The organism is Stappia sp. BW2 (assembly GCF_008107695.1).
Lineage (GTDB): Bacteria > Pseudomonadota > Alphaproteobacteria > Rhizobiales > Stappiaceae > Roseibium.
This window is the reverse complement of record NZ_VIRG01000070.1, coordinates 1,832,433-1,887,463: the sequence shown is the minus strand read 5'-3', so window position 1 is coordinate 1,887,463 and position 55,031 is coordinate 1,832,433. Positions and strand designations below refer to the sequence as shown.

The window sequence follows — 55,031 nt, the reverse complement described above, 5'->3', positions numbered from 1 at the left end:
GGCGGGCGCCGCAGTCTCGGCAAAGGGGGCGTAAGGTCGGAACGGTTTGGGACACGATGCTGGCAATCGGCTGCGGTGCGGACGGGCAATCAGCCGCTTTACTGGTTGCGGCTTGAGCCTTGCAGAATAGCGCTGATAAAGGCGGCCGTCTCCTGCCAATCGCCGCTTAGAAGATCGATATGGCCGGCCATTTCGGTGGCGTTCAGAAACCTGGTATCGGCAATGAACTGGATCTGGACAGCGGACGGCAGCGTCGCGTGGACGGACGCGTGGTTGGTCGGGCTGTCGTCGATGAAGACCACCGGTTCCGGGCGGCCGCGTGACAGGGCCGCGACGGCACCGCCCTTGGGACCAGAATTCGTCAGCAAGGGAAAGGAGATGTCAAATCCGGACAGAAGTTTTTCCCGCACGGGCTTGTTGTGGCCACCGGGCAGGTTTGTCAGCAGGATCACGTCCCAGTCCTCTGCCAGTGCATTGAGAGCGTCGCCCGCACCGGGCACCATATCCTGATGATGGCTGACCTCATCGAAGAACTCGAGAAGAAGCCTGCGAACCTCATCGGATGACAGTGGCTGCCGATTGTCCTGGTGGCCGATGTTGCCGGTCAGTCTGTATTCGTATTTCAGGAAAGCCAGATCGCGCGCATGAAGATAGTCTTCCAGATGCGCGATCAGATGCAGAACGACTTCATCGACATCGCAGATGATCAAGGGACGGCTTGAAGCTGGCAGCTTCTGGATCTGGCTCAGAACCTCGGGAAGAACCTGCGTCGGCTCAGGCATAGTCTTCGTCTCCACCGGCGATTGCGTAGCGCGCCGCCGCCATCATTGTCGGTCGTATGCCGGCATTTTCACAAAAGGCAAGCAGGAGCGCCTCGTCCATCATGTAGAACTCCAGCACCCCGGCCAGAAAGCCAGGTTCACCCGCGGCTTCTCGAATCATTTCCGGCCCAATTCCGGAAAATGCGAGAAACCTACCGATCTGTTCCGGATCCCGGCTGAGTTGCAGAAGGGCTTCAGTGGCAATTCCTTGTGCCTCTTCAACGGACAATGACTTACTCTGCATATTTTTCATTGTGTTTTTTTGCCTTTCTGAAACGATTCCGGGTTAGAAGAAATTTAAAGTGGACCGGGGAAGGGTTCTACCGCGGACTAAATCGTGCTGCGAAGATAAAATGGGACCGGCAAGTTGCCGGGTAAAGGGCCGGACATATGGCAAAATCCGTGTTGATCGTCGAAGACAACGAGCTGAACATGAAACTGTTTCATGATCTGCTCGAAGCGCACGGCTATAATACATTGCAGACCCGGACCGGCATCGAAGCGTTGCAGCTGGCCCGTGAGCATCATCCTGATCTCATCCTGATGGATATTCAGCTTCCGGAAGTTTCAGGACTTGAGGTCACCAAGTGGATCAAGGAAGACGAGGACATCGCGTCCATTCCGGTGATCGCGGTGACGGCTTTCGCCATGAAGGGTGACGAGGAACGCATCCGCCAGGGGGGCTGCGAAGCCTACATTTCCAAACCGATCTCGGTCGCAAAGTTCCTGGAAACAGTCCGCGCCTATCTTGGCGAAGCATAACGAGCGACCCGGTGCCGGGGTGCAACTGGCAAAGTTTTCCGCAAAGGTTTCACGGTTGAATGGCGCTGCCATCTGCCGAAATACAGCGCGAATCGCAAATCCTCACGCTCACGCGCCGTTCATATTAAGGTTACGGATTTACTAAGACCGCATTGTTCCTGTGCATATTTTGCGGAATATATTGCAATCAGGCAACATTCAGGTAGGGTGACCCGCAGGTCAGGGTTTTCCCTGATCGCCTCTATGGCGCGGCCAAAAACACTTAGGCGTCATAACAGGCGAGAAAGTTTCCCCTCGGAGTGCTCAGGTCCGCCGCATCTCCTGGGTCCGTGGGGCAGGTCGGCAGGGAACCGGCCGAAGAGTGGCCTCCTCGAATGCCGTGTTCCCGCCGACCACTAATTTTTCTGGTGAAAACATTGAAGCAGTGTCAGCAGTCATGCTGAAACTGCTTCGTCGTGGCTTTTCATAAGCAGGCGTCGCCTTGGCAGGCGCGCGTCACGACAGCGAACTGAAGCGGCAAAACTCCAGCAATTCTTTCTGTCAGACATCAAAAAACCCGCCGTTTCCAGCGGGTTCTTGAAAGATCGTCTGAAACCGGATCTTACTTGATCTTGGCTTCCTTGAACTCGACGTGCTTTTTCGCAACCGGGTCGTATTTCTTTTTGACCATCTTCTCGGTCATCGTACGGGAGTTCTTCTTGGTGACATAGAAGAAGCCGGTGTCAGCCGTGGAGAGGAGCTTGATCTTGATTGTTGTCGCCTTGGCCATGGCCTTGGATCCTGTTCTCTGTTGTCGGGCAAAGAGTTCTTGCGGCCAGATGGCTGGCGATGAATCTGCCCCAATGTCTGAAATCAGCGCGCAACCTACTCATCGCAGCGCGAAAGTCAAGCACTTGCTAAGGTCTGGCTGCCTTTTCGAGCCATCTCAGCCATTCTGCCGCAGGGCTGTCAGAGCCTCCAGTATCGTATCGACCGACTGGTCCACTGTCAGAGCGAAGCTGTCCAGTTGAAGACGGTGTTCCGTCCATGGTTCGTAGGCATGATTTTGAACCTCAGACCAGCGGGGCGGGAGCAGCCCATCGATCTCCGAGATCCGGTTCTCGACGCGATTGCGGTGTTCACGCTCATCCAAACAGACGATTTCGACATTCAATAGTGCTGCCCCGGCAGACTGCGCGGTGTTCGCCCACATTTGTCTGGAGGCGGCAACCGGGTTGACCGTATCGGTAACGAGTTTGTGGCCAAGTTCCAGATTACCGACGGCGATTGCAGCAAGGGCAAGATAGCCGGCATCTTCGGGGGCATGGAGCTTCAAGGCACTACGCTTCAGCGCAGTCTCAACGGAAACGACGCGCAAGAGAACTGCGGGCAGGCTTCGACATAGTGTCTTGGCAATGGTCGACTTGCCGACGCCGGGCAAGCCGGAAAGCGAAATCAGGAAGGGCATATCTCGAAATACACCTTCGTGCGCCGTAAGCCCGCGATGCGTTGATCGGAGGTGACCCTAAAGTTCTTGCTTCACGAAGCCGCCCTTGCGGAAGAAATAATACGGTACCGGAGTTGTGGGCAAAAGGTCCGGGTCTTTGGCCAGTCTGCCTTCAAGGTCCGTCAGGATCTTGTTTGTGATCATCGGCAGCTCTTTTTGCCGTGCTTCTTCGATGGTCAGCCAGGCACAATCTTCCAGTTCACCGGACGGCCCCGTACCATCGGGCAACCTGTCGGCAATAGCATCCGCCCAGACGGCCAGAAAACGGGTGTCGAAGCGCCGCGGGCGTTGCGGTGGGGTGATGGCCCTCGCAATCATGCGCAGGCCACCCAGGTCCGGCTGTATGCCGCGCTCGGCAAAAGCCTCAAAGCCGGTACCAAGGCGAAGATTGTTCCCTTGCGTCGGACGGCCAATGAACAGCCCGGCCTCTTCATAGGTTTCCCGAATGGCCGCCAGCGCCAGCGCGCGAACACGCGCGGCCGATTTGGCGTTTTTCAGGTCGCGTCTCAGCTTGGCCTCGACGTCCGGATGATAGGGAAGCACATCGGTAATGCGGGAATCGGAGACATCCACCCGGCCCCCCGGGAACACGAATTTGCCCGGCATGAAGGCATGGCGCATATGGCGGCGGCCCATCAGAAGCTTGACCGGGCCCTGGCCGTCACGGTCCAGAATGAGCAACGTTGCGGCATCTTTGGGACGGATATAGGGGTAATTTCCGGCTTTTTCGTCTTTCGCCAGCTGCTTTTCGAACGAACCGCTCATGTGATCCTTTCGGAAGGAACCGGAATGGGGGGCGTGTCGTCTTCCGCATCCGGGTCGAAACCATGCATGTAAAGCGCCCATTGCAGTCCGATCAGCGCTCCCTTGATCGGCCGCAGCAGCGACAGCGACAGGATCAGCGTCAGCGGCACCCAGAGAGACATATGGATCCACAGCGCGGGATGCCACAACACTTCCACGGCCAGAAGCGCAGGGACGATGATGTGGCCCACAATGGTGATTGTGAAATAGGGCGGTGCGTCGTCCGCACGGTGGTGATGGAATTCCTCACCGCATTGAGTGCAGGCATAGTGTGGCTGAAGAAAGCCTTCGAACAACTTGCCTTCGCCGCAGTTCATGCATCGGTTGCCTGCTCCACGCAGCACGGCCTGCAGAACGTTGCGTTTCGGCTTTTCGGAAGCCATGTCCGGCGTTTCCAGTTTGTCGTGCAGTTCATAGCGGACCGTCACGAAGACCTCCTTCGACCCTGTTTCTTCGGTGAGGTCTTGCCGCGTCCGCCCTTGGGCGGTCCGCGCCGCACCTTGGGCGCGGCTTTCCGGATGCGTTTGCCGGCAATGCTGCCGTGGCTCTGCATCTCGAATGTCAGAGCACCGGCAAAGGGGGCTGCTTCCACCAGCCGGACCTCCACTTGATCGCCAAGTTGGTAGGTCTCGCCGGTTTTGTCACCTATCAGGGCATGCGACCCTTCGTCATAGCGGTAATAATCAAGGCCGATGGTCGAGGCCGGTACGAAGCCGTCAGCGCCAGTGTCCGACAGACGAACGAACATGCCGGACTTGACCACGCCGGCAATCCTGCCCTGGAAAGTCGCGCCGATCTGGTCGCTCATCCAAAGGGCGATCAGACGGTCGATGGTGTCGCGTTCGGCAAGCATGGCCCGCCGTTCTGCGGCCGAGATCTCGGCGCCGATGGCTTCCAGCTTTGTCTCGAAGCCTTCCGGCAGACCGTCCTTGCCAAGCCCGAGCGCGGATATCAGCCCGCGGTGAACGATAAGGTCGGCATAACGGCGGATCGGTGACGTAAAGTGCGCGTAGCGCCTCAGGTTCAACCCGAAATGGCCGATGTTCTGTGGTGCGTATTCTGCCTGGGCCTGGCTGCGCAACACCACCTCGTTGACGAGGTGCGCCTGGGGCGTGTCCTTCACCTTGGCCAGAATGCCGTTGAAGGCGGATGGGCGAAGGCCCCCGGAAGAAGGCAGCTTCATGTTCAGCGTCGACAGGAAGTCTTTCAGGCTTTCCAGCTTCTCCGGCGTCGAGGCATCGTGGATGCGGTAGAGCAGGGGTGTTTTCTTCCGCTCCAGCGTTTCGGCGGCAGCCACGTTCGCCTGGATCATGAATTCTTCGATCAGCTTGTGCGCGTCGAGACGCTCCGGAACATAGACATGGTCGACTGTCCCGTCCGGTTTCAGCTTGATCTTGCGTTCCGGCAGATCCAGTTCCAGCGGTTCGCGCGCCTCGCGCCCCTTCTTCAACAGGTCATAAGCTGCCCACAGGGGCTTCAGGACGCCGTCGAGCAAGGTTTCGGTCTTCTCGTCCGTGGTGCCGTCAATCGCCTTCTGGGCCTGCAGATAGGAGAGCTTCGCTGCCGAGCGCATCAGCACCCGGTGGAAAGTGTGCCCGGTCTTGCGGCCGGTCTTGTCAAAGATCATCCGCACGCCGAGCGCCGGCTTGTCTTCCTTTTCTCTCAGCGAGCAGAGCTGGTTGGAAATCCGCTCGGGCAGCATCGGAATAACCCGGTCGGGAAAATAGACCGAGTTGCCGCGCAGGTTCGCTTCCCGGTCCATGGGAGAGCCGGGCGTGACGTAATGAGCGACGTCCGCGATGGCCACATAGCAAATGTAGCCACCTTCGTTGGAAGGGTCGTCGTCTGCCTCGGCGTAGACGGCATCATCGTGGTCTTTTGCGTCTGGCGGGTCGATGGTAATCAGCGGCACCTGCCGCCAATCCTCACGCTTGCCGAGTTTTTCGACCGGCTGTGCGCTCTCTGCCTGCGCCTCGACGGCTGCCGGGAAGACGTGCGGAATGCCGTGCGATTGCAGGGCGATTTCCGAAACCGCCTTTTCCGAATTCATCGAGCCGAAGCGCTCGACAACGGCGGCAAGCGGATGGCCATAGCGGCCGGAGCGCGTCACCTGAACGCTGACAAGATCGCCGTCGTCGGCGTCCTTCAACTCACGCGCATCGACATCAAGTTCCCGTTGCTTGCGATCAATCGGTTCGAGGTAGGGCGGGCGGCTGCCGTCCCGTTTCCGGAGAATGCCCAGGATTGCACCCTGACGCTTTTCGAGAACCCGGATGACGCGCGCCACGTGATCTGTTTCAGGGCTGCCTTCGGCCTCTGTCAGGCGAATGAGAGCCCGGTCACCGAGGCCGGGTTGGGTCGACTTGGTTTTGCCGGTCAGGACAAGAATTTTCGGCGGTGCACCGATCTCATCATCCCAGTCGACGGGCGTTGCGATCAGCTCGCCGTCCTTGTCGCGTGCGATCAGGTTGGCGACAAAAACAGGCGGCAGGTCGCCCGGACGGATCATGCGCTTGTTGCGCTTTTCCATGAGACCGTCGTCGGCCAGGTCCTTCAGCATCTTTTTCAGATGGATGCGGGCGCCGCCGATAATGCCGAAGTGGCGGGCAATCTCGCGCTTGCCCGCGCGGCCCGGATTGTCGGCAACAAACGCGAGAATATCCTCGCGAGAGGGCATTTCACCCGGAGTTTTGGTGTGTTTTCGATTGGTGTGCTTGCGCGTGTTAATCCGTTTTGCGCTCAACTCGCATCATCCCAGGGCACCTCATCTGACGACGCATCGACCTTTGCCTTTGCAGAAGACTTGGACGCCGTCTTCTTGGTGGCCGTCTTTTTGGTTGCCGTTTTCTTCGCAGCCGGTTTCTTGGCGGCCGCTTTCTTCTTGGTGCCACCCTTGGAGGCTTTCGCCGCGATCAGCTCGACCGCCTGTTCCATCGTGACAGTTTTGGGATCGGTGTCCTTCGGCAGTGTGGCGTTGATCTTGCCGTGTTTGACGTAGGGCCCGTAGCGGCCGTCATACACATTGATCGGGCCGCCTTCGGAGGGATGCTCGCCGAGTTCCTTCAGCGGCGTTGCCGCCGCACCGCCACGACCACCACCCTTGGCACGTTTTTGCGCCAGCGCATCCACCGCACGGTTGATGCCGACGGAGAATACCTCTTCCGGCGCGGAGAGGTTCGCATAAGTGCCTTCGTGCAACACGAACGGTCCGTAGCGTCCGATCCCGGCCGTGATCATCTTGCCGTCTTCCGGGTGCGGACCGACCTCGCGCGGCAGCGACAGAAGCTGAAGCGCCTTTTCAAGGTCCATGTCCGCCGCGGACCAGCCACGGGGCAGGGACGACCGTTTCGGCTTGGCTTCCTCGCCCAACTGAACGTAAGGGCCGAAGCGGCCGTTGCGCAGGGAAACATCAAGACCGGTATCCGGATCGGTGCCGAGAACCTTCGGACCGTCGTCGCCTTCTCCATCTTCACCGCTCGGTTTGCCGAGCTGCCGCGTGAAGCCGCATTCCGGATAATTGGAGCAGCCGATGAAGGCGCCCCATCGGCTGACCTTCAGGGAAAGCTGGCCGTTGTCGCAAGACGGACACTTGCGCGGGTCGGAGCCGTCTTCCTTCGCCGGGAAGATATGCGGCCCGAGCAGCTCGTTCAGGGCGTCGATCACATGAGCAACGCGCAGATCCTTGATCTCGTTGACGGCGCCGGAAAAGCCGGTCCAGAAATCGCGCAGCACGTCGAGCCAGGACAGCTCGCCAGCGGAAATCTTGTCGAGCTGTTCTTCCAGACTCGCGGTGAAATCGAATTCGACATAGCGCTGGAAGAAGCTTTCCAGGAACGCAATAACGATGCGTCCCTTGTCCATCGGAACAAGCTGCTTCTTGTCGAGTTCGACATAGTCACGGTCACGAAGTGTCTGAAGCGTCGAGGCATAGGTGGACGGCCGGCCGATGCCGAGCTCTTCCATCTTCTTGACGAGGCTCGCTTCGGTGTAGCGCGGCGGCGGGGTCGTGAAATGCTGCGAGGCTTCGATTGCCTGCGCGGCTCCATCGACCGAGGCGGCTGTCAGGGCAGCGCCTTCGTCGACAGCCGGCAGACGCTTGGAGTTTTCGTCTTCCTCGTCGTCGCGGCCTTCTTGGTAAAGTGCAAGGAAACCGTCGAAGCGGACAACCGAGCCCGTGGCACGCAGGTTGGCGCGCTTTCCGGATCCGTCAGCAAGGATTTCGATGGTGGTCCGTTCCAGCACCGCCGATTCCATCTGCGACGCCATGGTCCGTTTCCAGATCAGCTCATACAGCTTGGCTTGATCCGGATCCAGGAAGCGGGCGACATCCTTGGGATGGCGCGAAAGGTCCGTTGGCCGGATCGCTTCGTGCGCCTCCTGGGCATTCTTTGCCTTGGACGTGTAGACGCGCGGCTTCTCGGGAACGTATTTGTCGCCGAAATCCTTGGCGATTACGGAGCGGGCCGCGTCAATTGCTTCGCCGGCGATCTGGACGCCATCGGTACGCATATAGGTGATGAGACCGGAGGTCTCGCCGCCGATTGCAATACCCTCGTAAAGCTTTTGCGCTACCTGCATGGTGCGCGAGGCCGAAAACCCGAGCTTGCGCGAGGCTTCCTGTTGCAGGGTGGAGGTGGTGAAGGGGGCTGCCGGATTGCGCTTGGCCGGTTTTGACGCAACGCTGTCGACCTTGAAGCTGGCGCTTTCCAGCATGGTCTTGATCGCGGTGGCTTCCGCTTCATTGTTGATATCGAGACGGCCGATCTTTTTGCCGTCGAACCCGGTCAAACCAGCCTGGAACATATCCCCGGTCGGCGTCTTCATGTTGGCGAAGATCGACCAGTATTCCTGCGGCTTGAAGGTTTCAATCTCCATTTCCCGGTCGCAGATCAGCCGCAGGGCGACCGACTGTACGCGGCCCGCGGAACGGGCGCCGGGCAGCTTGCGCCACAGGACGGGAGACAGGGTAAAGCCCACGAGATAGTCAAGGGCGCGTCGGGCGAGATAGGCGTCGACCAGCGGCGTATCCAGCTGGCGCGGATTGTCCATCGCCTCAAGGATCGCTTTTTTGGTGATCGCGTTGAAAACCACGCGCTCGACCTGCTTGTCCTTCAGCACCTTCTTCTTCTGCAGCACTTCCAGAACGTGCCACGAAATCGCTTCCCCTTCGCGGTCGGGGTCAGTCGCGAGAATGAGGCGGTCGGCATCCTTGACCGCATTGGCGATTTCAGTGAGCCGCTTCTGCGATTTCGCATCCACTTGCCAGCTCATGGCGAAATTGTCGTCCGGCAGCACCGAGCCATCCTTGGCCGGCAGATCTCGCACATGGCCATAGGAAGCCAGAACCGTATAATCGGAACCGAGATATTTGTTGATCGTCTTGGCTTTCGCCGGCGATTCCACAATGACGACGTACATTCTTACCCAAATTTTTTTGCCGGATACGGTGCCCCCGTCCGGTAGAGAAGGTGATCTAAGTGCTATTTCGGTGGCGCAGACGATCAAGGATCAAGCGCCGCCTGTCAAATGGACCTTTGATCCTTCCGGGTCAAGCGGTTCGGTCCAGATATGGGTTATCCACTGAGATTCAAGGAAAATCGGACCCTTACATCAAAGCGGAGATTTTGTTGCCGCGATGTCTTTCAAGCCGTCCGGCGAGTTCGAGTTCCAGAAGAACGACGTGAACGGATCGTGCGTCGCCATCGGCAAAGCGGATCAATTCGTCCATATCCACTGGCGTCGGACCCAGTGCGGCCAACACACGCTCACGCAATTTTTCGTCCGGGTCGGATCGGGTCAGCGGATGGGTTTCGCCGTCTTCACGGAACTGTCTGCCGAAGGGAAGGGTGGGCGCCAGGCGGCCACCGAGGCCTTCCAGAACATCGTCGGCGGTGGAGACGAGCGTAGCGCCTTGCCGGATCAGCCCGTTGGCGCCTTCGGAACGCGGGTCGAGTGGAGACCCGGGCACCGCGAAAATGTCTCTGTTTTGTTCCAAGGCATAACGAGCGGTATGGAGCGAACCGGAGGCCTTCGCAGCTTCAATGACGATAACCCCAAGGGAGAGACCGGAAATCAGCCGGTTGCGCCGTGGAAAATCCCGACTGCGCGGTTTCCAGCCCAAAGGCATTTCGCTGATGACGGCACCGCCTGTTTCGAGCACTGCCGCGAGCAGCCGGTCGTGTTCTGGCGGATAGAGCACATTGATGCCTCCGGCAAAGACGGCGATGGTGCCGGTTTGCAGAGAGGCTTCATGGGCGGCGGCGTCGATCCCGCGGGCAAGGCCGGAGACAATGGAGAAGCCCTCGGCGCCAAGGCCCTGGGCAAACCGTGCGGCGAGTTTCCTGCCGGAAAGCGAAGCGTTTCGCGCGCCGACAATGGCCATCATGCGCTCGCGGGTCAGCGCGGCTGCGCCGCCCTTGACGGACAGGAGCGGCGGCGGGCCATCGATGTGCCGAAGGTGCTGTGGATAGTCGGGCTCACTGAGACCAACGAGCCGGGCTCCTATCCGCCTGTGGGCCTCCAACTCGGCTTCTGCATCTTCAACGGAACAAATCCGGCCAGCCTTGCCACCACGCCGGGCAAGATCGGGAAGCAGCTCAAGCGCTCTTTGGGCGGTGCCTGCATGTTTGAGAAGTTCGGCGAATGTGACAGGGCCAACGTTTTCCGAGCGGATCAGCCGCAACCACGCAAGACGCTCGGCCTCGCAGAGGTCGGCCGGTTTGTTGTCAGCAATGGAGGTCACGCGCTTTCGTCACCAGTCGCCAGTTTCGATTTTGCACCGATCTTGCTTTCGTCGCCACGCAGCAGCCTGCTGATGTTCTCATGATGCTTGGCCCATAGCAGAACCGACAGCAGCACGAACATCTGTGCGATCTGAACCTCATGGAAGACGAAATACAGAAGGAGAGGGGTCAACAAGGTCGCCGTGAGCGCAGACAGCGAGGAGTAGCGGAACAGAAAAGCCATGCCGATCCAGATGCCTGCAGCCAGCAGGAACATCGGCCAGAACAGGCCAAGCAGAATGCCGAGATAGGTCGCAACGCCCTTGCCGCCCCTGAACTTCAGCCAGACAGGGAAGAGGTGCCCGAGAAACGCTCCAAGTCCTGCAATCAGGGCCATTTCCTGGCCATAGAAATGATTGACGATCAGAACGGCAACGGTGCCCTTCAGTCCATCGCCAAGCAACGTTGCGGCGGCCAGTGACTTGCGCCCGGTGCGCAGCACGTTGGTGGTGCCGATATTGCCGGAGCCGATATTGCGGATATCGCCAAGTCCGGCCATGCGTGTGAACAGCAGGCCGAAGGGAATCGAACCGAGCAGATAGCCGAAGGCAAGAACGCCGAGATAATATGGCCAGGCAAGCGCCCAGCTGATCGGTTCAGGCACGCGATACTCCAATGACGTGCATAATTAAAAGCCACCGCAATGTAACGGCATGGCGGCCCGGATCAAGCCCGCCAGCCGTGAAAAGAGTGTCTTTGCAGGGAAATAGACCCGGACCTACTGGGACAGCTTGTATTTTTCCGCTTCCACCAGAAGCGACCCGAATGGAAGAAAGATACTGGCCCTGAGCGGCACCAGATACGGCTTGTCACCGACGGGAGCGAGCCAGACTTCCATGGACTTGTTGGCCGCGAGTTGCTGGATCGACTTGCGCTTCGGCCTGTGCCCCGAAATGGGTTCGTACCGGACGCTGCAGACAAGGACATCGCCCTTGAACCGGCCGTCCGACGTTCTGGCGGTCTTGCGGGCTTTGTAGCGAAGGTGAACGTCATAGCGTTCCTTGCCGTCGAATATGCGCAAGGTTCTGTTGCAGCTTTCTTTCGAAAGCCCTTTAGGAGCGGGCAGAACGGCGGCTGTCAGGGGATCAAGAACGCCCTTCAGATGCGCCGCTGTGACCTTCACCCGTTCTTTCATCCGGTCCTGCGGTGGCTGAACCGAAACATCGTCGACAGAACCTTTGCGCATCCGCATGGCTATGGTCCCGGTCTCGTCTTCGCTTTTCAGGTCAAGATCGTAGCGGGCCGGCTCCAGATCGAACGCATTGGCGGTTCCCGCCGCTTCAACGGTGCCTTTGCCATCGGACACCAGCCGCCCGAAGGCCGCGGTCTGGCCATTGGCGCTGACGGAATAGGACTTGCTGTCGACATCCAGCGACAGAACGCCGGATCCGATGGGCAGTCCCAGGGCATAAAGCTTGTATTTCATGTAGAGATCTGACGCCGAAGCGCTGCCGGTGAACAGCGCGGGTATCAGAAACGCGAGGGCAATCAGACGCATCTGCATGTTCCGTTCGAATTTCCGTTCGCGCCAAATTCAGGGAGAATTGTGGCGCGAACAGGATCAAGGAACGAACGGAAACAAGCGCAAAGACTTGCTTATGCGTAGTTGAAAACCGTTTTGCCGCCGACAACGGTTCGAAGCACCCGTCCGGAAAAGCGGGCGTCTTCAAAGGGTGAATTCTTCGAGCGCGACTTGATGGCGCTCTTTTCCAGAACCCACGGACGCTCGGGGTCGAACACGGTCACATCTGCCGGAGCCCCTTTGGAAAGACGTCCGGTCTCCAGTCCGAGGCGGTCTGCCGGGCGGCAGGTCATGGTGCCAAGCAGGGTGACAAGGTCGACCTGTTCGGAATGATAGAGCCGCAAGGCGGCCGCCAGCAGGGTTTCCAGGCCAATGGCGCCGTCTTCTGCTTCCGCCCACGGATGACGTTTTGTTTCCACGTCCTGAGGGTCATGGTTGGAACAGATGATGTCGATGGTGCCGTCGGCAACCGCAGCAATCATCGCCTGCCGATCGTCCTCGTCGCGCAGCGGCGGCGCCATCTTGAAGAACGTCCGGTAGGCGCCGATGTCGTTTTCGTTGTGTGTCAGATGGTTGATCGAGACCCCGGCCGTGATATCCAGCCCCTTCGCCTTGCCGGCCCGGATGACGTCGGCGCTGTCGGAGGTGGAAATAAGGTTTGCGTGGTACTTGCCCTTGGACATGGCGACCAGGCGCAGGTCCCGCTCCAGCATGATGATTTCCGCTTCGCGCGGCACACCGGAAAGACCTTTCCAGCTAGCATTGAGGCCAGCGTTCATGACCCCGCCGGCAAGATCCGGATCTTCCGTGTGATGGATCACCAGCGCGTTGAAATCGCGGGCATAGGTCATCATCCGGCGCATGACCTGAGCGTTCTTGACCGACTTATGACCGTTGGTGAAGGCGACGGCACCGGCTTCCTGCAACAGGCCGATCTCGGCCATTTCCTCACCCTTCAGACCCTTGGTCAGGGCTGCCAGGGGCAAAACGTTGACGATGGCGGTGTCGCGTGCCCGGCGCAGGATGAAATCAACCAGCGCGGGATCATCAATGATCGGGTCCGTGTCCGGCATGGTGCAGATCGTCGTCACGCCGCCGCTGGCGGCAGCCTGGGAAGCGCTGGCCAGCGTTTCACGGTGTTCAGCGCCCGGTTCCCCGACAGAGACGCAGAAGTCGATGAGGCCGGGACAGGCAATCGCTCCCTTGCAGTCGATGATTTCAGCGCCGTAGGGCGAGCCCTGGTTGGCGGCTTCCGGCCCGGCGGCAAGAATGGTGCCGTCTGCAATGATGACCGATCCGGGCGCGTCCAGATCACGTGCCGGGTCGATCACTCTGGCGTTGGAAAGAACCAGAGGCTTGGGTGTGTCGTATGCCACGTTACTTGTCCCCTGGATCAGTTGTTCGGCAGATTGGCGGCAAGGGCTTCCAGCACGGCCATGCGTACGGCGACCCCCATTTCCACCTGTTCGCGAATAAGGCTTTGCGGGCCATCGGCTATCGAGGCGTCGATCTCGACACCGCGGTTCATCGGCCCGGGGTGCATGACAAGGGCATCGTCCTTGGCATAGGCCAGCTTTTCCGCATCCAGCCCGAAGTAGCGGTAATACTCTCGAACGGAGGGGATGAAGGCACCGTTCATGCGCTCGCGCTGCAGACGCAGCATCATGACGATGTCCGCCCCCGCCAGGCCTTCCTTCATGCTGGTGAAGACCTCGACGCCCATCTTGGCAATGCCGGACGGCAGAAGCGTGGTGGGCGCGACGGCTCGGACGCGCGCTCCCAGTGCATTCAGAAGAATGATATTGGAGCGGGCAACGCGGGAGTGGGCGATGTCGCCACATATCGCGACGGTCAACCGCGCAATCTTGCCCTTGTGTCGCCGGATCGTCAGCGCGTCGAGCAGGGCCTGGGTCGGGTGCTCATGCGGACCATCGCCGGCATTCACCACGGAACAGCCAACCTTGCGCGCCAGCAGATGCACCGCCCCGGCTGCATGGTGGCGGACCACCAGAAGGTCGGGATGCATCGCATTCAGCGTTGCAGCCGTGTCGATCAGCGTCTCGCCCTTTTTCACCGAGGACTGGGACACTGCCATGTTCATCACATCCGCCCCGAGCCGTTTTCCGGCCAGTTCGAACGAACTTTGGGTGCGGGTGGAATTTTCGAAAAAGAGGTTGATCTGGGTTCTGCCCTGCAGGACCAGCCGTCGTTTGCTGATCTGGCGGGAAACCTCGACGGCTTCTTCCGCCCGGTCCAGAAGGCCCAGAATTTCGTGGGGGTGAAGGCCCTCTATGCCCAGCAAATGACGATGGGGGAAAGGGCTGTCTCGATGGGTGTTGCTCGCGGTCATCGAGATCATCCCTATAAGGGTGAATGCGTCCTTCGACAAGCCAGGAATACACATGATACCCGCTGTCCACACGCATGCTAAATATTTGATCGATTGGACAAAGTTTTAGCCTGCGCCGTGCCGCAGCCTGAAGGGCTCGAAAAAGATGCCGCCGGGCGATCTCACCGGGGGCTCAAAATGCCTCAGTCAGGTGACAAGCAGCAGCGTGAGCGGGAGAGTCAGGGTTGCGGCCAGGGTCTGAAGCGTGATGATTTCGGCCATCAACTTGGCATCACCGCCCATCTGGCGAGCCAGCAGATACGAATTGCTCGCGCAGGGCACCGAGCTTGCAATGATGACGATGACCAGCGCAGGGCCGGAGACACCCAGGACACTTGCAAAGCCAAGCGCAATCAGCGGCATGAACACTGGCCTCAAGAACGTGCCAAGGGTGAGGGCCGGTCCAGGTCTGCGCAGCGAGCCGAGGTCGAGCCCGGCGCCAACGCAAATAATGCCGATGGGGAGCGCCGCTCTGGAAAAAATTTCCAGCGTGTCGTTGATCACGAACGGCAGGCCAAGCCCGCTCACATTCATGATGCCGCCTGCGCCAATCGACAGGATGAAGGGATTGGTGAAAAGGTCTTTCAGGATCTTCGTAGCGTTTGGAGTTGTCCCGCTGGCGTAATGGGACAGCACCAGAATGCTGGCCACATTGAGCACGGGGATCATGAACACCATCGCGACCGCCAGCATGGCCAGCCCGGTTTCGCCGGCGACATTATCGGCGATTGCAAGTGCGATCATGGCATTCCAGCGCAAGGTGCCCTGAAAGATGGAGGTAAAACGCGGTGCGGCAATTCCCCAGACCCGTTCCAGGGTGGTGCGCGCCAGCAGTAGAAGCAGCGCCATGACCAGGATGGAGCCAAGCAGAGCTCCGCCCATGTTGAGTGTCGGAAAGCTGTTGAAATCCGCTTGCGAGATGGTGCGAAACAGCACGGCGGGGAACAGGACGAAATAGGCAAGCCGTTCGACACCGCGCCATTGCTCACCGGTGATCAGACCGGTACGGGCGATCAGGTAGCCGGAGGCAATCACGAGGATGACCGGCATCAGGGCGGCAAGTGTGGTCAGCATGTATTCGGCTTTCGCGTTCGACAGGCCTTGAAACAACGGCCTGTGCCCGGCAGTGGTGGGATCAGGTGTTATCTAAGCCCATAAAGCCGAGTCGGTCCAGAAAGCCCTGCAGGATGTAGGCAGCAGCCATCTTGTCGACCACATCCGCCCGTTTCGCCCGGCTCGTATCGGCTTCCAGCAGGGTTCGTGTCACTGCCGCCGTCGACAGACGCTCGTCCCAGTAGGTGATCGGAAGGTCTGTTTTCTGCGAAAGATTGCGGACAAAGGCGCGGGTTGCCTGGACGCGCGGCCCCTCGCTGCCATCCATGTTGAGTGGCAGACCGAGCACGATGCCGCCGACGCCCTTCTTGGCGCAGATGGCAAGCAGTTGCTCCGCATCCAGGGTGAACTTCTTGCGGCGGATCGTCTCCATGGGCGAGGCGATGCCACGACCGAGATCGGAGAGCGCCAGACCGATGGTCTTGGTGCCGAGATCAAGACCGATCAGGCGTGTGCGGTCGGGCACCGCGGCCATGAAGTCTTCCAGAGAAAGTGCGGAGTCATTTGCCATTCGGCGGCTTTAGCAGGGCTTTCAAAAATTCGCCAGAAAAACCGTAACCAGCCCTAACTCCGCTCGCCTGCATGACCGTGTTCGGCAATCTCCAACGCGCTGGTCGGGTCGTCGCGTAGATCCGCCGACAGGAACTGCGCCGTTTCCGGCACGGCGACGTGGAAATCGGTCTCCAGATGCAGTTGCGCGGTGAGACGCTGCGCAGCCATACCGATCAGGTGGCCGCCCTTCGTCCGGTCTTTCGAGATGAAATGCAGATGATACCCGGAAATTGCCATTGTCTTTGCATGTCCGGGCGACCAGAAGCCGACGAGGGTTCCATCGATATCGTCAAAGGCGAATTCGCTCTGGTGGCCTGTCGCGGCGACAAGATTTTCGCCGGGTGCGGCCTTGCAGGCTGCGCGCAATTCGATCCTGTCGAAACAACCGTCAATGCGGATGCCGACGAAGAAATTCTCGGACGGGCGCAACCTGTCAAGCCGCTCTTCCAGGTCGGCCTGGCTGCGGACTGTGTCCAGGTCGACCTGGTGTTCCGGCGTAAACTTGGTGACCGTCGCAAATGGCGTCAGCGCCGTGTCGGGCGCTTCCACGACCACGCCGCCGGCACGCGCCTGATAAGCATGGCCTTCGAACAGGATCATCTCACCGTCGAGATCCTCAAAGGTGCCGAGTCCGAAATCTCCGTGCCGCTTCATTTCCGCAATGGTCGCACATCCCTTGAAAAGGCCCTTGGTGATTGCGGTGCTCGTAGACACCTGAAACACCGTATGGTGATCGATGTCGAAAGCGCTTGCGAGTTTTTCCTGGACGATATGCGAGAGACTGTGTCCGGTCCGCTGCCTTTCTGCCTGCAGTTCAAGCCAAAGGCTGTTGGAAATTCGGCAATTGAGATCTCGGTACATGGGGCCCCCGGGCTCGTTGGCGTCGGACACGACAAGTTGCTGCCACTATACCCGCAAAGCCCGGCTTCAGAACCCGATGGCAATACGAAGTTGCCCTTCCCAGACGTCCAGCCCGTTCTGGCCAAGGCTGAGGTAGCCACCCTTGGCATCCAGTGTCACGTTTTCTGAGAGAAGGGCGGTCGCCCCGCCGCGCAGTGTAAAGCTCCAGGCCGAGGCGGTGACAAAATTCAGCTCGTCATCAAGGATCTTGCCGTCGTTCGGCCGCAGATATTCATAGACAGCGCCTGCTTCCACATAGGGCTGGATCAGAAACCTGTCCTGCAAGGTGAACTGCCGGCTGAACTCGGTCGAAAGCTCGACGGTGCCGAGAGAAGTGGCATTGCCTGAAATGGGAACGCTGACGGCCCTGTTGCGAATTGTCCCGTTCAGATCGTAACCATCTGAAAACAGGCGATTGAAGGTCACGGTTGCCTTGGGGCGCACCTGAATGTCGCTCAGGGCATATTGACCGTGAACGCTGAAAACCGCGCCAAATTCATGCGTGTTGTAGTCACCGCTCAGAACTGAAATATCCGATTGGCTGTTTGAAAAGCCGTAGCTGAGCGAGCCATCGACCGCCCAATGCTGAGACAGGCGCGCAGCGACATAGGGGCCGATCTCGAATCCTTGAGTATCGATTTTCAAGGCGGAATTGAAACCGTCGGTGTTGACGGTTTCAAAGGTCACCGACAAACCGGCAACAATATCGTCGGTCAGTTTGCGGTCGGCGCCAATTGCTGCGGTCCCGCTGAGGGTTTGAAAGTCCCTGCCGAAACGCCGGTCGTCGCTGTAGACACCGGTCACCGTGCTCCAGCCGTTCCAGAGTGTCGGTTCGAGAAGATCCCGGCCCGGAGTGATCGGAACTTCCTCCTGTTCTTGAAGACGCCCGGCGGCCAGCAGCTGTTCTCTGGTGCAGAACGCCTGTTCGCTGGCAGCTTGTGTCTCGTCGGCTGAGCGTGGATCGACGCAGTAACTGATCACCTGACCATCGGCTCGTCTCACAGGCACGAAACCGGCCGGAAGGCCAGGTTGATTTGGATTGCGACCTCCAGGTGGCAGAGTGCCGATTGGTGGTGTGACCGTGCCCGGTCCTCCGGGTGCGCCAGGCAGGCCACCGGATGGGGGAAGTGTTCCGATGGGTGGTGTTATGCCTCCTGGAGCTCCCGGCAACACGCCGGACGGTGGCACCACCCCTATCGGCGGAGTGATTGCCCCTGGGCGTCCGGGAGAAAACCCACCCGGTGGCAGTGTCCCGATTGGCGGGGTAATACCTGACGGCGGCAAGGTGCCTATGGGCGGGGTGATCCCGCTTGCGGGTGGCGAAACAGGGCCCGGTCGGCCGGGCATTACGCCGCTTGGAGGCAGGATCGCAATTGGAGGAACCGGCCTTCCGAAATCCGGAAACAGCCTGCCGATGGGAGGCTTTATCAGGCTGGGTGGCTTGATGTTTTCGGGGAGCTGAAAATCGCGTTTCTGATTCTGCGTATCAATAAGGCAGTCAGACCCGCCGTCGACGCCGTAAAGCTTGTGGGTGCCGCCGTTTCCGGTCGAAACAACCGGAGACGTGGAAAGGTGCAGCCCGGTGCTGGAGCGCGACCAGGTGTCGACGGTCTGATTGCCCTGGGCGGCATCAAGCCTGTAATCCCCTGCAACGGTTCCGGAAACCCAGATCGAACGGCTGTCGGACTTGTTCGTCCCCAGGAAAAGCAGACCGCCATCGTTCTTGCAATTGGCGGCAAGGGCAGGTGTCGAGAGACTGCTCAACAGCAGCACAGCCGGGAAGGTAAGTTCCTGCCACACACTTCTCCAACGCTCCCGCATCGGCGATCCTCCTCATTCGCAAGAACCCGCTGCGTCAGTTTGGAGTGAAGAAGGAGTGGAATCTAGCACAGGTTGTCGAAATAGATGGGGCGTTGCCTGAATTGCACAGTCGCCTAGTGAATAGTCGCGATATCTGTTCACACTCTTGCAAGGCATCGTGAGTGCAATCGGCTTGTTGAGAGCCGTCCCGGACTGATAGGGTCCGCTTCAACTTGTCCTGAAACTAGGAGACCTCAATGAAACTGACCTGGTACGGCCATTCCGCCTTCAAGATCGAAATTGACGGCGCATCCATCCTCTTTGATCCTTTTTTCACCGGAAATCCGGCCTTTCCGGAGGATCTGTCAGTCGATCAGGTTGCAGAAGGCGTAACTCATCTCATCCTGACACACGGTCACAACGATCACATTGGCGATGCTGTCGACATCCTGAAAAAGACCGGCGCGCAGCTGACAGCAAATTTCGAGATCTGCATGTGGGCAAACCGGCAAGGTATTGAAAACATCAGTCCCATGAACACTGGTGGCAAGGTGAACGTCGGTCCGTTCAGCGTCGCACTGACACGGGCCGATCACTCGTCATCCTTCCAGGGCGGCGAAGAGGCCATCTATCTCGGCAATCCTCATGGCGTTATCGTAGAGGCGCCCGGCGAAAAGGTGCTCTATCACGTCGGAGACACCGACATTTTCTCCGACATGGCCCTGATCGACGAGATCTATAAGCCGAAGATTGGGCTCGTTCCAATCGGCGATCGCTTCACGATGGGTGGCAAATCGGCTGCGCTTGCCTGTACCCGCTTCTTCAACTTCGATACAATTGTCCCCTGCCACTTCGGCTCGTTCCCGATCATCGATCAGACGGCGGACACGTTTATCGAGGCAATGGGGACCAGTGCGCACAAAGTGCAGCAGATAAAGCCGGGCGCCGTGCTTGAACTCTGATCGCAACAATTCGAACCAGAAGCTGAAAATGACACGCATTTCCCTTTCCAAAATTTCCGTCGGCATATTCACGCTGGCGCTTCTTGCAAGTGCTCCCGTGTTGTCAGCAGACAAGTCGATCACGCCTGATGGAAAACCGGCCCCCTCCAAGCCGCACGCCAAGCCTGGATCCAAGGCAGCGCAGGAAGAAGAAGCGGCGTCGAAAACACCCTACGCTACGGTCCGAGATGTTTTTTCCGGGGATGAGACGATTGCGGGCGAAAAGATCACCTTTCCGCAGTCGAACCCTTCGGTAAAGGCCATCGAGATCACGATGGAGCCGGGTGAAGTTACAAAGTGGCATCAGCATCACGCGCCGCTGTTTGCCTATGTTCTTGAGGGTGAAATTACAGTCACTTACGAGGAACTCGGCAAAAAGGTCTACCGGGCAGGCGAGGGTTTGCTGGAAGCAATGGACGTCACCCACCGAGGGCAAAACACCGGAGAAGCACCAGCCAGGATTCTGGCCGTCTTTCTGTTGGGGGATGACGGTGTGGCCACGGTTGCCGAAGACAATCCCGGAGCAAACAAGAACAAGGTCGAATGAGCGCGGGAAACCGCGCCATTCTTCTTCTGTACATCCATTGATTGAGATGCTCAGTTGCGGTTGTCATAGCAACTGGGGACGGCGAACTTTCTGTAAATTATCGAAAAACCTTGTCACGCCTGAAAACTGACCTAAGGTAATGTTAGGCTGCGGGCTGGAAGCTGCAGGACCATGCCTGCAATCATAAGGCGCAGTCAAAACAACCATTCGGGTGGGAGTTTTCATGAGCCAATTTCGCATTTTGCCGCGTTGGAGCGCGGTGGTTCTCGGTCTTGCGGCCGCTTTTGCCGTAACACTCCAGACAAGTCAGGCACAGGAAGCACAGAAGCCGAATATTCTCGCCATCTGGGGAGATGACATCGGCACCTGGAACATCAGCCACAACAACCGTGGCATGATGGGCTACCGAACGCCCAACATCGACCGGATTGCGCAGGAAGGCATCGCCTTTACCGACTATTACGCCCAGCAAAGCTGTACAGCCGGCCGGGCCGCCTTCATAGGCGGCAATGTGCCGGTGCGAACCGGCATGACGAAGGTGGGGCTGCCGGGTGCCGAGCAGGGCTGGCAGGAAACCGACGTTACCATGGCAACCATCCTGAAGGCGCAGGGCTACAAGACCGGCCAGTTCGGCAAGAACCACCAGGGAGACCTGGACGAGCATTTGCCGACGAACCACGGCTTCGATGAGTTCTTTGGCAACCTCTACCATCTGAATGCGGAAGAAGAGCCGGAAAACCGGGATTACCCGGGTGACATGGTGCTGGCAAACGGCAAGACCTTCCGCGAGCAGTTCGGTCCGCGCGGTGTGCTCCATACCTGGGCCAACGAAGATGGAACGCAGAAGATTGAGGACACCGGTCCCCTGACAAAGAAACGCATGGAAACCGTCGATGACGAGACGCTGGCGGAAGCCAAGCGTTTCATCCGCGAAGCGGTGGAGGAGGGCGTTCCCTTCTTCGTCTGGTGGAACGGGACCCGCATGCATTTCAGAACCCATGTGAAGGCAGAGCACACGGGGATTGCCGGTCCAAGCGGAAATCCCTACCACGACGGCATGGTTGAACATGACATGCACGTCGGTGAGCTTCTCGACCTGCTGGATGAACTCGGCATCGCCGACAACACGGTGGTGATGTATTCGACGGACAACGGCCCGCATTTCAACACCTGGCCGGATGCTGGCACGACGCCGTTCCGCAGCGAAAAGAATTCCAACTGGGAAGGGGCCTACCGTGTGCCGACCTTCGTTCGCTGGCCTGGAGTCTTCCAGGAAAACGTGACCTTGAATGGTATTGTCGCCCACGAAGACTGGTTGCCGACCTTTGCGGCCATTGCGGGGGCGCCGGACATCAAGGAACAGCTTCTTGAAGGGGTTGAAATCGGTGGCCGGACATACCGCAACTACATCGATGGGTATGACCTGAACGCCTACCTCAAGGGCGAGGCCGAGGCATCGCCGCGTCATGAGTTCTGGTACGTCAACGACGACGGCCAAGTGGTAGCAGCCCGATATGACGACTGGAAGGTTGTGTTCCTGGAAAACCGCGGGCAGGCGTTTGGTGTCTGGCAGGAACCGTTCACCGAACTCCGTGTGCCGGCGATCTTCAACCTGCGCCGGGATCCGTTCGAGAAGGCGCAGCACAATGCCAACATCTATTTCGACTGGTTGCTCGACCGGGCTTTTGTGATCGTACCGATCCAGGGGCTGGCGGCTCAATTCCTGCAGACGATGCAGGAGTATCCACCGAGCCAGAGCCCGGGTTCCTTCAATCTGTCCGCGATCGAGGAAAAGCTGAAGTCAGGCATGAGCGGCAGTAACTGAGCCTTGTGCTGATCATCAAGAAAAAGGCCCGAGACCTCAGAAGGTCTCGGGCCTTTTTGTGCATCTGCAAGCCTGGCGTCAGGAGACCGCTACGATTGTGGTCTCCAGGTTTTAGAGCTTAAAGACGGTTCAGCAGTGCTGGCGTCGGCCAGGCGTCGGCCGGCATGCCAAGTTTCTGCTGCACCTGCTGCACAGCGTTGCGGGTACCCGAGCCGAGGATGCCGTCGATCTTGCCGACGTCATATCCCATGCTGGAAAGCTTGGTCTGGAGCTGCTTCATCTGGGCATCGTTCAGGCCAGGGTCCGGGTTGCCCGGGGTGTAGACGGGTGCTCCGGCAAGCCTGGTCGCGAAATAGGCAGCGGTTGTGGTGTAAACGAACGACTGGTTCCATTCGAGATAGATGCTGTAATTCGGATAGGCCAGGAATGCCGGTCCCTTGCGGCCCTGAGGCAGCAACAAGGACGCTGGCAGGTTGCCGGCAATCTGGCCCCAGCGAGGCTGTACGCCAAGGGCTGCCCACTGGGCACCCGTCTTGGTATGATCGAGGCCGCTATCGGCCCAGTTGAGGTTTTGCGGAACCTTGACCTCCTGCAGCCACGGTTCGCCGCGGCGCCAGCCCAGATGCTTGATGAAGGCCCCGGCGGTCAGGATCGCATCAGCGGCGCTTTCCTTCAGCTTCACATGGCCATCGCCATCACCGTCGCGGCCGAACTTGATGATGTCTTCCGGCAGCATCTGCACCATGCCGATCTCGCCCGCCCAGGCGCCCGTTGTGCTTCTGGGGTTAAGATCGCCATGCTGAACCATCTCTATGGCTGCAATCAGTTGCGGACGGAACAACTCCGGGCGGCGGCAGTCGTGGGCAAGGGTCGCCAGCGCATTGACCGTGTTGAAATCGCCCTGCACAGCGCCAAAATCTGTTTCCAGCGCCCAGAAGGCGGTAATCACAGGGGCCGGGACACCAAAGTCGGATTCCGTTCGCTGGAAAACGCTGGCGTATTTCTTCATGTTCGCGGCACCGTTCTTCATCCGGTAGCCGGAAATCACCCGCTTGGAAAAATCCAGGAAGGTCATCTTGAATACGCCCTGCGCGCGGTCCCGTGAGAGCACCTTGCGGTCAATCTGTGCGCCGGCCAGGGTCTGGTCCGCCGCCTTTGCCGACAGACCCTTGGCAATTGCTTCCTGCTTTACGCCGGCCAGAAACTGCTGGAAGTCGCCGCCGCACTGCTGCGCCTGAGCAGGCGCGGTGGCGAGCCAGAAACCGGCAAGAGCGGTCGCGGCGATTTTCGGGGTGAAGCGAAGGCGGCTTGTCATGAAAAATCCTGTTGTTGGGCGCAATACCAGGCCGAAGCCTGAAAAATCGGCCATAGTTGACTGTGCTTCGCCCGCTAGGTCAACCCGTTGTCACGGCGCGGGGAAAGCTCTTCCACGATGTCTTTTCTGGATACCTTTTGGCTCAGCGGCAGTTTCCGAAATCGGAACCGACCATGATGCCGCCATTCGGGTTTCTTTTCAGCGGCGCGTTGACGCTGGCCGATGAGCGGCAGTCGGATGAAGAGGTTCCAACAGACGGCGCTTGATAATAAGGAGCGTTCACACCCGAGGTTTGCTGCTGGCACATCTGATAGGCCATGTCGTAAAGCGCCTGCCAGCCGCCCGGCATGGAGCCCATGTTGTTCAGAACGCCGAGCGCAGCACCGGCGCGCGCGCCGCGGTATGCACCTGATGGGCCGCGCCATTCGCCACCTGCTACCGCTCCCGCCATGCCGCCGGAAACCGCATCGCCAACAACATCGCCGCTGCCCATGCGGGCATTGGCGTAGTCGGTCGCATAGACCGTGCAGTCGGTTCCATCGGCTTGAGCGGCTGAAATCGATGCTCCGAAGGTGATGAGAAGCGAAGTGCTGAGGCTCAGGGCTGCATGGTTGGCCATGGTCCGTCTCCTGTCGGTCGTGCCTGGCAGGCACCACAAAAGCGGAGCATTCCGAGTGCCGGTGTCAGGCGTCAGAATGCTCCAGCCTGTAATGAACGGTCGACAGGGACGCTGCCAAGTGTGTCCGTCGACTTCACCGCACCTGCTCTCGGCAGGTCCGAATTCCAAATCGACGAGATTTTACTCTTCGACGCTTAACAAGCCTCTACCTTGCAAGTGCAGGTTTTAGTCATGGCTGCGGCGCGGTTTCCAGGAAGTTTTCGCCCACATAGCCGGTCTTTCCGTCGTATTGGACCCCGCACCACCAGTCGCCGCACGAGCTGTAACGCACTTCGGTGCCAGCCGGGATGACGGCCAGGACTGTTGCATCCTTGTTCTGTGCTTCTCGCAGATTGACGGACGACTTTATCTTGCCCGCATGCGGAAAGGCATCACCAGACGTATTGGCATCAACGGCCACTGGTGCAGGTGCTGGGGCAGGGACGGGCGCTGAAACTGACGCCGTTGCGGTGCGCGCGTCAGCCTTTGGCGACAGTGCGTTCGAAACCGGATTTACGTCTGCTGCCGGAGACGCCACAGCCGCACTGGCGACAACAGCGCTGTTGGTTTGCGCTGCCTGCGGCGTGATCTTGACGGGGGCAGGTTGGCGGGGGGCAAGTCTTGCCTGTATCTTGCCGTCGGCGGCTTTGCCCGCGTCATGACCCACCGGGTTGGAGGGATCCTCCGGCGCCAATGACGCGGTCGGCCTCGACGCAAACACCTGGCGGATACGGTCCTTCGCCAACTTGATCTGCTCTGCACTTGCCTTCGGTTCGGCGGTCAGGTCTGTCCGGCCTTCAAATTCAGACTCGACCCCTGCGATGAGGCTTTCGATCGTCGTTGCGGCATTGATCTGCTGGGTTTCAACCGTGCGGCTGTCAGACGTTTTTCCGCCGAGCAAACCGCTCAGGCTGAAAGCCACGGCACCGGAGCCGATGCCGACAATCAGCAAGGTGCTGACAAGAAGTGTTCTGAAGCTCGGTCCCTGTCGGAAACTGTCCGCTGCCTTCGCCACCTTGGCGGGCGCGGGAACATGTTCCGGCTGAAGACCGGCTGTGTGCGTTCCCCGCAGTGGAGTGCGCAAGACGCCCGGCATGTCGAATCCGGCTTCATCTGTTTCGCCTGACAGGGTGGGGCGGCGGGACGTCGTCGGCTTCAGGTCAGCGGATGTTGCGTGCATCTGCAGGACCTTGGCAGCAAGTGTTGTCGCGTCAGGATCGGTGTCTTCCGTCTTTGCATGGTTGTCTGGGACGTTGTCTGGTGCGTCATCGCCGTTAAGCGTGGCAGTCGGAGCGACGAGCTTCAGCCCGTTCTTTTGAGGTGCATTGTCCGGATCGTGGCCTTCTGGGAAGTCGCAAGCGGTGGCAGGCGCGGTTACAGAATACATGTGGCCCTCCTGGTTTTGCGGTTCGGGCACGCTCGGAGCGGTTGCCAGAGTTGGGTACCGAAACATTAATCTTCGTTATTGCGTCGTCACGCAGGCCGGATTGCGGCGGTACTGGGGAAATTTGTGCGAATTGTGACGGGGCTGTGGTCTTGAGCAGCTGTTTGGCCGCGTCGTTTGCAAAAGCCTAACCTGTCTCTGGCAGACTTTCTGCAAACAGTCTGCCAAAGGGCACAGGCGAAAGACCTGTCCCTTGGTCAGGACGATGGCGAAGCCAGAAACAACGGGCAATCAACATGACGTGCTGGATCTCTCAACTCATCTGCCGCACGACCGGAGCCGTGGTCGGAATGGCCACTGGATTGGCAATCACCTGCCAGGCGGTGACGGCGCAGGAGGTTGAGGAACTGAAGATCGGCATGTTGGCGACCCTGTCAGGTCCGGCCGCGATCTACGGCGAAGAAATGCGCGACGGTTTCATGCTCGCGGTCGAGCAATCAAATGGTGCCCTTGGTGGATTGCCGACCAACGTGATTGTGGTCGACGACAAACTGGACCCGGATTACGCGGTCGAGCAGGCGACAAAACTGATCGAGGAAAACGGCGTCGATCTTATCGTCGGTGTGAATTTTTCCAAGGTGATGTTGGCCGTGCACGATCCTATCGTGCGCTCAAAGACGCTATTCATTGGCACTCATTCAGGGCCAGCGCCGATTGCAGGGCGCAGTTGCAGCCGCTACTTTTTTTCCACGGCTTCGCAAGACGATCAGGTTCACGAGACAATGGGACGTTATGCAAGCCTGAAGGGGTATCATGACGTCGTCACGATCGCTCCCGACTATGAAGCAGCCCGCGATGCCGTGTCCGCTTTCCGCCGCCATTTCAAGGGGCAGATCGCCCGGGAACTGTTTCCGAAACTCGGGCAGACCGATTTTTCGGAAGAGTTCAAGCAGATCGAGGAGATCGAGCCGGACGCGATTTATGCGTTCATGCCGGGCGGAATGGGGGTGGAACTGGTGAAGCAGTTTCACACCTCCGGACTGAAGGGCATCGTTCCCTTCCTGTCTTCCGAAACGGTCAATGCCATCACGCTTCCCTATACGGCCGAGATGGCCGAAGGGCTCTTTAGCGCTTCCCATTGGGCGCCGAACCTCGACAATCCATCCAATAAGAGGTTCGTGCGGGAGTTCAGCCGGGCGTACAATTACGAGCCGTCCGTTTATGCCGCTCAGGGGTATGACGCTGCCAAACTCATCCATTTTGCTTTGGAGCTGACAGGCGGCATCAAGGACCAGGAAGCGTTGATCTCGGCCATCAGTGCAGCGCCTTTTGAAAGCGTTCGGGGTGATTTTCGCTTCAATTCCAACCAGTTTCCCATCCAGGACTTTTATCTGGTGGAAGGTGTCCGGCGCACCAGCAAGCTTTATGAAATGGAAGCTGTTGCCCGGGTTTTCGACGATGTCGGCGATGCTTATGCCGGGTCGTGCCGGATGTAGTTCAAGCAAGGGCTTGTCACCTGTCCGGGTGATATGAAACGATCAGTCCAGAAATCAATCGTACGCCTCTTGCATTCTGGACTGCATAGTCCATATCATGTGTCATGAGAGACAACGAAACCCATATGTCCAGCCCGGAAAAACGCACGGCAGGTCCGGGGCGTCCGCGCAACTTCGACGAAGCTGCGGCGCTGCAGTCTGCCATGCATGTGTTCTGGCAGAAGGGCTTCGAAGCCACCTCTCTTGATGACCTCACCAAAGCCATGGGGCTCAGCCGCTCCAGTTTTTATGCCACGTTCGGATGCAAGCAGACACTGTTTCTGCGGGCACTCGAGCATTATTCCGAGAACGGAATTCGCGGGCTGAAGGAAGTTGCCGAAACCGCTGCAGATGATCCGGTGGATGCCATGATGCAGGCATTGTCCGACCCGAAAGGCGGCCCGAGAGGCTGTCTTCTGGTCAACTGCATCACCGAACTTGCACCGCACGATGACAAGGTCGCGGAGATCGGACGTCGGCATCTGGAAGACATCGAAGATCTTTTCGCTGCGGCGATCGATCCTGCCAACCCGGATGGTGTCCGGGACAGAGCCAGCGCCTATTCATCGCTCGCCATTGGTACCTTGGCATTGCGCAAGGCAGGTCTTCCCGCAGAGCGCATCGCAAGAACCCTTAAGCAGGCAAGGACAGTCCTGACGTCCTGACCAACAGGGCCATCCTGAAAATGAAGATCAACAACCATTGTGCACATTATTGGACTGAACGGTCCAGAAACAATGAAACAGACAAACGCCAGAAGGAAAGTTGAACATGTCGCAAGCCAAACTGTTTTCGCCCGCCAAGGCTGGGGCAATCGAATTGAAGAACCGCATCGTGATGGCTCCTTTGACCCGGAACCGGGCGCGCCATGAAGACGATGCGCCGCACGACCTGACGGTGAAATACTATGATCAGCGTGCCGGAGCAGGCCTGATCATTACAGAAGCCTCGCAGATATCGCCGCAGGGCAAGGGCTATGCCTGGACGCCGGGCATCTACTCCGATGCACAGATTGAAGGTTGGAAGAAGGTCACCGATGCCGTGCACGCCAAGGGCGGCAAGATTGTCATTCAGCTCTGGCATGTCGGCCGGATTTCGCATCCGGTCCTCCAGCCTGAGGGGGCAGATCCAGTGGCTCCGTCCGCGATTGCAGCAAAGTCCAAGACTTTCGATGGCGAGCAGTTCGTCGATACGCCGACACCGCGTGCACTGGACGCCAGCGAGATTCCGGGCATTGTCGATGACTTCCGGAAGGCTGCCGAAAACGCGAAAAAAGCGGGCTTCGATGGTGTCGAGGTTCATGCTGCCAATGGCTATCTGATCGACCAGTTCCTGCGTGATGGCTCCAACAAGCGTGACGATGCTTACGGCGGATCCGTCGAAAACCGGTCCCGTTTCCTGAAGGAAGTCATGGATGTGGTTGTTGATGTCTGGGGCGGCGACCGGGTCGGCGTCCGGCTGAGCCCGTTCTCCAAAGCCAACGACGTCGCAGACAGCAACACGCAGGCGACTTTCTCGCACGTGATCAAGTTGCTGAACGGCTATGACCTTGCCTACCTGCATCTGGTTGAAGGCCAGACCGGTGGTTCGCGTGACATTCCGGACGGCGGTGATTTGTCTGCTCTCTATGCGCTGTTCGATGGAGCGCGCATGGGCAACAACGGTTACGACCGCTCCAGGGCAATCGAGGCGGTGGAATCCGGCGCAGTCGATCTTGTCGCGTTCGGCCGTCCGTTCATTGCCAATCCGGACCTTGTCGATCGGCTGGAGAAGAACGCTCCGCTGAACGATCTCGACACCGATACGCTCTATGGCGGTGGTGAGAAAGGTTACACGGATTATCCGACTTTGGCCGAAGCGTCGGTCGCGTCCGAGTAATCCGAGGTATTTCAGGCCGCCCGACATCCACCCCCTTCGGGGGGGCGGTCTGAAAGTTAGCCGGTGCAGGGTTTCGGCCCGCACCGGCTTTCTTTCGTCATGCCTGCGGTGGGGGCGCTGCCTTTCCAGCGAGCACGTGAGCGGCACACCGCCCACTAGCAAGCTGATAAGCAGGCCCGCGCTCGAACTAGGCAGCAGAGCGGCAGAGACAAACAGTCCGAAACGATGCCCAGGATCGGGCGGGCACTAAAGGCATCCCACCGGTCACCACGAAATGGCTGGACCATTGCGCAGTGTCGGCACGTCGCCGGGGAATATAGCAGGCGAAATACTGGAGCGAATTCAGCTTCCGGAACGACCGCGAACGCCAACCGTACCGGAGCGTACTCTTTTTTCCCTTTCAGGCCTTTCGCTTGGCAAAAAAAACTGTCAAACCCATATCAGAGCCAAATCGGGCGCAGAAACCTGATCGACTTCGGCAGCACATCTTGCCGGAGAGACAAAGGCCTGCACATGTAGGGAGAATTGAAAATGCCCCCGTATCGTTCCAGAACATCAACCCACGGCCGCAACATGGCCGGTGCACGCGGCCTTTGGCGCGCGACCGGCATGAAGGACGATGATTTCGGCAAACCGATCATCGCCATTGCCAACTCCTTCACCCAGTTTGTGCCGGGGCACGTGCATCTGAAGGATCTCGGCCAACTGGTCGCCCGCGAAGTTGAAAAAGCGGGTGGTGTTGCGAAGGAATTCAACACCATTGCGGTCGATGACGGTATCGCCATGGGCCACGACGGCATGCTGTATTCGCTGCCCTCGCGCGAAGTGATTTCCGACGCGGTCGAATATATGGTCAACGGCCATTGCGCGGATGCGCTTGTCTGCATTTCCAATTGCGACAAGATCACGCCGGGCATGTTGAACGCCGCCATGCGACTCAACATTCCCGTCGTGTTCGTGTCCGGCGGTCCGATGGAAGCGGGCAAGGTGGTCTTGGAAAACGGCGTTGCCAAGTCGGTCGATCTGATCGACGCGATGATTGCCGCTGCCGACGACCGGATGTCCGATGCCGACGTTCTGACAATGGAACAGAACGCCTGTCCGACATGCGGATCCTGCTCGGGCATGTTCACCGCCAACTCCATGAACTGCCTGACGGAAGCCCTTGGACTGGCCCTGCCGGGCAACGGCTCGACGCTGGCAACCCATGGGGATCGCGAACGGCTGTTCGTTGAAGCAGGACACCTGATCGTCGACCTGGCGAAACGCTATTACGAGCAGGACGATGAAAGCGTTCTGCCGCGCAACATTGCGAACTTCAATGCGTTCGAGAACGCAATGAGCCTCGACATCTCCATGGGTGGATCGACCAACACGATCCTGCACCTTCTGGCAGCGTCACATGAAGGTGAAATCGGCTTCACGATCGATGATATCGACCGTCTGTCGAAACAGGTTCCGGTGCTGTGCAAGGTCGCGCCTGCGGTTGAAAATATCCATATGGAAGACGTCCACCGCGCAGGCGGTATCATGGGCATCCTTGGCGAACTGGACCGGGCAGGGCTTCTGCATACGGACAATCCGACAGTCCATTCAGCCACGATGAAAGAAGCACTGGCGCGCTGGGATATCCGCCAGACGAATTCGGAGAGCGTGCATACGTTCTTCCGGGCGGCACCTGGCGGCGTGCCCACACAGGTCGCCTTCAGCCAGGAGCGTCGTTGGGATGATCTCGACATGGACCGCAAGGCTGGCGTCATCCGCGAAGCTGAACACGCCTACAGCAAGGACGGCGGCCTCGCTGTGCTTTACGGCAACATTGCCGAAGATGGCTGCGTGGTGAAGACGGCCGGTGTTGATGAAAGCATCCTGAAATTCTCCGGTCCGGCGCGTATCTTTGAAAGCCAGGACAGTGCCGTCTCGGCGATCCTGACCAACAAGGTCAAGGAAGGTGATGTGGTGCTGATCCGCTACGAAGGCCCTCGTGGTGGACCGGGTATGCAGGAAATGCTCTATCCGACAAGCTATCTGAAATCTAAGGGGCTCGGCAAAGCCTGCGCGTTGATCACAGATGGCCGTTTCTCAGGCGGTTCATCCGGGCTGTCCATCGGCCACATTTCGCCGGAAGCTGCCGAAGGCGGCGCGATCGGGCTGGTTGAGGAAGGTGATCCTATCGTGATCGATATTCCGAACCGCGTTCTGAAAGTGGACCTGCCGGATTCAGTCTTTGCCGAACGTCGCGCCGCGATGGAAGCAAAAGGCGATCAGGCCTGGAAACCGGTCGAAGTCCGCAAGCGCAAGGTTTCGACAGCCCTGCGCGCCTATGCAAAGCTGACGACCAGTGCCTCCAAGGGGGCTTTCCGGGTGGTCGACTGACACCCAGGCAGCCTGACGTTTCGATAAAACGGATTTGCAACGCCCCGCGCCCGTAAGGACGCGGGGCGTTCCTTTTGTCGCGCTGGCCGGACGGCAGAGTATCGGTCTCATTTGGAGGCTGGTGGGCAGTTCGGGCAATCAATTCGTCCCGAGCCCTTGCCAATCGACTGCGTCCACCGCAAATACTCGGCTTACCTTCCGGTTCAGGACCAAGGCTGCAAATGGATTCCCTTACCCAGTTCGTTCTCGGCGCCGCGGTTTCAACAGCGCTCCTCGGCAAGAAGCTCGGCCCCAGAAAAGCTGCCCTTGTCGGCGGGGTGCTCGGGACGTTGCCGGACCTTGATGTTCTGATCCCCTATGACGACCCGGTCGACAGCTTCGTCTTCCATCGTGGCTGGACGCATTCTGTCTTTGTCCATGCTTTGGCAGCGCCGCTGCTGGGCGAGGGGCTGGTAAGGCTGTTCAAGGGGTTGAGGGATTGCCGTTGGCAAACCTGGCTCACCGTTTTCTTGTGTCTCGCCACCCATGCCGGCATCGATGCGATGACTGTCTATGGCACACGTCTGTTCTGGCCCTTTTATCCCGATCCCGTCGGCGTCGGGTCGGTGTTCATCATCGATCCGCTCTACACATTGCCACTACTGGGTGTCGTGATATGGGCGTTGTTCAAGGGAACATGGACAAGGCGTCTTCAGACCTTCACCGTGGCCGCTCTGGTCGTTTCGACAGGCTATCTTGGCCTCAGTGCGGTCCTTCAACGTCATGTCGAGCAGCAGGCGCGGGACATCTTCAGGCAGGAAGGCATCGTTCCGGACACGGTGTTTGCGATCGCCGCACCGTTCAACATTCTTCTCTGGAAGGTCATTGGTCTTCAGGAAGGGCGATATGACAATCTGTACCTCTCTCTTCTGGACGGCGAAAAGACCCCCGAAATCTATCCCCATCCGAGGCATCCGGAACTCGTTGCCTGTGTTGAGGAGACGGAGGCGTTCCAAAAGTTGCAGTGGTTCAGCCGCGGCTATTACCGCGCTGAACTGGAAAATGACAAGATCGTAGTCTCTGATCTGCGCATGGGCATGACCCCGAATTATGTTTTCCGCTTCGCGATTGCCGATGTTCTGGACCAGGGTGTCCGGGAGATATCTCCTGTCAAGGTTACGAGTGAAGTGAGGGTGAACCCGGAGGACTGGGCATGGCTGACATCCCGTGTCATGGGGGAATTGGCGATCAGAAAAGCTGAAGCTGCAATTTCGGGCGTCGGTGAGACATATCGCGGACAGTCCTGCACGCTGGCAGACGCATCTACCAGCTAACACGCGAAGATTGATGCGTCCTCGTGGTGTCTAGTGACGGTTCATTTGCGTCGAAATCTGCAGGTTTTGACCGAATTTCTACCGATTTTACAAATTGTTAGCTGCTTCAATTTTGAGCATGGTCTCCTAACGGAAGATTTTGCTGCTGGAACTGGCGTCAGCGGAATTAAGTTAATTATTACAATTGCTTGATTTAAAAAAAGGATTTTTGACAGTTTTGCGGAGGTTGCTGAAGAAGTGTGCATTCATTTTTGGGTAAAACACTTGTTGAAATTAGCAATACAGAATTAACCTCTAACCGAAATCATGCCCTTGTTTCCGAGCTGGTGGGGCAATTACATAATGAACCGGGCGGCATACATCAGATCTGTTCTCTGCGGTGCCGGTGTTCTGGCGACAGAGCCGGCAATTGCGGCGCAGGCAATTGACATGGCGTCGTTTCAGAAGAGCCTGGACATGGTCTGGGTGCTGCTGGCAGCCGGACTGGTGTTGCTGATGCAGGTGGGCTTCATGTTGCTTGAGGCTGGCCTTGTCCGGTCCAAGAATTCCATCAACGTTGCCCAGAAAAACCTTCTCGACATTGCCGTTTCCGTTCTGATTTTCGCATTGTTCGGCTTTTCACTGGCCTTTGGTGCAGGCGGAAGCTGGTTTACAGGGTTCGATCCTCGGCTTTTTGGTCTTTCGGACCTTGATCCGTGGGGCCTGACCATTTTTGCATTCCAGGTCATGTTCTGCGGTACGGCGGCGACAATCATCTCAGGCGCGGTGGCAGAACGCATGCGTCTGTCGGCCTATGTCTGGTGCTCGGTCCTGACCGCCGGTCTGATTTACCCGATCTTTGCTCACTGGGCCTGGGGCGAAGCCTTGTTTTCCGATGCAAAGGCGATGCTTGCCGATATTGGGTTCGTCGACTTTGCCGGCTCGACGGTGGTGCATGGCACAGGCGCATGGATCGCTCTCGCCGCTTGTGTGATCCTGGGGCCGAGATCCGGTCGGTTCGGTGAGGACGGACGCGCCCATCGCATCCAGGGCCACAGTTCGGTTCTGGCAACCTCCGGAGCGCTGATCCTGTTTGTCGGCTGGCTGGGTTTCAATGGCGGGTCCACGCTCGCGGCGTCCTGGCATGTGCCCATGATACTCGCCAACACCGTGATTGCCGCCGCTGCGGGAACGGGAGCAGGGTATTTTCTGGGTCGTATGAGGGACAAGGTCATTCTGCCGGAAAACTCGATCTCTGGCCTTTTGGGTGGTCTCGTCGCAGTGACGGCAGGCTGCCATGTGCTGACCCCTGCTGGCGCGCTTGTTATTGGCGCGGCCGGTGGTGCCTTTGCGATCTTCGGTGCGGTCTTTCTGGAACGCACACTGAAGATAGACGATCCTGTCGGGGCCATCGGTGTTCACGGATTTGCAGGCGTTGCCGGAACACTGGGACTCGCGTTGCTTGCCCCCGCTGAGCGGTTGCCCATGGGCGCTCATCTGCCGCAATTTCTGGTCCAGTTCACCGGCGCGCTCGCTTGCTTTGTCTGGAGTTTCGGGGCTGGCTGGTTTGTCCTGTCCGTCCTCAACAGGCTCCAGCCGATGCGGCTCGACGCGGCCAGCGAAGATCTTGGTCTTAACGAAGCAGAACATGGCACAAGGCTCGGCATCGGCCATGTGGAAGAGGCTCTTGACCGGCTGATCGCGGGCAAGGCCGATCTTTCCATGAGATTGTCTGTTGCCAAGGGCGAAGATTCAGAACGTTTGACACGCCTCTTCAATGCGCTCATGGACACTGTTCAGAACGAGGAGCAGGCACACCACCGCGCAGCAGACGCCAAGCGCACGCGCGAAGAGGCCGAGCGTCTTTCAGCCCTTGCCAATGCAACATTCGACGCCATCGTGATCTCGGTCGACGGCCGCGTACTGGACGGCAACAAGACTTTCGAAGATCTTATTGGCTACCGGATTGAAGAGCTGAAGATGCGAGGCCTTTACGAGTTTGTAGACAACGAACTGGCAGGCAAGCTCGAGGATCATCTGGTCAAGGCAGAGAAGGAGCCGCGCGAGGTTACGCTGATCAGCCGTTCCGGCGAACGGGTGCCGGTCGAAATCCGCACCCGGGTGATTTCCTATCGCGGCGTACCCACGCGCGTATCAGCGTTGGTCGATCTGAGGGAACGGAAGAAGGCCGAAGCCCAGATCCTGCATCTGGCACAACACGACCCTCTGACGGATCTGCCCAATCGCGCCGTCTTCAACGCGGAATTGAACAAGGCCATAGGCAAGTGCAAACGGCATGGTCTTTCCGCCGCGCTGCTGATCATTGATCTGGATCGCTTCAAGGACATCAACGATCTCCACGGTCATCCCGTCGGTGACACCGTCATCAGGGTCACTGCTGATCGCTTGCGCCAGTGGTGCAGGCATGGCGATACCGTGTCGCGCCTTGGTGGCGATGAGTTTGCGATCATTCAGAACGGCCTTCAGTTCGCCAATCAGGCAGAGGACATGGCCATGCGTCTGGTCAAGGTTCTGTCCGAACCGATAGATTGCGGTCATGGGCTTATCCTCAAGCCGGGCGCCAGTATCGGTGTTGCCCTGATGACCGGCTTTGACGCCGAAGATCAGATCATTTCCAACGCTGACATAGCGCTTTACAATGCCAAGAACGCGGGACGGCACACCTATTGTGTGTTCCTGCCGGGCATGGGGGACGAAGTCCGCCAGCGCCGGACGTTGGAAAAGGACATGAATGCCGCGCTTTCGGCGGGCGAATTCGAACTGTTTTTCCAGCCGCGCATGTGTCTGGCCACTTCGGAGATCGTCAGCTACGAAGCGCTCATCCGCTGGAACCATCCGGACCGCGGGCTTGTCAGTCCAGATGAGTTCATTTCGGTTGCAGAGGCCTCCGGCCAGATCGTGCCAATCGGGAAGTACGTCTTGGCCGAAGCTTTGCGGATTGCCGCGACGACGATCACCAGCGCCAGCATCAGTATCAATGTCAGCCCCGTTCAGTTCCGCGACAGGGATTTCGTCGACGTTGTGCGAAAGGCCATCGAGACGTCCGGTGTTGCGGCAGAGCGGATTGAACTGGAGATCACGGAAAACACGCTTATCGAGGATGATGCCCGGGCATTGGCCGTGCTGAAACGTCTGAAGGAAATCGGGGTGAGGATTGCCCTGGACGACTTTGGCGTCGGTTATTCGTCCCTGAGCTATCTGAGTCGCTTTCCGTTCGATTGCGTCAAGATCGACCGGTCCTTCGTTTCAGAGGCGCAACACAATTACGGCTCGCTCGCAATCATCGAAACGGTTGTCAGGCTTGGCAAGACGTTCAAGATGCGGGTCGTGGCCGAAGGTGTGGAAGACGTCGAGAAGCTTTGCCTTGTGGCCCAGCGTGGATGCCACGAGGCCCAGGGCTTTCTGATCGGCATGCCCGCACCGGCAGCAAAACGTGTGCAAGCGATTTCTCAAGACGTGAGTGAGGCGCTGGACCGTTTGAGTTTCGATGGGCAGCAAACCTTCGAAGCTCTCCATCAGACCACTTTGGCGAGCTGACCCGGATAGTTCAGTTCACACCAGTTTCAGTCAGCGGCAGCAGCGCGGTCCGGTTCAGCAATGTATCGGGATCATGTATTTCCGGCACCTGCGTACAGTCAGGATGCGGTTCGCTGGTCTCGCCGCGCTTTTCGTTCAACTCGGCACAAATGGGAATGGCTGCCTGACGCGTTCCGTTTACGGCGGTGGTCATGACGTCCTGCAACGTTCCTTCGTCGGAGTGCAGTGCCAATGCGAGATGCTTTGCGAACAGAGAAATCGTTCGGTCTGCGGAATAGTTGGCTGCCTGGCCCGGACCGGAAGAAATCACAAGAGCTTCTGGCCTGTTCTTGTCGTCGACCGAATGATGTTCCAGAAGGCCAAGGTCAAGCGCCTGGGGATTGTTGGCATCCAGAATGACAATGACCTCACCGGCGGGAATGGCATGGATGAGGGCCGCAAAAGCAGATGCGGACATCCAGGTGCCATCGCCGATTGCCTGGAGCGACGTTTCCGGTTCCGCATTGGCCCATAGTTCGAGTGCGTAGATGCTTGCGCCATCGCCGTCGGCCAGGTCGACAAGACCAAGCGGCAAGTTGGCATAAATGATCAGCCGGTCTTCGCTGCCGAGTGTGTTGGCGAACTCGGTTGCCTTGAGTTTGAGCGCTGCTGCACTGGCTCCCTCGTTGACAAGCATGTGTTGCCGCTCTGGTCCAACGTCCAGCCTTGGGGCCAGCGCCGTCATCACCTTGTCGACGCTATGACGGCAGATTTCGACCGATTGCGGGTTCCAGGGCGGGCATGTTCCAAGACCGAGAATATGATTTTTCAGCACGACGCCATCGTCGGCGGACAAAGGCCCGCAGTACGGCAACGTCAGAAGCGCGGCCGCTGTGAAAAAGCGGCGTGCGGTCCTCCACGACGGGGCGCGTCGTGTCCTGGCCTCTGGTGCACTTCCGGCCATCATGTCTCCCTAAATCCTGTTTTGACAGGAATTATGTTTTTACTTTCCAACAATGAAGGGCGGAATAAATCTGCCGACGTAAATCCATAGAACTCTGTTGTAGTCCGTTAATCAACTTTCTTCTGGTCACGCAGTCTTCAGCATATGCCAAAGCTTATGAGCCATTGGGGTAGACAATCATTTTTCGATACGAAAATGACGTTACGTAATATTTAGATTCAGTTGCTCAGTTGTTTGAGGCATGAGTTTATTTGAAGTGGGCCGGCTGTCCGCTTACAGGCCTCGACCTCGCCGATACCGCTTAAAATGCAGATCGTGCCCAGGAGAGAGTCACTGCCTTCCGGACTTTCGGTCAGCCTGGTTGGTCACCCGATCATGTCAGCCAGATTGCTGCTTCGGTTGGTGCGCCATTTCGTGAAAAGAACAAAATAAACGTCCGCATGCGCTGGCGTTGCGAACATCGGGAAAAGCTGAGCGAGAGTGAAGTCCTGCTTTGCTCTTGAAATCCCACGTCCGTTTGGCAACGAAAGCAGGGAGCGTTGCGACCGAACCTACGGGAAGCATCGATACGCTCTTTCGTGAGCTGATGGGTCCAGGACGTGAAATCAAATCGGCGTGCGGACGAGAGATTCGCGAAATCGATATCCCAAATCACCGGCGATCAATATGCCTGGAGCGGCAAGGAGAATATGTGAGAGAGATTTCTCTGATATATCTTTGAGATATTTGGTCCGGCGGTGGGAGTATTTCTCGAAAAGATAGGGAAGGGAAGCGAGCGCCCGAAGCGTGAGAAAGGCAAAAAAAAGCCGCGCCTTGAAGGCGCGACTATTTTTCACGGCTCTTGTTAGGAGTCGTTACCGTTGGTGGTGTCGATGATCGGCTGGTTGGTCGGTTCGTCACCATTCAGGTCCATTGAGGTCGAAGCGTGGTTTACGGCATCGCCTGTAACCTGCTGCTCGGCCGTCAACGGCTTGTCGCCATCAAGGTCACCAACCATGTTTTTGGTGCTATCGACAGGTGCCTGTGCAGCAGCTTCTGCGTTAGCCGCAGGACACTCGGTAATCGGCTTGTCGCCGCTGCCGTCGCTGCCGCAAGGGTCGTCTGCCTGTGCAAAGCCGACCATAGCGGTGGAGGCGATGAAAGCACTCATGAGGGGAACGATCGTCTTCTTAAGGGTAAGCATCAGTTTTCTCCTTCAAACTTTGACAAATACAGCGGCGGGACGTTGATCTGTTGTCCGTACCGTTGTGGCGGTCGAGGAGAAAATGCGATGGCATCCGGATTGGTTCCGAATTTTAAGTCACGAAAATTTCAGTGCGAAATCGCAAAATTCCAGGAACAAAATGGCGAATTGAACATCGTGCACGCGTAGAGAAACCGAATTGAAAAACAAGACGTTGATTGGGAAAAAATGAAACGGCGCCATCAATGGCGCCGTTGGTAAGTGCAACAGACAGAAATGGCAGGTTTTGGCCCGCCATTGGCTGTTCAGGAGGCTGCTGAGGCCTGCTGGACTTTTGCCGAGACGAGACGGCTGACCACGTTCTCGATTATCTTGTGACCAGCATCCTGATCCAGCGACATGATCGATTCCGGATGGAACTGAACCGCGGCGATCGCTTCTTTTTGGTGTTCGATCGCCATCACGACACCGTCCTCGGTCTCCGCCGTAACGCGTATGTCAGCCGGAACGGTGTCCCGTTTGGCATGAAGCGAATGGTAACGCCCCACGACCACAGGCGCGTTGAGGCCTTCAAACAGGATGGAATTACCTGAAACCGAAATCGGCGAGGGTTTGCCGTGCATCGGGATGTCGAGTTGTCCCAGTTCCGCACCGAAGTATTCGGAAAGCGCCTGCAGTCCAAGGCAGACACCGAAGATAGGCAGAGCCCGTGCCCGTGCCCGTCCGATAGTGGCAGCGCAGTCAAAGTCCTTCGGGTTGCCCGGGCCAGGTGACAGCACCACCAGATCCGGATTGACGTCGTGGAAAACATGGTCCGCCACCGGGGTCCGGTAGGTGACGACCTCCGCGCCGGTCTGGCGGAAGTAGTTGGCGAGCGTGTGCACGAAACTGTCTTCGTGGTCGACCAGCAGGATCTTGAGACCTTGACCAGGTTTATGGTTCTCGTGTTTTTCCTGCGCGTTTACCGCGAGACCGGCCTCGCGGACAGCGGCCCGCATGGCTTCCGCCTTCAGTTCGGTTTCGGCTTCCTCGTCTTCCGGAACACTGTCGTAAAGCAAGGTTGCACCAGCACGGATCTGGGCCATGCCATCCTTGATGCGAACGGTGCGCAACGTCAGCCCGGTGTTCATGTCGCCATTGAAGAGGATCGCGCCAATGGCGCCGCCATACCAGGCACGGGGGGACTTTTCATGGTCCTCGATGAACTGCATTGCCCAGCGTTTGGGCGCACCGGTCACGGTCACCGCCCACGTGTGCGACAGGAACGCGTCCAGTGCATCCATATCCTCACGCAGGATGCCCTCGATGTGGTCCACCGTGTGGATCAATCGCGAGTACATCTCGATTTGCCGCCGCCCGATGACGCGGACCGAGCCTGGCACACACACACGGCTCTTGTCGTTCCGGTCGACGTCGGAACACATGGTCAGTTCCGCTTCGTCCTTGGCGGAATTCAAAAGCTTGCGGATTTGCGCTTCGTCTTCAATAGCGTTCTTGCCACGTCGGATCGTGCCGGAAATCGGGCAGGTTTCAACCCGGCGACCACCGGTGACCCGCACATACATTTCCGGCGAAGCGCCGACGAGATATTCCTGATTGCCCAGATTGAAGAAGAACGAATAGGGGGAGGGATTGATTTGAGCAAGGCGCCGCGAAACGGCGGACGGAGGATTGGCGCAAGGCTCGTAGAAGGTCTGGCCCGGCACGGTCTCGAACAGATCGCCTCTGCGGAAATAATCCTTGGCCTTCTCGACGAGCTTTGCATACTCCCCGGGCTCATGGTCACCGCGGCCGGGATCCTGGTTTGCCGGCGTATATTGGTGGCTGGACCCTGTCCGTTCCATGCCCTTTGTGGTTCGGCCGCCAACAACAAAGTCATATTCCAGAACGTAGGCGCGCTTGCCGTGGTGATCGACGATCAGAATTTCGTCGGGCAGAAACAGCACGACATCTCGCTGGTCGCCCGGCCGGTCGAGCTTCTGCTCAATGGGTTCAAACTGAAAGGCAACATCATAGCCGAAAGCGCCATAGAGGCCGAGCTGGTCATCGCCGCAGGCAAACATGTCCTTCAGAGCGCGTATGATGGTGAAGGTTGACGGCTGGCGGGAGCGTTCTTCTTCGTTGAACAACCGCCCGGGCCGCCTGACCGTAAGCTCGATCCTGGCGGCGTCGGCTTCGAACGTTTCCACATCGTCGCATTTTTTCAAGACCGCTGCGATTGCCGGCAGCAGCAAACTGCCGCGATCGTTCAACGCACGGATCTCGACCTGTCTGTCCTTGGCTTCCAGCACCAGAGGCGGGTTCACCAGCGCCATGTCCCAGCGCGTGTACCGGCCGGGATATTCATAGGAGGAGGAAAGCACTGCCCCCAATTCGGCATCCAGCCGGTCAATCCACTCAGACGTTCCGGTTTCGTAGTCGGAAGGGCGCGATGTGCGCAGAATGGTAATTCCGCAGTCGGTTTCATAGGTCTGGTCTGCCAGCACCGGCATATTTCTTGTCCCGTTCTGGTGGCTGCCTTTGCGACGGCCTTATAAAGAACCAAGGCCGCCAGCGGTGTCCCGCGGCGGCCTTTGGTTGGATACTCGATCCCTTCAGAGCATGAGTGATTGCTGGCCGCCTATTTCGCGCCGCGCCACCACCAAGCTGCTTTCAGGTTCATGTTCATGGCAAGAGGGATAGATTATACGGATCTGTAAGGCAACGAAAAAAGCTTACTTTGCGTTCTGTCCACTTTCCCAGTGCGGGGCCGGTCGTCCTTCTTTCAGTCCGTGCTGCAGCCACTCGTCCCAGTTGGCTTCAATTTCACCATAGGTTCCATCTTTGTGGATGGCGTTCAGTCCCCGGTCGAGGACGGCGGCCACCGCCTTCGACCGCTCGGGCATTTTTTTTGAGAAAGACACGAACAGACCCAATCTGGCGAGTTCATGTCTGGCTATCGGAGCCGGAGAGACCAGGTACTGGCTGTTGCTGATGTGGAACGCCGCGACCTTTTCGTAAACGATGGCGTAGTCGGTGCGTCCCTTTGCGGTCAGCGCGAGTGTTTGCAGATCTGAGTCCACTTCCACCTTTGCAATCGTCTCATCTGCATCGAACGCGTCGGTATAAGTGTAGCCTCTGACCACTGAAAAGGTCTTGTTCTTGAAGAAGTCGGGATCAAATTCCGCAGTATTTTCCGGATGGCTGTAAACCAGGACCCTTTCGAAAAAGAGGGGCGTCTGATGAAAAATGTAGTTCCGCCGGTTTTCGTCCGACCCGGTGGTGGTGAAACACGCGAGTTGCCGACCCTGGGCGACCTTCCGGACGCACCTGTTATAGGGCATGACATTGAGTATGACGGAGCACTGTTCCGCATTGAAAGCCGCGTTGATGAGGTCGACGGCAAATCCGCGAAGCTCTCCCTGGTAAAAGCCTGAGTAAGGAAAAAAGGAATCTTCTGCCGCAATGACGATATCTTCGCTGACCGGACACTCGCTTGAATGGCCGGCAATTGCGGGCGCGGTCGCCCAAAACAGCATTGAGCCGCAAATCACAGGAGCAAGGGACAACCTCAAGGAAAGCCTCTCAAGCAACCCCTTTGCCTGGCAGGCTGTCCGCGAATGCGATGAACCCATCTTGGTGGTCAATCCTTTCTGTGGCGGGAAGCCAGTTCACTTCTGGCTCGCGGGCAGTTAGTTCAATTCGCCGTAGCGGTCTCGTACAATGGTTCTTTAATAGATCCCGCAATAGCAAGACACTTGGCGTTGCAACGACCAAGAATCTTATCAACGATCAGTATACAGACGAGCCGCCACGTTTGTCTTGCGCCATTGTAAGAAGTAGCAATTGTCACCGGGTATGCACCAAAGCTTGCCGCAAGCCTGCATTTTCCGCTTGCCTTCTTGACCCTCACGCCGAGATGCTGTTTTTGCAGTGCAGCGATTTTGCAAGATGTCTCCGACGAACGGGGGCCGGCAGGCTGACAAAAAAACTGGCAGTGAGGGGCATATGGAACACTACGATCTTGTTGTGATCGGCAGCGGACCAGCCGGACGCAGGGCGGCAATTCAGGCAGCAAAATTCGGCTATGACGTTCTGGTGGTGGAGCGCGGCCGGCGGGTTGGCGGCGTATCCGTCCATACCGGCACCATTCCTTCCAAGACGCTGCGTGAAACCGTTTTGAACTTGACGGGATGGCGCGAGCGCGGCTTTTACGGCCGTTCCTACCGGGTGAAGGACGACCTGACGGCAGCGGATCTTCGTGCGCGGCTGCACATTACCCTCAACCACGAAGTCGAGGTTCTCGAGCATCAGTTTGCCCGCAACAAGGTCGATACGATCCGGGGTGAGGCCAAATTCGTCGAACCGCATAAGATCGAGGTGGAAGGCGACACGGGGGAAATTCACCACATTACCTCGGACAAGTTCATCATCGCTGTCGGCACGAAGCCGTTCCGTCCCGGCTATGTGCCCTTCGATGGAGAATTTGTTCTCGACAGTGACGAGATCCTGGAACTGACCGAACTGCCACGGTCGATCGCGGTCATCGGCGCGGGTGTTATAGGTGTCGAATACGCTTCGATCTTCTCCGCGCTCGATGTGCATGTCACGCTGATCGAACCGCGCGACACCATGCTCGACTTTCTGGACAAGGAACTCGTTGCTGATTTCACGCACCAGCTACGTGACCGTGGAATTGCGCTTCGGTTTGGGGCGAAGGTCGAAAAGATCGAGAAAAACGGGCCCGCGGATTGTGAAATCACGCTGGAAGGCGGCCGCTGTGTGCGGTCGAACGTCATTCTGTTCGCGGCTGGGCGCATGGGGGCGACGCCGAACCTGAACCTGCAAAGTTGCGGACTGGACGTGGATCATCGCGGTCGACTGAAGGTTGATCCCATGACCTTCCAGACCGACGTGCCGCATATCTTCGCGGCCGGTGATGTCATCGGCTTTCCCAGTCTCGCCTCGACATCGATGGAGCAGGGGCGCATCGCGGCTTGCCATGCGTTGGGGGAGAAAGCCTACGATCCGCCCGAGTATTTTCCCTACGGCATCTATGCCGTACCGGAAATTTCCACTGTTGGCATGACCGAGGAAGAGATCAAGACCCGCGGCATTCCTTACGAATGCGGTGTCGCACGGTTCCGGGAAACGTCACGCGGCCACATCATGGGCCTCGATACCGGCATGCTGAAGATGATCTTCTCCCTCAAGACCCGCCGTCTTCTTGGATGCCACATAGTCGGAGAGGGGGCGACGGAACTTGTCCATATCGGACAGGCTGTTCTCAATCTGCGCGGTACGCTGGAGTATTTCGTGGAAAATACCTTCAACTACCCGACACTGGCCGAGGCTTACAAGATCGCCGCACTCGACGCCTGGAACCGCATGCCGCCGCTTGACGATTGATCACTCGGCATGGACCTTGCTTCACAAGAGCGGCGTCGATGGCCTGCCAAGTGCGGAAAACGGGGCAGGTGCCTTGGGGGGAGTGGCGCTCAGCAGAGCCAGCAATTCTCCGGCAAGGTAGCCTGGGTAACGTCGCCACCGTCTTCGATCCAGCGGGCGATTCCCTTTTCGACGTTGACCACGTTGGTAAACCCGGCCTGACCCGCCAGATACTCTGACAAGACCTGGCTTCGCTGACCGGTCTGGCAGAGAAGCACAACTTCATCGGACGGGCTTGAAATCAGCTTCTTCAGCTCGCTGCCGAAAGCCGGGTTCACCTGGCCGCTGTCGTTGAAGAACGTTACCAGGTGGCTTCCGGGAATGACGCCGGTTTGTTTCCATTCGTCTGGGCGCCGGATATCAATAACTGTTGCACCCGAGGCGAGCTTGGCCTTGAGGGTGCCATTATCGATATCCGAGAATTTCTTTGCCTTGACCTCAAGCAGTTCGATTTCGAACTTCAAGGTGGCATCCGGCGGAATGACGCCACCGGCCCCTTGTGAACCGTATGCCATGTCCGGCGGGATGATGAGCTCGCGCTTGCCGCCGACCTGCATGCCCTCCACGCCTTTTTCCCAGCCGGGGATAACGCGGCGTTCCCCAAGGGTGAACGAGAACGGTGTGCCGCGGTCGACACTGGAATCGAACTTGGTTCCATCCATCAGCCAGCCAGTGTAATGCACCACCACCGTTTCACCGACATTCGCTTCTTCACCAGTTCCTTTTTCAATATCGCGAATCTGCAGCTCTTCCTGGGCCAGGGCCGGCAGAGTGAAGAGCAGGATGGCGAGAATGCGCGTAACCCATTTGAGCATGATGTGTCGTCCCGGTGTTTTGTTCGGTCAAAGAATTGGTCATCTGGGGCTGAAAAACAATCCGGATCGTGTTCACAGTGACGGTAAGTCACAAGACCTGCAGCTTGCCGGAGGCTGCCAGACCGACACCGCTTCTGAACGAAGCGAGCAACCTGTCAGGGTTTTGCCAGGGGATCGTTGACAGAGCGAATGAGCTTTTCAAGAAGGTCTGACAGTTGACCTTGTTCTTTGGGACTTAACCCGCTGACAGCGCGTTGCTGTGTCGCAATGTAGTCGGGCATCTGATCCTTGATCAGCTTCAGTCCTTTTTCAGTCAGGCACACGGTAAGCGCCCGCCTGTCGTCCGGGTGCGGGCAGCGTTCCACAAGGTCCGCCTTTTCCAGCTTGTCCAGACGCGCAGTCATGCCACCCGAACTCATCATCGTTGAGCGGTAGAGTTCCGTTGGCGTGAGCTTGTAGGGCGGGCCCGAGCGTACGAGCGTAGCCAGAACGTCGAATTCACCCGACTTCAGTCCGATTTCCGCATAGGCAGGCACAAGATAGTCGCGAGCCAGTACCTGTGAGGCTTCGTTCAGTCGCCCCAGCAGAACCATTGGCGAAAGCTCATCCGCGATCTCTGGTATTTCCCTTTGCCATTGTCTTCGCGCGCGCTCGGCGCGGTCAATGAGCAGGTCTTCCGGATCGCCAAAGAGGTGACCCGATGGCTTCGATGGGGGGCGCGACGGTGTGGTCATCGCAGAATTCTCCAGATGATTTGAAGCCATACGAAGCGCTGCTTCGTGAGACCGTGCGAGGTTACGTAAATAGCTGACATCTCGACCGTTTTTAAAATCAGAATAGTGTCGGCTTTACAGGGGGGTGTCAACCGACATCAAGAATCTTTAAATCAAGTATCTTGAAATCAAGATAAAATGAGTTATCTCTTTCTCAATTGGTGCGGCATCGTGCTGGCGCCGACTTGTCAGGAAGGACAGTCCCATGGTGGACACCCCCAGATCGGGAGCCTCCGCCAGTGCGGCCTCCCTTCAGCAACAAGCACCGTTTTCAGGCGACCGGCGCGGTAGTCCGCTGGATCAACCGCTGGTGTTGTTATTGATTGTCGGCGGATTCCTTGCCGTCTCCACCGTGATTGCAAAAGCTGCTCCGATGACGGGCTGGCACCCTTTGGCGTTGTTGCAATGGTCCATTCTGGGCGGTGCCGCGGGCTTGTTCGCCATTACCAGGATCACGGCCAGAGGAAGTATGGCCGGGGTTGGGCGCGCGCGTGTCAGGCGAGGAACGTATGCCTTGTACCTTTTGGTCAGTGGTCTGCTGTTCATTGCCCCGAACATGATTGCGGTCGCTTCTGCCCCAGAGGTTGGCGCAAGTTTCGTTTCCTTGAGCTACGCCTTTCCACTGGTTCTGACCTACGGCTTCGCTGTGCTGCTGCGCATTGAAAGGTTTCAGGTTCTGCGCGGAGCTGGTGTTCTATTCGGTCTTGCCGGTGGTGTACTTCTGGCAGTGTCAGGGCGCCAGCTTTCCGTTGAAGCTTCCTGGTGGGCGATGGTGGCCTTGTCGATCCCGGTGTTCCTGGCTTTCGGCAATATCTATCGCACGCTGAAATGGCCCGCAGGCGCGCGTCCCGTGGATCTTGCCCTCGGCATGATGCTGGTCGGGTTTCTGGTACTGGGGGCTTTCACTGCTATCGCCGATATTCCGGTCTCACCGGTCGCCTGGACGGCAGAAGCGACCGGGCTGCTGGTTGCTCAAATTGCCATTTTCGCATTCCAGTACGGTCTTTATTTCCGCCTTCAGCACACTGCCGGGCCTGTTTATCTCAGCCAGATCGGCTCTGTTGCTGCCGTGATCGGCCTCGGTCTTGGATATCTGGCCTTCGGTGAAGTGCCGAACGTTCCGAAATTGGCGGCTGTTGCCGCTGTCGGGATAGGGATTGTACTCGTCAGCAAAGGGCGCGCCAGCGGAGCCAAAAAGACGAGCTGAATTTTCAGCTGCTTGAAGACCGGTCCAGCAACCGAACGCCGGACCGGTTTTTAATCTTCGCGGCAACATGGCTTGGCCCTGGACTAAGACCCAAGCGTGACGTGCGGAACATGGCGAGAGCGGGAACGCTCATGCAAACGTGCAGGATCTCCGGTTCTGGTGAGGATCACTCCCAGAGCCAGGCGGCTCCCCGCACGCCTGAGCTGTCGCCGTGTGCGGCCTTGCGGATTGGTGTTTCGTAGGTGTCGGAGAAGATGTAAGGCTCCATGGCCGCCGGAAGGTCCGCATAAAGCTCATCGATGTTCGACATGCCTCCACCCAGAACAAACACATCCGGGTCGAGCAGATTTGCAGACATGGCAAGTGCACGGGCAAGGCGGCTGACGTAGGCCTCGTAGACAGCAGTTGCCACTTCATCTCCGGAGCGTTTCAGCGCCATGATTTCGTGGCCCTTCAGCAGCGTGCCAGTCCTGTCCTTGTAATCGAGCTGAAAGCCGGTTCCCGAGCACCAGCGGTCGATGGCGCCCTTGTGGCCGATCCAGCTATCCGGACCGGGATACTCCTCCGGCTTCATCCAGGGAACGGTGATGGCGCCCCATTCACCGCCGATGCCATTGGCCCCGAGATGGGCTTTTGCGTCGATGGCAATGCCTGATCCGCTACCTGTGCCGATAATGATGGCGTGTACGATATGAGCTCCAGCGCCCGCACCATCGGTCGCTTCCGAGACAGCGAGGCAGTTGGCATCGTTCTGGATGCGGACCGGACGTCCGAGGACCCTTTGCAGGTCCTTGTCCAGGGGCTTGCCGTTCATCCAGGTGGAATTGGCGTTCTTGACGAGGCCAGTCCTGGGGGACAGCGAACCAGGAATGCCGAGGCCGAGCGTTCCTGTCTGGCCGGTTGCCTGCTCCGCTGCCTCGACCAGCTTGCGGACGGCTTCCAGACACCCCTCATAGTCGTCTCGGGGGGTGTCGACCCTTTGCCGGAACAATTCCTCGCCCTCGTTGGAGAGAGCGATGATTTCGATCTTGGTGCCACCCCAGTCAATTCCCAGCCGCATTTTCAGTCCACCCGTCTTGGCAATTCGAAGGCAGCCGTCTGGCCGTCTTCAAGTTCGCTTGTTTGTTTCCCGTAGGTCTTGAACTTTTTCAAGATTGCGCTCATTTCCTCGGCGTCCAGTATCACGGGGTCACCGAGTGTCAGAGCCGACAGATACTGATCCGCCAGATCTTCCACGCCTTCCGCCGTCGCAAGAGCCTTTTGCAACGTCGCCCCTCCGGCGATCTGTCCGTGGTTCGCAAGCAGACAGGCGCTCCTGTCTCCAAGGGCGGCAATCATCGCCTCTGACAGGGCTTTCGTGCCGAAGGTGGCATACTGCGCACAGTCGATGCGGTCACCGCCGGCAAGCGCGACCATGTAATGGAACGCGGGAATGCCGCGCCGATGACACGACAGGGCAGTGGCGCGCGGACTGTGGCAATGGACCACCGCGCCGCAGTCCGGCTTCGCCAGATAGAAATCGAGATGCATACGCCACTCGGAAGACGGCAGCGTCTCACCGCGGTAGCAGCCCTCCCAATCCAGCGGAACGATCATGTCTTCGGTCAGATTTTCGTAAGGTGTTCCCGACGGCGTCACCAAAAAACCGGATTCGGTGCGTGCACTGACATTTCCAGAGGTGCCTTTCGTCAGTCCAAGACGCGGCAAGGCGCGGGCGGTCTCGATGATCGCGCGGCGCAGTTCAGACGTATCGCCTGGAAAGGTGGGCATTCAGGGCCTCTTTGGTTCTGTTTCGGCCGCAAGCATATCGTTTTGCAGCGCCGCCGTGGAAGCGGAGCTTAGATGACAGGTATCCGGTTGCCTTTTCAAGGTATTGGTTTGATAAATCCCGAGCCTACGACCAGAGGGTTGAAGAACGCGGTGTTAAGGGACTGAATGGCTGGATTCGCACACAAGCTCAGGCATTTGTTTGGATCGGCTGCAGCGCCAGCAGGCCGGACAGGGCGGGGTGGGCAATCCAGACCGAGGCCCGGACCTCGTTCCAAGGGGCCGCGCTGGGCAGAGCCGGACATGGAAATGCTGCCTGAAGAGGGCAAGCCCGACAAACATGGTGGCCTGCCGCCGCGCGCTGCCAGATCTCAGAGCCGCTCTCACGTGACACCCTATTACATTTGGGGAACACTGGCGCTTCTGGCGGCAGGGTTTGCTGGTGGCGGTCTGTTTCTGCACCTTGCTCAGCTGAAGGGGGAAGACAGCGTTGTCACAGCTCCTCTGATGCCGGATCCATTGTCGTCCTTGCAGACGCCGGCCCGGGAAGTCTTGCTGGCGCCGGAACCGGAACTGTCTGCGGAGCTGAAGCGCAGCTTTCTGGGGAAGCCTGATCAGCTCTGTGACGAGTTAAGGTCGCTGGGGCTGGGAAATCCGGGTTGGCGCCGGGCGCCCTTCAGCAAGGACCGTTGGCAATGTGCGTCGGACCTGGTGCCCTTGACCACGCCGAGCGTCGACTATGGCTCGACAACACTCTTCTTCCTGCTTCGCGGTCCTTCTGAAAACAGCATCGACTATTTGCGGCTGAAACTGGTGGTGGAGGATCCGCGCCAGATACAGATCGGACTGGATGCTGTCTGGCTGGTGATCGACGCTCTGGCGCTACGTTACGGCTGGACGGTGCCGGAAGTTTTTCGCGAGGCCGTTTCCGGGTTCAGGCAACTGGAAACAACCCACAGGGGCGTAAGGTTGTCGGTATCGCCGGAAGATCCTGATCTGACGGGTGACCCGTTGGCGCGCCAGCGGCTGAACATCATTCTGGACTTTGGCGAGCCGGATCTGATCCGTCCCGCCGATCGGTTTGAAAAAGCACCGCCTCTTGAAAGCGGCTGGAGCGTCAAGGCCCCTAACGCTCAGGCAGCGGAATGAATTCTTCCGCGTCGCCCGGAACCGTATCGAACCGTCCCAGCCGCCAATCTTCCTTGGCCTGCTCGATGCGTTCTTTTGATGAAGACACGAAGTTCCACCAGATATAACGCCGGCCATCCATCGGTTCGCCGCCAAGCACGACAAAACGGGCGGGCAGGGGGGATGCGTTTTCGATCACCAGATGATCGCCAGGTTTGAACACCAGAAGCTGCGCCGGATCGAAACTCTGGCCTGCGATGGTAATCTGGCCCGAAACGGTATAGAGGCCGCGTTCTTCCCACCCCGCATCGAGCGGGATCCTGGCTCCCGGTTCCAGCGTTATATCCGCATAGAACATGTCGGAGGCTGTCTTCACCGGCGCCTTGTGACCATAGAGCTCACCAGCAATAAGCTTGACCGATGCGCCCTTCTCGGAAAACTCCGGTTGTTCGTCAGTGCCGTGATGCTGGAAGGTCGGGTCTGTCTCTTCCAGATGTTTTGGGAGGGCAACCCAGCTCTGCAGGCCGAACAGGGGGCGTTTTTCCTGCAGCCGTTCCGGGCGTTCGCGTTCGGAATGAACGATGCCCTTGCCCGCGCTCATCCAGTTCAGAGCGCCGGGGGCAATCGCGATCTGCGTCCCGAGGCTGTCACGGTGGTACATCTCGCCTTCAAAGAGATAGGTCACGGTCGCCAGTCCGATATGGGGATGCGGTCGCACGTCAATGCCGCCGCCAACCAGCAGTTCTGCCGGTCCCATCTGGTCGAAGAAGATGAAGGGGCCAACCATCCGCCGTCTGGCAGAGGGCAGGGCGCGCCTGACCGAAAATCCGCCGAGATCGGAGGTCCGCGGTACGATGATCGTTTCGATCGGGTCACAGCTTGCAGCATTTCCCGGCACGGGATCAGGGCTATTCAACCAGCTCATCTGCCTCTCCATCAAACAACAGTGCGTCTGGCAGAGTAGATAGGCACTGACAAGCTGAAGTGTCCATTGAACAGTCTGTTTCGGGTTTTCATCTCCGGCACGATCTGTATAACGGCCAGCCCTTCCTTGCTTCTCTTTGGTGCGTCATGAAACGTGTGATGATTGTTGGAGGCCCGGGTTCGGGCAAAAGCACGCTCGCCGTTGCCCTTGGACAGAAAACCGGACTGCCAGTCTACCATATGGACAAGATCCACTACCGGTCCGGTTGGAACGAACGGACGCGGCCGGAAAAGGACCGGATGACGCATGAGGTCCATCTGAAGGAGGCATGGATCTTCGAAGGTGGCCATTCAAGCACCTACGCGGAACGTGTCGAACGCGCCGATACGTTCATCTGGTTGGATTTTCCGGTCTCGCGCCGCATTTTTCGGGTGCTGAAGCGGTCCGTGCAATACCACGGACAGAGCCGGCCAGATCTGGCGGAAGGCTGCCCGGAGCAGTTCAACTGGCAAACCGTCGAATTCCTGAGGTTCATATGGCGAACCAGACACTCGGCCAGAGCCAAGCTGGAGCGCATCTACCGCGAACCTCCGCATCATCTGACAGTCTATCGTCTCCGCACCCTTGCAGAGATCAACGACTTTCTGGCCGGATGTCAGGAACGAAGCTGAAGATCTATTCGGTCTCTTGACAGTTACACCCGACGAGCGGCACAACAGACGCTCACCCGGGGGGCCTCGACAAGAGGCTGAGATACTGCTGGCGCGATTGCGCAGTGCAGGGACCCGACGAACCTGATCCAGGTCATGCTGGCGAAGGGAAGGTGCTCTCGGCCAAGTGCAATTGCCTCCGCAATGCGACCACCCCGGCCACCTTTCCAAGCTGACTGTCCGAAGTGCGGGGCCTGTTCCGGTCCTTGCGGAGAAGCGTTGAATGCAGGCGGTCTACCAGACATTCCGCGATGGCGAACGATTGACGTTCTCCATGGCAAGAGAGGCGGGATGAAGGTCGGTATCAAAGGCGCCGGAGTTGCCGGTCTGGCTCTGGCGCATGAGCTTATCTCGCGCGGTGTGCAAGTTGAGCTGCTGGAAAAGAACGGGGATCTGTCCGCCAGTGCCTCCTGGCTTGCTGGCGGTATGCTGGCGCCCTGGTGCGAGCGGGAGAGTGCCGAGGAAGATGTTCTGCGGCTCGGGCAAACATCCATCGGCTGGTGGAGCAAGGTTCTGCCAGGGCAGATCAGGCATAAAGGGACACTGGTTGTTGCCGCGCCGCGCGATGCTGGTGAACTCAACCGGTTTGCCTCTCGGACCAGTGGCTTTACATGGCTCGACAGTGACGCGCTGGGCGCACTCGAGCCGGACCTTGCAGGCCGATTTGCAAAGGGACTTCATTTTGCCGGAGAAGCCCATCTCGATCCTCGGCAAGCTCTCACGGCGTTGCTGGCAAAAGTGTCTGCAAGCGGTGCAGAGGCCAGTTTTAAGACCGAGCACTTTGCTTCGGCAACCGATCTTGTCGCCGATTGTACCGGCATGGCTGCGCCCGATCCGCACCTGCGGCCCGTTCGCGGTGAAATGCTGCTGCTCCACGCGCCGGATGTCTCACTTTCGCGGCCTGTGCGTTTTCTGCACCCGCGCATCCCGGTCTATGTCGTGCCGCGTGACAACGGGGTCTTCATGGTCGGGGCGACCATGATTGAAAGCGGCGACCGGGAGGCGGTCAGTGTTCGGTCGACCATGGAACTCCTCAATGCCGCCTACGGCCTGCATCCGGGCTTTGCGGAGGCAAAGATCATCGAGACCGGGGCGGGCCTGCGCCCGGCCTATCCCGACAATCTTCCTCGCGTCACGCTTTCCGGCAACACGTTGTCACTGAACGGATTTTACAGGCACGGCTTTCTGCTTGCCCCGCATTTTGCCATGGAGGCAGCAGACAGGATCGTGCAACATCTTCAGGAGAAGTCCCTTGAAGCTAACCATTAACGGCGAACCTCAGGAAGTTGCCAGCGCGACGCTGGCAGCGCTTCTGGATGAGCTGGCCTATGACCATGAGTTTCTGGCCACGGCGCGCAACGGCGATCTGGTGTGCGCAGAAGAACGGGGCGATTGCGTCCTTGAGGCGGGAGACCGGATCGAGATCCTGTCACCGATGCAGGGAGGCTGACGATCATGTTTGAAGTTTATGGGGAACCGTTCGCATCGCGTTTTCTGCTCGGAACGGCGCAATATCCTTCACCGCAAATCCTGGCGGATGCGGTGAGGGCATCGGGTGCAGAAATTCTGACCGTGTCTCTGCGGCGTGAAACGGCGGGAAGCGGCACAGGTGGCAGGTTCTGGGATCTGATCCGGGAATTGAACGTCAAGGTACTGCCCAACACAGCCGGATGTCATTCGGTGAAGGAAGCTGTTACGACCGCAAGGATGGCGCGGGACCTTTTTCGCACCGACTGGATCAAGCTGGAAGTAATCGGCCATCACGACAGCTTGCAGCCGGATGTCTTTGGCCTTGTGGAGGCGGCAAGCATCCTAAGCGATGACGGCTTCAAGGTGTTTCCCTATACGACAGACGATATTGTCGTCGGCGAACGGCTGCTTGAGGCGGGCTGTCAGGTGTTGATGCCCTGGTGCGCGCCGATCGGTTCGGCGAAAGGGCCGGTCAATACGGATGCCCTTCGTGCTTACCGCAGCCATTTCAGCGGCGTTCCTCTTGTCGTGGATGCCGGTCTCGGCCGGCCGTCTCACGCGGCCGCTGTTCTAGAACTCGGTTTCGATGCAGTGCTGTTGAATACGGCTGTCGCAAAGGCCGGACATCCAGTCGCCATGGCAAAGGCCTTTGCGATGGCAATCGAGGCCGGACGACTGGCCTGTGAAGCCCAACCCCTGGAACCTCGCGACATGGCGGTTCCTTCTACCCCGGTTCTTGGAATGGCGGTGTTTGAATGAAACTCGACCCCTTTTATCCCATCGTTGACAGTTTCGACTGGATCGCGCGGCTGGTGCCGCTTGGCATCAAACTGGTTCAACTGCGGATCAAGGACGCAAGCGAAGACATCCTGCGCAAGGAAATCGCAGCTTCCAGAAGCGTTTGCGTGAACCACGGTTGCCAACTTGTCGTCAACGACTATTGGCAACTCGCGATCGAAGAGGGCTGCGATTTTGTCCATCTTGGTCAGGAAGACCTTGCCGACGCCGACGTGGCAGCCATTTGCAAAGCCGGTTTGAAACTTGGCGTGTCGACCCATGACGGCGAAGAGCTGCAAACAGCTCTTGCTACCGAGCCCGATTATGTCGCGCTCGGGCCCGTCTATCCGACGATCTTGAAAGAGCTCAAATGGGCACCGCAAGGCCTTGAAAAGATCGGCCGGTGGAAGCAGCAGATCGGCAGCCTTCCTCTGGTGGCCATTGGTGGCCTCAACCCGGAGCGTCTTCCCGGCGTGTTCGAAAATGGCGCGGATATCGCAGCCGTCGCCACTGACATCACGCGCAATGCCGATCCGGAAGCGCGCACGAGGGAATGGATTGAGGCGACACAGCGCTGGCGCTAGCGGTCCTGCTATCCGCTCTGATATTTGCTATCCGAAGATAGCTCGATCGCGCACGACTTGATCGCGTAGAAAATCCTGTACCACCGCGACATGACGGAGCGGACGTGAGCTTTCGTGTGTCACCATCCAGTAGGCGCGGTGAAGCTTTATGTCCGGCAGGACGGCGACAAGGTCGCTGTCATCGCGCGCGATAAAATCGTGAAGGATACCGATCCCTGCACCCGATCGGACAGCTTCGGTCTGGCCAAGAGCCGAGGCTATCTCGAAACGTGCAGTCCAGTTTTTCAGAATTTCTGTGCCGTAATTCAGAGATGGCGAGTAGAGCAGGTCTTCCACGTAACCAATCAGATCGTGAGCGGTAAGATCGTTTGCGATGACTGGCGTGTCGCGGCGTATCAGATAGGTTTTCGAGGCATAAAGCCCGAGTGAGTAGTCAACGAGTTTGCCGGCAACAAGCCGGCCGGTTTCCGGCCTGTCGATGGTTACCGCAATATCGGCCTCGCGGCGGGACAGGGAAAAGGAGCGCGGAACGGGTACGAGCTGCACCGTCAAGCCTGGATGTTTTTCTGTCAGTTTGCCCAGCCGAGGCGCAAGATAGGCGACACCGAAACCATCGGGCGCGCCGATGCGCACTGTTCCCGAAATTTCAGGCGTGTTGTTTGTCAGGTCCGCTTCCGCCGCGACCGCCTCCGCTTCGATCCGTTCTGCCCTGTCGAAAAACCGACTGCCCGCTTCGGTCAGAACGCAGCCAGAGGTCGATCTGTCGAAGAGACGGGTGCCGACGCTGTCCTCAAGGCTCGTCAGTCTGCGGGCGACTGTCGCGTGATTGAGGCCGAGGCGGCGCGCCGCCGCCAGGATCTGGCCTGTTCGTGCAATGGCGAGAAAGATGCGGAGGTCATCCCAGTTCATGTCTATTGCTTTCTGCGATGATCGCCTTGCACTTGTTGTTGTCAGATGGGTGAGCGCCAAAATCGGAAGATGTGCTCACGGGGTGTTTGGTGCGGGCTCTTCGCCGCGCTCAT

48 protein-coding genes and 1 riboswitch are annotated in these 55,031 nt (G+C 58.4%); of the genes, 18 read left to right on the top strand and 30 right to left on the bottom strand.

What is annotated here, in order from left to right; all coding sequences use genetic code 11:
- Window positions 1–98: 98 nt before the first annotated feature.
- Both FMN63_RS27560 and FMN63_RS27555 read right to left on the bottom strand, forming a co-directional pair.
- Window positions 99–782 (bottom strand): HAD family hydrolase, encoded by a 684-nt coding sequence (locus tag FMN63_RS27560; RefSeq protein ID WP_148587248.1) that lies wholly within the window; start codon window positions 780–782, stop codon window positions 99–101.
- The gene (locus FMN63_RS27555) at window positions 775–1,065 is read right to left on the bottom strand and encodes a DUF3572 domain-containing protein (protein ID WP_286192778.1); all 291 of its coding nucleotides are present in this window, start codon (window positions 1,063–1,065) and stop codon (window positions 775–777) included. The genes FMN63_RS27560 and FMN63_RS27555 overlap by 8 nt, the downstream gene beginning before the upstream one ends.
- A 146-nt stretch (window positions 1,066–1,211) precedes the next feature.
- On the opposite strand from FMN63_RS27555, the gene FMN63_RS27550 reads away from it, so the two are divergent.
- Window positions 1,212–1,583 carry a response regulator gene (locus tag FMN63_RS27550; RefSeq protein WP_006934912.1) on the top strand — a complete coding sequence of 124 codons (372 nt, stop codon included), beginning with the start codon at window positions 1,212–1,214 and terminating at the stop codon, window positions 1,581–1,583.
- 601 nt (window positions 1,584–2,184) lie between these two features.
- Here FMN63_RS27550 and rpmG read toward each other — a convergent pair.
- From rpmG to FMN63_RS27475, 15 genes are all read right to left on the bottom strand, one after another.
- Complete coding sequence (gene rpmG / locus FMN63_RS27545) at window positions 2,185–2,352, bottom strand: 50S ribosomal protein L33 (RefSeq protein WP_055676652.1); 168 nt, start codon at window positions 2,350–2,352, stop codon at window positions 2,185–2,187.
- Between the two features lie 156 nt (window positions 2,353–2,508).
- Window positions 2,509–3,030: a P-loop nucleotide/nucleoside kinase family protein gene (locus FMN63_RS27540; RefSeq protein WP_148587246.1), complete on the bottom strand. Its 522-nt coding sequence runs from the start codon at window positions 3,028–3,030 to the stop codon at window positions 2,509–2,511.
- A gap of 57 nt (window positions 3,031–3,087) precedes the next feature.
- Window positions 3,088–3,834, bottom strand: a complete 747-nt coding sequence (locus tag FMN63_RS27535) for an NUDIX hydrolase (protein ID WP_148587245.1) — start codon at window positions 3,832–3,834, stop codon at window positions 3,088–3,090.
- Entirely contained in the window at window positions 3,831–4,301 is a 471-nt protein-coding gene (locus tag FMN63_RS27530; protein ID WP_286192777.1) for a DUF983 domain-containing protein, read from the bottom strand. Before FMN63_RS27530 ends, FMN63_RS27535 begins: the two co-directional genes overlap by 4 nt.
- Complete coding sequence (rnr, locus tag FMN63_RS27525; RefSeq protein ID WP_148587244.1) at window positions 4,298–6,550, bottom strand: ribonuclease R; 2,253 nt, start codon at window positions 6,548–6,550, stop codon at window positions 4,298–4,300. The genes FMN63_RS27530 and rnr overlap by 4 nt, the downstream gene beginning before the upstream one ends.
- A 62-nt stretch (window positions 6,551–6,612) precedes the next feature.
- Window positions 6,613–9,291: a type I DNA topoisomerase gene (gene topA / locus FMN63_RS27520; protein WP_148587243.1), complete on the bottom strand. Its 2,679-nt coding sequence runs from the start codon at window positions 9,289–9,291 to the stop codon at window positions 6,613–6,615.
- A gap of 187 nt (window positions 9,292–9,478) precedes the next feature.
- Window positions 9,479–10,615: a DNA-processing protein DprA gene (gene dprA, locus FMN63_RS27515; RefSeq protein WP_148587242.1), complete on the bottom strand. Its 1,137-nt coding sequence runs from the start codon at window positions 10,613–10,615 to the stop codon at window positions 9,479–9,481.
- Entirely contained in the window at window positions 10,612–11,259 is a 648-nt protein-coding gene (gene plsY, locus FMN63_RS27510; protein ID WP_148587241.1) for a glycerol-3-phosphate 1-O-acyltransferase PlsY, read from the bottom strand. Before plsY ends, dprA begins: the two co-directional genes overlap by 4 nt.
- 114 nt (window positions 11,260–11,373) lie before the next feature.
- A complete protein-coding gene (locus FMN63_RS27505; protein ID WP_162530126.1) occupies window positions 11,374–12,153 on the bottom strand; it encodes a DUF3108 domain-containing protein in 780 nt (259 codons plus the stop codon).
- Between the two features lie 98 nt (window positions 12,154–12,251).
- Window positions 12,252–13,553, bottom strand: coding sequence for a dihydroorotase (locus FMN63_RS27500; protein WP_148587239.1), 1,302 nt, complete (start codon window positions 13,551–13,553; stop codon window positions 12,252–12,254).
- Between the two features lie 17 nt (window positions 13,554–13,570).
- On the bottom strand, window positions 13,571–14,527 hold the full coding sequence (locus tag FMN63_RS27495; RefSeq protein WP_148587238.1) for an aspartate carbamoyltransferase catalytic subunit: 957 nt from the start codon (window positions 14,525–14,527) through the stop codon (window positions 13,571–13,573).
- A 186-nt stretch (window positions 14,528–14,713) separates the two neighbouring features.
- Complete coding sequence (locus FMN63_RS27490) at window positions 14,714–15,640, bottom strand: AEC family transporter (RefSeq protein WP_148587237.1); 927 nt, start codon at window positions 15,638–15,640, stop codon at window positions 14,714–14,716.
- Between the two features lie 61 nt (window positions 15,641–15,701).
- Window positions 15,702–16,190, bottom strand: a complete 489-nt coding sequence (gene ruvX / locus FMN63_RS27485) for a Holliday junction resolvase RuvX (protein ID WP_148587236.1) — start codon at window positions 16,188–16,190, stop codon at window positions 15,702–15,704.
- Between the two features lie 53 nt (window positions 16,191–16,243).
- Window positions 16,244–17,092, bottom strand: coding sequence for an acetolactate decarboxylase (budA, locus tag FMN63_RS27480; RefSeq protein ID WP_148587235.1), 849 nt, complete (start codon window positions 17,090–17,092; stop codon window positions 16,244–16,246).
- A 66-nt stretch (window positions 17,093–17,158) separates the two neighbouring features.
- Entirely contained in the window at window positions 17,159–18,952 is a 1,794-nt protein-coding gene (locus FMN63_RS27475) for an autotransporter domain-containing protein (protein WP_148587234.1), read from the bottom strand.
- A 236-nt stretch (window positions 18,953–19,188) separates the two neighbouring features.
- On the opposite strand from FMN63_RS27475, the gene FMN63_RS27470 reads away from it, so the two are divergent.
- From FMN63_RS27470 to FMN63_RS27460, 3 genes are all read left to right on the top strand, one after another.
- Window positions 19,189–19,893: a metal-dependent hydrolase gene (locus tag FMN63_RS27470; RefSeq protein ID WP_148587233.1), complete on the top strand. Its 705-nt coding sequence runs from the start codon at window positions 19,189–19,191 to the stop codon at window positions 19,891–19,893.
- Between the two features lie 28 nt (window positions 19,894–19,921).
- A complete protein-coding gene (locus FMN63_RS27465; RefSeq protein WP_148587232.1) occupies window positions 19,922–20,479 on the top strand; it encodes a cupin domain-containing protein in 558 nt (185 codons plus the stop codon).
- Window positions 20,480–20,702: 223 nt separating this feature from the next.
- On the top strand, window positions 20,703–22,304 hold the full coding sequence (locus tag FMN63_RS27460) for an arylsulfatase (RefSeq protein WP_148587231.1): 1,602 nt from the start codon (window positions 20,703–20,705) through the stop codon (window positions 22,302–22,304).
- 118 nt (window positions 22,305–22,422) lie between these two features.
- Here FMN63_RS27460 and FMN63_RS27455 read toward each other — a convergent pair whose 3' ends face one another.
- The 3 genes from FMN63_RS27455 to FMN63_RS27445 all read right to left on the bottom strand — a co-directional run bounded on the left by FMN63_RS27455 (window position 22,423) and on the right by FMN63_RS27445 (window position 25,664).
- Window positions 22,423–23,619 carry a lytic murein transglycosylase gene (locus tag FMN63_RS27455; protein WP_148587230.1) on the bottom strand — a complete coding sequence of 399 codons (1,197 nt, stop codon included), beginning with the start codon at window positions 23,617–23,619 and terminating at the stop codon, window positions 22,423–22,425.
- 142 nt (window positions 23,620–23,761) lie between these two features.
- Entirely contained in the window at window positions 23,762–24,238 is a 477-nt protein-coding gene (locus tag FMN63_RS27450) for a hypothetical protein (protein ID WP_148587229.1), read from the bottom strand.
- 229 nt (window positions 24,239–24,467) lie between these two features.
- Complete coding sequence (locus FMN63_RS27445) at window positions 24,468–25,664, bottom strand: SH3 domain-containing protein (RefSeq protein ID WP_162530125.1); 1,197 nt, start codon at window positions 25,662–25,664, stop codon at window positions 24,468–24,470.
- 347 nt (window positions 25,665–26,011) lie between these two features.
- Here FMN63_RS27445 and FMN63_RS27440 point away from each other — a divergent pair, with 347 nt between their 5' ends.
- The 6 genes from FMN63_RS27440 to amt all read left to right on the top strand — a co-directional run bounded on the left by FMN63_RS27440 (window position 26,012) and on the right by amt (window position 36,300).
- Entirely contained in the window at window positions 26,012–27,157 is a 1,146-nt protein-coding gene (locus tag FMN63_RS27440) for an ABC transporter substrate-binding protein (protein WP_209001346.1), read from the top strand.
- Window positions 27,158–27,282: 125 nt separating this feature from the next.
- Window positions 27,283–27,861 carry a TetR/AcrR family transcriptional regulator gene (locus FMN63_RS27435; RefSeq protein ID WP_209001345.1) on the top strand — a complete coding sequence of 193 codons (579 nt, stop codon included), beginning with the start codon at window positions 27,283–27,285 and terminating at the stop codon, window positions 27,859–27,861.
- Between the two features lie 106 nt (window positions 27,862–27,967).
- Window positions 27,968–29,074 (top strand): alkene reductase, encoded by a 1,107-nt coding sequence (locus FMN63_RS27430; protein WP_148587225.1) that lies wholly within the window; start codon window positions 27,968–27,970, stop codon window positions 29,072–29,074.
- A gap of 531 nt (window positions 29,075–29,605) precedes the next feature.
- Window positions 29,606–31,450 carry a dihydroxy-acid dehydratase gene (ilvD, locus tag FMN63_RS27425; RefSeq protein WP_148587224.1) on the top strand — a complete coding sequence of 615 codons (1,845 nt, stop codon included), beginning with the start codon at window positions 29,606–29,608 and terminating at the stop codon, window positions 31,448–31,450.
- 221 nt (window positions 31,451–31,671) lie between these two features.
- Window positions 31,672–32,763: a metal-dependent hydrolase gene (locus FMN63_RS27420; RefSeq protein ID WP_148587223.1), complete on the top strand. Its 1,092-nt coding sequence runs from the start codon at window positions 31,672–31,674 to the stop codon at window positions 32,761–32,763.
- 342 nt (window positions 32,764–33,105) lie between these two features.
- Window positions 33,106–36,300 (top strand): ammonium transporter, encoded by a 3,195-nt coding sequence (gene amt / locus FMN63_RS27415; protein ID WP_209001344.1) that lies wholly within the window; start codon window positions 33,106–33,108, stop codon window positions 36,298–36,300.
- A gap of 10 nt (window positions 36,301–36,310) precedes the next feature.
- Here the strand turns inward: amt and FMN63_RS27410 are convergent, their stop codons facing one another.
- The 4 genes from FMN63_RS27410 to FMN63_RS27395 form a co-directional block, all read right to left on the bottom strand.
- Window positions 36,311–37,114 carry a hypothetical protein gene (locus tag FMN63_RS27410; RefSeq protein ID WP_209001343.1) on the bottom strand — a complete coding sequence of 268 codons (804 nt, stop codon included), beginning with the start codon at window positions 37,112–37,114 and terminating at the stop codon, window positions 36,311–36,313.
- 973 nt (window positions 37,115–38,087) lie between these two features.
- Entirely contained in the window at window positions 38,088–38,426 is a 339-nt protein-coding gene (locus FMN63_RS27405) for a hypothetical protein (RefSeq protein WP_148587222.1), read from the bottom strand.
- Window positions 38,427–38,731: 305 nt separating this feature from the next.
- On the bottom strand, window positions 38,732–40,918 hold the full coding sequence (locus FMN63_RS27400) for an anthranilate synthase component I (RefSeq protein WP_148587221.1): 2,187 nt from the start codon (window positions 40,916–40,918) through the stop codon (window positions 38,732–38,734).
- Window positions 40,919–41,140: 222 nt separating this feature from the next.
- Window positions 41,141–41,944 (bottom strand): substrate-binding periplasmic protein, encoded by an 804-nt coding sequence (locus FMN63_RS27395; RefSeq protein WP_162530124.1) that lies wholly within the window; start codon window positions 41,942–41,944, stop codon window positions 41,141–41,143.
- Window positions 41,945–42,413: 469 nt separating this feature from the next.
- On the opposite strand from FMN63_RS27395, the gene sthA reads away from it, so the two are divergent.
- The gene (sthA, locus tag FMN63_RS27390) at window positions 42,414–43,814 is read left to right on the top strand and encodes a Si-specific NAD(P)(+) transhydrogenase (protein ID WP_148587219.1); all 1,401 of its coding nucleotides are present in this window, start codon (window positions 42,414–42,416) and stop codon (window positions 43,812–43,814) included.
- 89 nt (window positions 43,815–43,903) lie between these two features.
- On the opposite strand, the gene FMN63_RS27385 is transcribed toward sthA, so the two are convergent.
- Together FMN63_RS27385 and FMN63_RS27380 are read right to left on the bottom strand one after the other, a co-directional pair.
- Entirely contained in the window at window positions 43,904–44,668 is a 765-nt protein-coding gene (locus FMN63_RS27385) for an FKBP-type peptidyl-prolyl cis-trans isomerase (RefSeq protein ID WP_148587218.1), read from the bottom strand.
- Between the two features lie 155 nt (window positions 44,669–44,823).
- Window positions 44,824–45,402 (bottom strand): MarR family winged helix-turn-helix transcriptional regulator, encoded by a 579-nt coding sequence (locus FMN63_RS27380; protein WP_148587217.1) that lies wholly within the window; start codon window positions 45,400–45,402, stop codon window positions 44,824–44,826.
- Between the two features lie 244 nt (window positions 45,403–45,646).
- On the opposite strand from FMN63_RS27380, the gene FMN63_RS27375 reads away from it, so the two are divergent.
- Window positions 45,647–46,648, top strand: coding sequence for a DMT family transporter (locus FMN63_RS27375; protein ID WP_148587216.1), 1,002 nt, complete (start codon window positions 45,647–45,649; stop codon window positions 46,646–46,648).
- Between the two features lie 166 nt (window positions 46,649–46,814).
- Here FMN63_RS27375 and FMN63_RS27370 read toward each other — a convergent pair whose 3' ends face one another.
- Window positions 46,815–47,708 carry an ROK family protein gene (locus FMN63_RS27370; protein WP_148587215.1) on the bottom strand — a complete coding sequence of 298 codons (894 nt, stop codon included), beginning with the start codon at window positions 47,706–47,708 and terminating at the stop codon, window positions 46,815–46,817.
- A gap of 2 nt (window positions 47,709–47,710) precedes the next feature.
- Window positions 47,711–48,418: a class II aldolase/adducin family protein gene (locus FMN63_RS27365; protein ID WP_148587214.1), complete on the bottom strand. Its 708-nt coding sequence runs from the start codon at window positions 48,416–48,418 to the stop codon at window positions 47,711–47,713.
- Between the two features lie 300 nt (window positions 48,419–48,718).
- On the opposite strand from FMN63_RS27365, the gene FMN63_RS27360 reads away from it, so the two are divergent.
- Window positions 48,719–49,564, top strand: coding sequence for a DUF6030 family protein (locus FMN63_RS27360; RefSeq protein ID WP_148587213.1), 846 nt, complete (start codon window positions 48,719–48,721; stop codon window positions 49,562–49,564).
- Here the strand turns inward: FMN63_RS27360 and FMN63_RS27355 are convergent.
- Window positions 49,542–50,468, bottom strand: a complete 927-nt coding sequence (locus tag FMN63_RS27355) for a pirin family protein (protein ID WP_148587212.1) — start codon at window positions 50,466–50,468, stop codon at window positions 49,542–49,544. The two genes, FMN63_RS27360 and FMN63_RS27355, sit on opposite strands and share 23 nt — an antisense overlap.
- 158 nt (window positions 50,469–50,626) lie before the next feature.
- On the opposite strand from FMN63_RS27355, the gene FMN63_RS27350 reads away from it, so the two are divergent.
- The 5 genes from FMN63_RS27350 (at window position 50,627) to FMN63_RS27330 (ending at window position 54,009) form a co-directional block, all read left to right on the top strand.
- On the top strand, window positions 50,627–51,139 hold the full coding sequence (locus tag FMN63_RS27350) for a P-loop NTPase family protein (RefSeq protein WP_209001342.1): 513 nt from the start codon (window positions 50,627–50,629) through the stop codon (window positions 51,137–51,139).
- 47 nt (window positions 51,140–51,186) lie between these two features.
- Window positions 51,187–51,307: riboswitch (TPP riboswitch) on the top strand.
- A 162-nt stretch (window positions 51,308–51,469) separates the two neighbouring features.
- Window positions 51,470–52,447: a glycine oxidase ThiO gene (gene thiO / locus FMN63_RS27345; RefSeq protein ID WP_148587210.1), complete on the top strand. Its 978-nt coding sequence runs from the start codon at window positions 51,470–51,472 to the stop codon at window positions 52,445–52,447.
- Window positions 52,431–52,628, top strand: coding sequence for a sulfur carrier protein ThiS (thiS, locus tag FMN63_RS27340; protein ID WP_148587209.1), 198 nt, complete (start codon window positions 52,431–52,433; stop codon window positions 52,626–52,628). The genes thiO and thiS overlap by 17 nt, the downstream gene beginning before the upstream one ends.
- Before the next feature lie 5 nt (window positions 52,629–52,633).
- Entirely contained in the window at window positions 52,634–53,407 is a 774-nt protein-coding gene (locus tag FMN63_RS27335; RefSeq protein WP_148587208.1) for a thiazole synthase, read from the top strand.
- Complete coding sequence (locus tag FMN63_RS27330) at window positions 53,404–54,009, top strand: thiamine phosphate synthase (RefSeq protein ID WP_148587207.1); 606 nt, start codon at window positions 53,404–53,406, stop codon at window positions 54,007–54,009. The genes FMN63_RS27335 and FMN63_RS27330 overlap by 4 nt, the downstream gene beginning before the upstream one ends.
- 27 nt (window positions 54,010–54,036) lie before the next feature.
- On the opposite strand, the gene FMN63_RS27325 is transcribed toward FMN63_RS27330, so the two are convergent.
- A complete protein-coding gene (locus tag FMN63_RS27325) occupies window positions 54,037–54,918 on the bottom strand; it encodes a LysR family transcriptional regulator (RefSeq protein ID WP_148587206.1) in 882 nt (293 codons plus the stop codon).
- Between the last annotated feature and the right edge of the window lie 113 nt (window positions 54,919–55,031).

Coding starts and splice junctions, on each gene's coding strand:
- FMN63_RS27560 (WP_148587248.1), bottom strand. CDS start 782: ATGCCTGAGCCGACGCAGGTTCTTCCCGAGGTTCTGAGCCAGATCCAG.
- FMN63_RS27555 (WP_286192778.1), bottom strand. CDS start 1,065: ATGCAGAGTAAGTCATTGTCCGTTGAAGAGGCACAAGGAATTGCCACT.
- FMN63_RS27550 (WP_006934912.1), top strand. CDS start 1,212: ATGGCAAAATCCGTGTTGATCGTCGAAGACAACGAGCTGAACATGAAA.
- rpmG (WP_055676652.1), bottom strand. CDS start 2,352: ATGGCCAAGGCGACAACAATCAAGATCAAGCTCCTCTCCACGGCTGAC.
- FMN63_RS27540 (WP_148587246.1), bottom strand. CDS start 3,030: ATGCCCTTCCTGATTTCGCTTTCCGGCTTGCCCGGCGTCGGCAAGTCG.
- FMN63_RS27535 (WP_148587245.1), bottom strand. CDS start 3,834: ATGAGCGGTTCGTTCGAAAAGCAGCTGGCGAAAGACGAAAAAGCCGGA.
- rnr (WP_148587244.1), bottom strand. CDS start 6,550: ATGCCCTCTCGCGAGGATATTCTCGCGTTTGTTGCCGACAATCCGGGC.
- topA (WP_148587243.1), bottom strand. CDS start 9,291: ATGTACGTCGTCATTGTGGAATCGCCGGCGAAAGCCAAGACGATCAAC.
- FMN63_RS27505 (WP_162530126.1), bottom strand. CDS start 12,153: ATGCGTCTGATTGCCCTCGCGTTTCTGATACCCGCGCTGTTCACCGGC.
- FMN63_RS27495 (WP_148587238.1), bottom strand. CDS start 14,527: ATGACCGCGAGCAACACCCATCGAGACAGCCCTTTCCCCCATCGTCAT.
- FMN63_RS27490 (WP_148587237.1), bottom strand. CDS start 15,640: ATGCTGACCACACTTGCCGCCCTGATGCCGGTCATCCTCGTGATTGCC.
- ruvX (WP_148587236.1), bottom strand. CDS start 16,190: ATGGCAAATGACTCCGCACTTTCTCTGGAAGACTTCATGGCCGCGGTG.
- budA (WP_148587235.1), bottom strand. CDS start 17,092: ATGTACCGAGATCTCAATTGCCGAATTTCCAACAGCCTTTGGCTTGAA.
- FMN63_RS27475 (WP_148587234.1), bottom strand. CDS start 18,952: ATGCGGGAGCGTTGGAGAAGTGTGTGGCAGGAACTTACCTTCCCGGCT.
- FMN63_RS27470 (WP_148587233.1), top strand. CDS start 19,189: ATGAAACTGACCTGGTACGGCCATTCCGCCTTCAAGATCGAAATTGAC.
- FMN63_RS27465 (WP_148587232.1), top strand. CDS start 19,922: ATGACACGCATTTCCCTTTCCAAAATTTCCGTCGGCATATTCACGCTG.
- FMN63_RS27460 (WP_148587231.1), top strand. CDS start 20,703: ATGAGCCAATTTCGCATTTTGCCGCGTTGGAGCGCGGTGGTTCTCGGT.
- FMN63_RS27455 (WP_148587230.1), bottom strand. CDS start 23,619: ATGACAAGCCGCCTTCGCTTCACCCCGAAAATCGCCGCGACCGCTCTT.
- FMN63_RS27450 (WP_148587229.1), bottom strand. CDS start 24,238: ATGGCCAACCATGCAGCCCTGAGCCTCAGCACTTCGCTTCTCATCACC.
- FMN63_RS27445 (WP_162530125.1), bottom strand. CDS start 25,664: ATGTATTCTGTAACCGCGCCTGCCACCGCTTGCGACTTCCCAGAAGGC.
- FMN63_RS27440 (WP_209001346.1), top strand. CDS start 26,012: ATGGCCACTGGATTGGCAATCACCTGCCAGGCGGTGACGGCGCAGGAG.
- FMN63_RS27435 (WP_209001345.1), top strand. CDS start 27,283: ATGTCCAGCCCGGAAAAACGCACGGCAGGTCCGGGGCGTCCGCGCAAC.
- FMN63_RS27430 (WP_148587225.1), top strand. CDS start 27,968: ATGTCGCAAGCCAAACTGTTTTCGCCCGCCAAGGCTGGGGCAATCGAA.
- ilvD (WP_148587224.1), top strand. CDS start 29,606: ATGCCCCCGTATCGTTCCAGAACATCAACCCACGGCCGCAACATGGCC.
- FMN63_RS27420 (WP_148587223.1), top strand. CDS start 31,672: ATGGATTCCCTTACCCAGTTCGTTCTCGGCGCCGCGGTTTCAACAGCG.
- amt (WP_209001344.1), top strand. CDS start 33,106: ATGAACCGGGCGGCATACATCAGATCTGTTCTCTGCGGTGCCGGTGTT.
- FMN63_RS27405 (WP_148587222.1), bottom strand. CDS start 38,426: ATGCTTACCCTTAAGAAGACGATCGTTCCCCTCATGAGTGCTTTCATC.
- FMN63_RS27400 (WP_148587221.1), bottom strand. CDS start 40,918: ATGCCGGTGCTGGCAGACCAGACCTATGAAACCGACTGCGGAATTACC.
- FMN63_RS27395 (WP_162530124.1), bottom strand. CDS start 41,944: ATGCTGTTTTGGGCGACCGCGCCCGCAATTGCCGGCCATTCAAGCGAG.
- sthA (WP_148587219.1), top strand. CDS start 42,414: ATGGAACACTACGATCTTGTTGTGATCGGCAGCGGACCAGCCGGACGC.
- FMN63_RS27385 (WP_148587218.1), bottom strand. CDS start 44,668: ATGCTCAAATGGGTTACGCGCATTCTCGCCATCCTGCTCTTCACTCTG.
- FMN63_RS27380 (WP_148587217.1), bottom strand. CDS start 45,402: ATGACCACACCGTCGCGCCCCCCATCGAAGCCATCGGGTCACCTCTTT.
- FMN63_RS27375 (WP_148587216.1), top strand. CDS start 45,647: ATGGTGGACACCCCCAGATCGGGAGCCTCCGCCAGTGCGGCCTCCCTT.
- FMN63_RS27370 (WP_148587215.1), bottom strand. CDS start 47,708: ATGCGGCTGGGAATTGACTGGGGTGGCACCAAGATCGAAATCATCGCT.
- FMN63_RS27365 (WP_148587214.1), bottom strand. CDS start 48,418: ATGCCCACCTTTCCAGGCGATACGTCTGAACTGCGCCGCGCGATCATC.
- FMN63_RS27360 (WP_148587213.1), top strand. CDS start 48,719: ATGGAAATGCTGCCTGAAGAGGGCAAGCCCGACAAACATGGTGGCCTG.
- FMN63_RS27355 (WP_148587212.1), bottom strand. CDS start 50,468: ATGAGCTGGTTGAATAGCCCTGATCCCGTGCCGGGAAATGCTGCAAGC.
- FMN63_RS27350 (WP_209001342.1), top strand. CDS start 50,627: ATGATTGTTGGAGGCCCGGGTTCGGGCAAAAGCACGCTCGCCGTTGCC.
- thiO (WP_148587210.1), top strand. CDS start 51,470: ATGAAGGTCGGTATCAAAGGCGCCGGAGTTGCCGGTCTGGCTCTGGCG.
- FMN63_RS27335 (WP_148587208.1), top strand. CDS start 52,634: ATGTTTGAAGTTTATGGGGAACCGTTCGCATCGCGTTTTCTGCTCGGA.
- FMN63_RS27330 (WP_148587207.1), top strand. CDS start 53,404: ATGAAACTCGACCCCTTTTATCCCATCGTTGACAGTTTCGACTGGATC.
- FMN63_RS27325 (WP_148587206.1), bottom strand. CDS start 54,918: ATGAACTGGGATGACCTCCGCATCTTTCTCGCCATTGCACGAACAGGC.